Annotated in this window: 48 protein-coding genes (2 of these 48 cut by a window edge); 19 read left to right on the plus strand and 29 right to left on the minus strand. The window is 42.7% G+C overall.

Annotated features, from left to right (window positions below; genetic code table 11):
* Window positions 1-40 carry the 5' portion of a stealth family protein gene (locus AAEY87_RS05540; RefSeq protein ID WP_350656277.1) on the minus strand. 959 nt of this gene lie to the left of the window's left edge, so the window shows 40 of its 999 coding nt (coding positions 1-40); it begins with the start codon at window positions 38-40; its stop codon lies off the left edge, out of view.
* 285 nt (window positions 41-325) lie between these two features.
* Here AAEY87_RS05540 and AAEY87_RS05545 point away from each other — a divergent pair, with 285 nt between their 5' ends.
* Window positions 326-1,423, plus strand: coding sequence for a glycosyltransferase (locus AAEY87_RS05545; protein ID WP_350656278.1), 1,098 nt, complete (start codon window positions 326-328; stop codon window positions 1,421-1,423).
* Between the two features lie 2 nt (window positions 1,424-1,425).
* On the opposite strand, the gene AAEY87_RS05550 is transcribed toward AAEY87_RS05545, so the two are convergent.
* The 4 genes from AAEY87_RS05550 to aspS form a co-directional block, all read right to left on the minus strand.
* Window positions 1,426-2,298 (minus strand): WaaZ-like lipopolysaccharide core biosynthesis protein, encoded by an 873-nt coding sequence (locus AAEY87_RS05550; protein ID WP_350656279.1) that lies wholly within the window; start codon window positions 2,296-2,298, stop codon window positions 1,426-1,428.
* A 114-nt stretch (window positions 2,299-2,412) separates the two neighbouring features.
* Window positions 2,413-3,216, minus strand: a complete 804-nt coding sequence (locus tag AAEY87_RS05555) for a glycosyltransferase (protein ID WP_350656280.1) — start codon at window positions 3,214-3,216, stop codon at window positions 2,413-2,415.
* Window positions 3,217-3,311: 95 nt separating this feature from the next.
* The gene (locus tag AAEY87_RS05560) at window positions 3,312-4,250 is read right to left on the minus strand and encodes a lysophospholipid acyltransferase family protein (RefSeq protein ID WP_350656281.1); all 939 of its coding nucleotides are present in this window, start codon (window positions 4,248-4,250) and stop codon (window positions 3,312-3,314) included.
* 67 nt (window positions 4,251-4,317) lie between these two features.
* Window positions 4,318-6,177, minus strand: a complete 1,860-nt coding sequence (gene aspS, locus AAEY87_RS05565; RefSeq protein ID WP_350656282.1) for an aspartate--tRNA ligase — start codon at window positions 6,175-6,177, stop codon at window positions 4,318-4,320.
* A 508-nt stretch (window positions 6,178-6,685) separates the two neighbouring features.
* Here aspS and sohB point away from each other — a divergent pair.
* The 5 genes from sohB to AAEY87_RS05590 all read left to right on the plus strand — a co-directional run bounded on the left by sohB (window position 6,686) and on the right by AAEY87_RS05590 (window position 12,477).
* A complete protein-coding gene (gene sohB / locus AAEY87_RS05570) occupies window positions 6,686-7,654 on the plus strand; it encodes a protease SohB (RefSeq protein ID WP_068035626.1) in 969 nt (322 codons plus the stop codon).
* Between the two features lie 263 nt (window positions 7,655-7,917).
* A complete protein-coding gene (locus AAEY87_RS05575; RefSeq protein ID WP_350656447.1) occupies window positions 7,918-9,153 on the plus strand; it encodes an acyl-CoA dehydrogenase family protein in 1,236 nt (411 codons plus the stop codon).
* 187 nt (window positions 9,154-9,340) lie between these two features.
* Entirely contained in the window at window positions 9,341-10,603 is a 1,263-nt protein-coding gene (locus AAEY87_RS05580; RefSeq protein ID WP_350656283.1) for a phosphotransferase family protein, read from the plus strand.
* A gap of 32 nt (window positions 10,604-10,635) precedes the next feature.
* A complete protein-coding gene (locus AAEY87_RS05585) occupies window positions 10,636-11,388 on the plus strand; it encodes a histidine phosphatase family protein (RefSeq protein WP_350656284.1) in 753 nt (250 codons plus the stop codon).
* Between the two features lie 219 nt (window positions 11,389-11,607).
* Window positions 11,608-12,477: an SDR family oxidoreductase gene (locus tag AAEY87_RS05590; RefSeq protein WP_350656285.1), complete on the plus strand. Its 870-nt coding sequence runs from the start codon at window positions 11,608-11,610 to the stop codon at window positions 12,475-12,477.
* 180 nt (window positions 12,478-12,657) lie between these two features.
* Here the strand turns inward: AAEY87_RS05590 and AAEY87_RS05595 are convergent, their stop codons facing one another.
* The 4 genes from AAEY87_RS05595 to AAEY87_RS05610 form a co-directional block, all read right to left on the minus strand.
* Window positions 12,658-14,349: an AMP-binding protein gene (locus AAEY87_RS05595; protein WP_350656286.1), complete on the minus strand. Its 1,692-nt coding sequence runs from the start codon at window positions 14,347-14,349 to the stop codon at window positions 12,658-12,660.
* A gap of 445 nt (window positions 14,350-14,794) precedes the next feature.
* The gene (locus AAEY87_RS05600; protein WP_350656288.1) at window positions 14,795-15,589 is read right to left on the minus strand and encodes an ABC transporter permease; all 795 of its coding nucleotides are present in this window, start codon (window positions 15,587-15,589) and stop codon (window positions 14,795-14,797) included.
* A 93-nt stretch (window positions 15,590-15,682) separates the two neighbouring features.
* Window positions 15,683-16,540: an ABC transporter ATP-binding protein gene (locus AAEY87_RS05605; protein ID WP_350656289.1), complete on the minus strand. Its 858-nt coding sequence runs from the start codon at window positions 16,538-16,540 to the stop codon at window positions 15,683-15,685.
* A gap of 9 nt (window positions 16,541-16,549) precedes the next feature.
* Complete coding sequence (locus tag AAEY87_RS05610) at window positions 16,550-17,098, minus strand: thioesterase family protein (protein WP_350656290.1); 549 nt, start codon at window positions 17,096-17,098, stop codon at window positions 16,550-16,552.
* 272 nt (window positions 17,099-17,370) lie between these two features.
* Here AAEY87_RS05610 and xthA point away from each other — a divergent pair, with 272 nt between their 5' ends.
* From xthA to AAEY87_RS05625, 3 genes are all read left to right on the plus strand, one after another.
* Entirely contained in the window at window positions 17,371-18,195 is an 825-nt protein-coding gene (xthA, locus tag AAEY87_RS05615; protein WP_350656291.1) for an exodeoxyribonuclease III, read from the plus strand.
* Window positions 18,196-18,270: 75 nt separating this feature from the next.
* The gene (argJ, locus tag AAEY87_RS05620) at window positions 18,271-19,494 is read left to right on the plus strand and encodes a bifunctional glutamate N-acetyltransferase/amino-acid acetyltransferase ArgJ (RefSeq protein WP_350656292.1); all 1,224 of its coding nucleotides are present in this window, start codon (window positions 18,271-18,273) and stop codon (window positions 19,492-19,494) included.
* Between the two features lie 352 nt (window positions 19,495-19,846).
* Window positions 19,847-20,245, plus strand: a complete 399-nt coding sequence (locus AAEY87_RS05625) for a DUF4377 domain-containing protein (protein WP_068035642.1) — start codon at window positions 19,847-19,849, stop codon at window positions 20,243-20,245.
* Between the two features lie 125 nt (window positions 20,246-20,370).
* On the opposite strand, the gene AAEY87_RS05630 is transcribed toward AAEY87_RS05625, so the two are convergent.
* On the minus strand, window positions 20,371-21,804 hold the full coding sequence (locus AAEY87_RS05630) for an L-serine ammonia-lyase (protein ID WP_350656293.1): 1,434 nt from the start codon (window positions 21,802-21,804) through the stop codon (window positions 20,371-20,373).
* Window positions 21,805-22,511: 707 nt separating this feature from the next.
* On the opposite strand from AAEY87_RS05630, the gene AAEY87_RS05635 reads away from it, so the two are divergent.
* Window positions 22,512-23,831 carry a solute carrier family 23 protein gene (locus AAEY87_RS05635; protein WP_203226530.1) on the plus strand — a complete coding sequence of 440 codons (1,320 nt, stop codon included), beginning with the start codon at window positions 22,512-22,514 and terminating at the stop codon, window positions 23,829-23,831.
* Window positions 23,832-23,894: 63 nt separating this feature from the next.
* On the opposite strand, the gene AAEY87_RS05640 is transcribed toward AAEY87_RS05635, so the two are convergent.
* The gene (locus AAEY87_RS05640) at window positions 23,895-24,827 is read right to left on the minus strand and encodes a DMT family transporter (RefSeq protein WP_068035649.1); all 933 of its coding nucleotides are present in this window, start codon (window positions 24,825-24,827) and stop codon (window positions 23,895-23,897) included.
* A 506-nt stretch (window positions 24,828-25,333) separates the two neighbouring features.
* Between AAEY87_RS05640 and AAEY87_RS05645 the strand changes: the two genes are divergently transcribed.
* On the plus strand, window positions 25,334-26,524 hold the full coding sequence (locus AAEY87_RS05645) for a WG repeat-containing protein (protein WP_350656295.1): 1,191 nt from the start codon (window positions 25,334-25,336) through the stop codon (window positions 26,522-26,524).
* 155 nt (window positions 26,525-26,679) lie between these two features.
* Here AAEY87_RS05645 and AAEY87_RS05650 read toward each other — a convergent pair whose 3' ends face one another.
* Window positions 26,680-27,819 carry an alpha/beta fold hydrolase gene (locus AAEY87_RS05650; RefSeq protein ID WP_440453164.1) on the minus strand — a complete coding sequence of 380 codons (1,140 nt, stop codon included), beginning with the start codon at window positions 27,817-27,819 and terminating at the stop codon, window positions 26,680-26,682.
* A gap of 28 nt (window positions 27,820-27,847) precedes the next feature.
* Window positions 27,848-28,012, minus strand: coding sequence for a rubredoxin (locus AAEY87_RS05655; protein ID WP_058368698.1), 165 nt, complete (start codon window positions 28,010-28,012; stop codon window positions 27,848-27,850).
* A gap of 284 nt (window positions 28,013-28,296) precedes the next feature.
* Between AAEY87_RS05655 and AAEY87_RS05660 the strand changes: the two genes are divergently transcribed.
* A complete protein-coding gene (locus AAEY87_RS05660) occupies window positions 28,297-28,866 on the plus strand; it encodes an adenine phosphoribosyltransferase (protein ID WP_068327510.1) in 570 nt (189 codons plus the stop codon).
* A gap of 133 nt (window positions 28,867-28,999) precedes the next feature.
* On the opposite strand, the gene AAEY87_RS05665 is transcribed toward AAEY87_RS05660, so the two are convergent.
* Entirely contained in the window at window positions 29,000-29,938 is a 939-nt protein-coding gene (locus tag AAEY87_RS05665; protein ID WP_350656297.1) for a transaldolase, read from the minus strand.
* A gap of 492 nt (window positions 29,939-30,430) precedes the next feature.
* Here AAEY87_RS05665 and pheA point away from each other — a divergent pair, with 492 nt between their 5' ends.
* The 6 genes from pheA (at window position 30,431) to AAEY87_RS05695 (ending at window position 37,760) form a co-directional block, all read left to right on the plus strand.
* Window positions 30,431-31,612, plus strand: coding sequence for a prephenate dehydratase (gene pheA, locus AAEY87_RS05670; RefSeq protein WP_350656298.1), 1,182 nt, complete (start codon window positions 30,431-30,433; stop codon window positions 31,610-31,612).
* 191 nt (window positions 31,613-31,803) lie between these two features.
* Window positions 31,804-32,928 carry a histidinol-phosphate transaminase gene (gene hisC, locus AAEY87_RS05675; protein WP_068035659.1) on the plus strand — a complete coding sequence of 375 codons (1,125 nt, stop codon included), beginning with the start codon at window positions 31,804-31,806 and terminating at the stop codon, window positions 32,926-32,928.
* Between the two features lie 190 nt (window positions 32,929-33,118).
* Entirely contained in the window at window positions 33,119-35,473 is a 2,355-nt protein-coding gene (locus AAEY87_RS05680; protein ID WP_350656299.1) for a bifunctional prephenate dehydrogenase/3-phosphoshikimate 1-carboxyvinyltransferase, read from the plus strand.
* A gap of 308 nt (window positions 35,474-35,781) precedes the next feature.
* Complete coding sequence (gene rarD / locus AAEY87_RS05685; RefSeq protein ID WP_350656300.1) at window positions 35,782-36,744, plus strand: EamA family transporter RarD; 963 nt, start codon at window positions 35,782-35,784, stop codon at window positions 36,742-36,744.
* A 64-nt stretch (window positions 36,745-36,808) separates the two neighbouring features.
* Window positions 36,809-37,219, plus strand: a complete 411-nt coding sequence (gene folB, locus AAEY87_RS05690) for a dihydroneopterin aldolase (protein WP_350656301.1) — start codon at window positions 36,809-36,811, stop codon at window positions 37,217-37,219.
* Window positions 37,209-37,760: a 2-amino-4-hydroxy-6-hydroxymethyldihydropteridine diphosphokinase gene (locus AAEY87_RS05695; protein ID WP_350656302.1), complete on the plus strand. Its 552-nt coding sequence runs from the start codon at window positions 37,209-37,211 to the stop codon at window positions 37,758-37,760. The genes folB and AAEY87_RS05695 overlap by 11 nt, the downstream gene beginning before the upstream one ends.
* Window positions 37,761-37,889: 129 nt before the next feature.
* Here the strand turns inward: AAEY87_RS05695 and AAEY87_RS05700 are convergent, their stop codons facing one another.
* From AAEY87_RS05700 to AAEY87_RS05755, 12 genes are all read right to left on the minus strand, one after another.
* Complete coding sequence (locus AAEY87_RS05700) at window positions 37,890-38,624, minus strand: glucose 1-dehydrogenase (protein ID WP_350656303.1); 735 nt, start codon at window positions 38,622-38,624, stop codon at window positions 37,890-37,892.
* 199 nt (window positions 38,625-38,823) lie between these two features.
* A complete protein-coding gene (locus tag AAEY87_RS05705; protein WP_068035672.1) occupies window positions 38,824-39,270 on the minus strand; it encodes a PACE efflux transporter in 447 nt (148 codons plus the stop codon).
* A gap of 53 nt (window positions 39,271-39,323) precedes the next feature.
* Entirely contained in the window at window positions 39,324-40,220 is an 897-nt protein-coding gene (gene cysE / locus AAEY87_RS05710; protein ID WP_350656305.1) for a serine O-acetyltransferase, read from the minus strand.
* Window positions 40,221-40,370: 150 nt separating this feature from the next.
* Window positions 40,371-40,814: a YtoQ family protein gene (locus AAEY87_RS05715; protein WP_350656306.1), complete on the minus strand. Its 444-nt coding sequence runs from the start codon at window positions 40,812-40,814 to the stop codon at window positions 40,371-40,373.
* A gap of 101 nt (window positions 40,815-40,915) precedes the next feature.
* Window positions 40,916-41,788 carry an RNA methyltransferase gene (locus AAEY87_RS05720; protein WP_350656307.1) on the minus strand — a complete coding sequence of 291 codons (873 nt, stop codon included), beginning with the start codon at window positions 41,786-41,788 and terminating at the stop codon, window positions 40,916-40,918.
* The gene (locus AAEY87_RS05725; protein ID WP_082787190.1) at window positions 41,788-42,186 is read right to left on the minus strand and encodes an Hpt domain-containing protein; all 399 of its coding nucleotides are present in this window, start codon (window positions 42,184-42,186) and stop codon (window positions 41,788-41,790) included. The genes AAEY87_RS05720 and AAEY87_RS05725 overlap by 1 nt, the downstream gene beginning before the upstream one ends.
* Before the next feature lie 55 nt (window positions 42,187-42,241).
* Window positions 42,242-45,955 (minus strand): DNA polymerase III subunit alpha, encoded by a 3,714-nt coding sequence (gene dnaE / locus AAEY87_RS05730; protein ID WP_350656308.1) that lies wholly within the window; start codon window positions 45,953-45,955, stop codon window positions 42,242-42,244.
* A 306-nt stretch (window positions 45,956-46,261) separates the two neighbouring features.
* Window positions 46,262-47,710: an alanine/glycine:cation symporter family protein gene (locus tag AAEY87_RS05735; RefSeq protein ID WP_068035682.1), complete on the minus strand. Its 1,449-nt coding sequence runs from the start codon at window positions 47,708-47,710 to the stop codon at window positions 46,262-46,264.
* Between the two features lie 89 nt (window positions 47,711-47,799).
* On the minus strand, window positions 47,800-49,296 hold the full coding sequence (locus AAEY87_RS05740) for an aldehyde dehydrogenase (RefSeq protein ID WP_350656309.1): 1,497 nt from the start codon (window positions 49,294-49,296) through the stop codon (window positions 47,800-47,802).
* Between the two features lie 111 nt (window positions 49,297-49,407).
* A complete protein-coding gene (dapA, locus tag AAEY87_RS05745; RefSeq protein ID WP_350656310.1) occupies window positions 49,408-50,274 on the minus strand; it encodes a 4-hydroxy-tetrahydrodipicolinate synthase in 867 nt (288 codons plus the stop codon).
* Window positions 50,275-50,378: 104 nt separating this feature from the next.
* Window positions 50,379-51,626 (minus strand): NAD(P)/FAD-dependent oxidoreductase, encoded by a 1,248-nt coding sequence (locus AAEY87_RS05750; protein ID WP_350656311.1) that lies wholly within the window; start codon window positions 51,624-51,626, stop codon window positions 50,379-50,381.
* Between the two features lie 113 nt (window positions 51,627-51,739).
* Window positions 51,740-52,750, minus strand: coding sequence for a proline racemase family protein (locus AAEY87_RS05755; RefSeq protein ID WP_350656312.1), 1,011 nt, complete (start codon window positions 52,748-52,750; stop codon window positions 51,740-51,742).
* 447 nt (window positions 52,751-53,197) lie between these two features.
* On the opposite strand from AAEY87_RS05755, the gene AAEY87_RS05760 reads away from it, so the two are divergent.
* A complete protein-coding gene (locus tag AAEY87_RS05760; protein WP_350656313.1) occupies window positions 53,198-54,022 on the plus strand; it encodes a helix-turn-helix domain-containing protein in 825 nt (274 codons plus the stop codon).
* 56 nt (window positions 54,023-54,078) lie between these two features.
* Here AAEY87_RS05760 and glcF read toward each other — a convergent pair whose 3' ends face one another.
* The 3 genes in view from glcF to AAEY87_RS05775 are tightly spaced (at most 12 nt apart) and all read right to left on the minus strand, a layout consistent with a single transcriptional unit that may run on beyond the window.
* Window positions 54,079-55,290 carry a glycolate oxidase subunit GlcF gene (gene glcF, locus AAEY87_RS05765; RefSeq protein ID WP_350656314.1) on the minus strand — a complete coding sequence of 404 codons (1,212 nt, stop codon included), beginning with the start codon at window positions 55,288-55,290 and terminating at the stop codon, window positions 54,079-54,081.
* 12 nt (window positions 55,291-55,302) lie between these two features.
* A complete protein-coding gene (glcE, locus tag AAEY87_RS05770; protein WP_350656315.1) occupies window positions 55,303-56,361 on the minus strand; it encodes a glycolate oxidase subunit GlcE in 1,059 nt (352 codons plus the stop codon).
* On the minus strand, window positions 56,358-57,671 hold the 3' portion of the coding sequence (locus AAEY87_RS05775; RefSeq protein ID WP_350656316.1) for an FAD-linked oxidase C-terminal domain-containing protein. The gene runs 168 nt beyond the window's last position; 1,314 of the gene's 1,482 nt are visible here — the last part of the coding sequence; the start codon falls outside the window, past its right edge — the gene reads right to left on this strand; its stop codon occupies window positions 56,358-56,360. The genes glcE and AAEY87_RS05775 overlap by 4 nt, the downstream gene beginning before the upstream one ends.

The raw sequence follows: 57,671 nt of genomic DNA on the forward strand, positions 1-57,671 counted from the left end.
CAATTACAACATCTATTTTCCTTTCACCCTGCTGTTTCATATCTTATCCTATCGTTCTATTATTAATATTCTTACAACCAAAGGCTTAGACTGGTATAGTTAAACCCTTTACCAGTGTTGTCATTGACGGCTCTTAACGGACAAATCTGACCATAAAAGATAATGATTTTTCTATAGGCAGGAAAACAGAATGCGCATAAAATTTAATTTATGAATAGCGTCATTATGAAAGTAGATGAGACTATCATATAAAGTAAGTTTGCTGCAATAATTAACGGATTGGTTGGTTATTAATAGATATTAAGAAAGCTATATCAAGGCAATTATGACTCAACCTATTATTCTCCTGATATTAAAAGCACTAGAGGGGCGCGGTGCTGAACGTATGGTCACCACATTGGCTCGTGCCTATGTGAAGATGGGCTATCGTGTTCATGTACTTTGCTTAGAGAATACGCAGGAGATGATATTAGACTCTCGCGTTCAGCATCATATGGTTTCGTACAATGAGCCTCTCTTTGAACAAGAAATTGAACAAGTAGCCGCATACAAGGCAGTTGCTGAGCGCATAGATTGTTATGTTGTTGAAAATATAGGAAAGCCAGATTTAATACTCGTCAATATCTATAAACTAAATTGGATTATGGCTTACAGCCAATTACCGAATATAGTAAATGTATTGCATACGGCATTATCTAGACAATTCAAAGATAAGTTGTCAAGAGCGCCAGTTCATACTATCGCACACTTGAAATTTGTATATGGTACTCATCCTTGCAGTTGCGTGAGCGAGGGTGCACGTAAAGATTTAATAGCGCTTATAGGCAATATTAGTAGGACAACAACGATTTATAATCCATGTGATGTTGATGACATTAAAAAGGCAGCCTTACAGATGCCAGATATTGAACAATTTGGCTTAACCATTAAAGGATATATAATTCACGTAGGGTCGTTAGATACGATGAAGGGTCATTGTGATTTGTTGCAAGCTTATGCTAGGACAGACCGTAAGCTGCCGTTGGTACTAGTCGGTAAGGGCAAGCTTGAAGATGAGATTGAACGGTTATCCATTCAACTTGGTATTGAAGATTGTGTGAAATTTTTGGGATTTCAAGCCAATCCTTACTCTTTGATTTCGTCGTCAGCATTGCTGGTACTTTCATCAAAGTTTGAAGGATTTGGTTATGTCATCGTAGAAGCGCAAGCGTTAGAGGTGCCAGTAATTAGTACTGATTGTCCATTTGGTCCAAGAGAACTATTGCCAGAACAAAACTTAGTACCTGTCGGAGATATTGATGCATTAACAACACTAATTAATGAAGCAATGAGTAATCTGAGCAAATACAAAGCGCCTTTAAATCAGCAGATGTTGCCCAACCACGTCGCTTGTCAATATCTAAGGTTCGGTCAAAATTATTGAAGTTAAAAATGAGGTAAATCGAGGTTATTGAATAAGCTTCTGGAAATAGGAGAGTGATTATAAACAATAACTCCATGTTCTTTGTAGACTCTGCCTAATAAATTAAACGATGGCACAATACGACCATTAATTGCCTTATCAAGTTTACTTGGAGCGCTATTGTCTGTATTTTCATAAAATCGTGGCTCATTGCTATTAAGTAGATCGATACCGTAAAGATGAATGACGATAGCGTGACGAGAAAATGCTAACTGCGCTGCCACATAAGCCACTGTGCCTGCTTCTACAAATCCATAGGTAACATCAAGAGATACTCCGATAGCAGTAGGTTTATGACTATCCTCAATGATAAAATTAGGATTTTTAGCAAAGTAGGATAAAGGTTTTTTTCTATTAAACCATCTTTTTTTAAAAGCTAACTTACTAAACAAAAACTTATTTGATTTGACTCCCCAAGGTCTATCTACTGGGTATAGTATACGCATTGCATTATGATAAGTACGCATGATATCAGGATGTGTTACGGCCAGTGCTTCAAACACAGCTAAAGTCGCATATAAGGGCTGACCCGTATAATGCTGCTGTAAAATTTCAGGATGATGGTTGATAAAGTAGGCATCGCTAATCACATAGCCGACGACATCAGTAAAGCAATATTGCTTAGTTAGACTAATACTACCATTGACAAAAATAGTGGGTATATCTAGTAAATCTGAGAGTTGTAAATGAGTAATAGAAGGGCCAGAGGCGATAATATTTATGGCTTGCTTATGCAGGCTTTGTTTTGATTCCTTGGCATTAAAAGCTTCGATAGTGATGGTCTGATTGTCAATATCAAAGTCAACGGTGGAAGGTAGTGCCAAATTTAGCGCCATATTATTTTCCAATTTTTACTTTCAACCGCTTCATGTCATTGTTTTTTGATAGCTATAATACTGATCAATTATATCGCGTTGAATAAGGAAGTAATAATAGGCGCCTAAATATTTTTACAGCCAATACTTTTTTAGCCAAGGACTTGGCTTCACATGGCGATACCATTTACCACCGCCTCCAGCTATCGCATCTGGTGGATTAATCTCCCCGTGGAAGATAATGATTTTTGCACCGTCAGGAAGTTTTGGTGCTCGCATAAAATTAAAAGGAATGGGCGCAATGCATTGATATTTAAAGCTGACGCACCATTCCTTATCCCAGTATTCTAAATGATGATGTTCACGTAAATAGTTAGATAGATAAGCCTGTTCATGGCGTACTTCCGAGCTGATTTTAGCAAAATTCTGCTCAAAATTATTTAGTAAGTTGGGGTAAGTGTTTTGACCGATTCTAAATCGATACACTGAGCTATTACCCACCATGCGCCATGGCTTTTTCCAGTCACGGATAATCACGACACTATCATCATGTTCGGCTTTATAAGTGAAGAAGCTATCAATATTGTCGACGATAACGATATCAATATCTAAAAATAGCGCGATACCTTTTAGACCATATAATTCAGGCTTAAAAGTAGTGAGCTTTTTCCAGCCGCGCTCAGGTAGCCCAGCTGGTAGATTAAGTTCAGGGATAGGATAGCATTTTACTGCAGGATCAATACCGCTACTATCATCAGTTAGGCAAACCATTTGAAAGTCTAAAGTCAGATGCCTACTGACCATATTGTACAAGCGGTTGACGTATTCAGGACCATACTTGTTACCCCATTTCATACAGATGATATAACGCTGTTCAGTCTTACTATCGCTGGTATGAACTTGAACGGTAGATAAGGATTCAGTTGTGTCAGTTGCCATAATAGACTCGTATGGATATCAAGGAAGGATTGAGAATGCTGCTAATCTTAGCATAGATGTGATTATCTGTACGTTAGCAAGCTTAAGCGTACGTACTAGGTATCTACACTATCGTTACGATGCTCAGCCTGATTGACACGAATAAAATCAGCTAGAGCAGTCTCACTAGCGCGATAAGGATTGCCCAAGACAGGTAAGTTTTTGAAACGTCGATAACCCCACATATAATGGTTAAAGTTATCGGTAATCATATTTTCCATAGCCCGATTTAGTGCATCTGCAGCAATAGAGGCATCACGATCGTAGAGGGCTGGATCATCAAGCTTATAGCAATAGATATCAAATCCACGTCCGTCATCACGACGAATACAAGATATTCCGACCAATGCACATTTGGTTTTGCTGGCAAGCTTGGAGGCAAGCGTGCTGGTCAAAGTCTTAACACCAAAGAAGGGCACAACGACACCACCTGAAGGATCAGGAACGTGATCAGGCAGTACAATACTAAAACCACCTTGTTTGAGGGTTTTAAATACTGCTTTGACACCACTACCATCGGTAGGTACTAGCGTTGCATTAAGACGTGCACGGCCTTGTAGGACAAATTCATTAGTGATATCGCCCTTAACAGGCTTATACATGATAGTCGGCGCTCCAAACTGATTTAGCCATGCGTTCATCATTTCCCATGTACCCAAATGCGGTACGATAGCAAGCATCCCATTGGGATTGGCAAGTCCTTCTAAAAGAAGCTCTTTGTTATGGACATCACGGATTTGAGCAATGCTCCATTCGGGTAACATTGCCCAGCTCTTTATAGATTCGACACTACTTAGGCACTGGTGACGAACAATATCTTTAACTAAAGTTTTTTTCTGAGATTCAGATAGTTTAGGGGCGATAAGCCTCATATTGATTTTGATAGTGCGCACCAAACTCGAATTTGGTAGCCACATTATAATCAAAGCCACAAAACGTGCCAGCATCTGTAATACAGACAGTGGCACGTACTTGAAAATATGATACGGATTCATAAACATTCACATAGTGATGAATCACATAATAAGACATTGAATGAATAACCGTTCATTATCAAACCATCTATTGAGAAGGTTTGTTGGTGTCGGCTTGCGCTTTTTCGCGCACACGAATACCAAGATCACGTAGCTGCTTGCTATCGACTTCAGCAGGTGCTTGGGTCAATGGGCACTCAGCAGTTTTGGTTTTTGGGAAGGCAATGACATCACGAATAGAGTCCGCACCGACCATGAGCATAATTAAGCGATCTAAACCAAAGGCCAAACCACCATGCGGAGGCGCACCGAATTTTAATGCGTCAAGCAAGAAACCAAACTTGTCTTCAGCCTCTTGCTCACCGATACCTAAAGCATCAAGTACGGCTTGCTGCATATCAAAGGTATTGATACGTAAGCTACCACCGCCAACTTCTGTACCATTCAGTACCATATCATAAGCAATAGATAGAGCGTTTTCTGGACTATCTTTTAGCTCCTGCACTGATCCTTTAGGCTTAGTAAACGGATGGTGCATTGATGTCCAGCGACCATCATCAGTTTGCTCAAACATTGGGAAGTCAGTCACCCAAAGTGGTGCCCACTTACACGTCGTCATTGCTAAATCTAGACCAATTTTCTGACGTAGTGCACCGATTGCATCATTGACGATACTGGCTTTATCCGCACCGAAGAAGATAATATCGTTGCTTTCAGCACCAGTACGCTCAATCAAGCTGACCAATACATCATCAGTCATGTTTTTGATGATAGGAGACTGTAGGCCAGATTCTTGCTCCACGCCGTTGTTGATGTTGCTGGCGTCATTGACTTTAATGTACGCCAAACCGCGCGCACCATAAATACCAACAAACTTGGTATAGGCGTCAATCTGCTTACGACTTAATGAGGCGCCACCAGGGATGCGTAGGGCAGCAACGCGACCTTTAGGATCGTTAGCAGGACCGGAGAATACTTTAAATTCAACGTCTTTCATCAAGTCTGCAACGTCGACCAATTTTAATGGAATACGTAAGTCAGGCTTGTCTGACGCATAGTCACGCATTGCTTCAGCATAAGTCATACGTGGGAATTGCTCAAATTCAACATCCATCATAGTTTTAAATAGATGCTTGATAAGACCTTCGTTGATATTCATGATTTCTTCTTCATTTAAGAAAGAAGTCTCAATATCGACTTGGGTAAATTCAGGCTGACGGTCAGCACGTAAATCTTCATCACGGAAACACTTAGCGATTTGATAATAGCGATCAAATCCTGACACCATTAATAATTGCTTGAACAACTGCGGTGATTGCGGTAAGGCAAAGAAGTTACCTGGGCGCGTACGTGAAGGTACAAGATAGTCACGAGCACCTTCAGGCGTAGCACGAGTCAAAATAGGGGTTTCAACATCCAAAAAGCCATGATCGTCTAAGTAACGACGAATTGCTGAAGTGGCTTTGGCGCGGAACACCATACGCTCTTGCATTTGCGGACGACGCATATCAAGATAGCGATACTTTAAACGCAAATCTTCTGAAACCGTTGTATTTTCATCATTCAAAGGAAAAGGCGGGGTTTCAGATTTGGCTAATACTTCAATCTCTTTGCCCAACAGCTCAATTTGACCGCTGGTCATATTAGCGTTTTCAGTACCTTCATAACGACGACGAACGCGGCCAGTGATTTTAAGTACATATTCAGGGCGTACCGCATCAGCAGTGGCGAATGCTTCTGGGGTATCGGGATCAACCACTACCTGCAGAAGGCCTGCACGGTCACGCATGTCTAAGAAGATCACCCCACCATGATCGCGACGACGATGTACCCAGCCTACGATACTAATAGTTTGTTCCAGCAAGCTTTCAGTGACAGCACCACAATATTCGTCTCGGTATTCGCTGTGCATCGCCATTTCGCTATCCGTTGTAATACTCTGCGTCATAATATTAGTTATCCAGTTGTCAGCCCAGTTCAAAGTACGATAATGCAGCCATCGCTATGTGATTTCAACCATCGCTATTTTTTGATTAACCCAGTACAAACTATTATGGCAACTATAGCCATTTAGTAAGCTTGGCGTAGTTTGTCGATTGAAATTATTGGTTCAAATGGCGCCGCTATCTTAATGCATGTTGTATTCATGTCATTAAAAAATAGCAAATAAAACGCGATCAAGACAAATCCTCGTCGCGTTGGCTGCATAAAAATAGATGTAAGCGCATATTATGCCTAAAGTGCTTTTGTTATACAACTCTCCTCGCGCAATCCTAGTACAATCAACCATTAATGATGAGGTGACATAAGATTATTACAGTACTCTTATACCGTTAGCTCATAAAGTGATTAAATATTGCCACCTTGCTTGAAAACTATCTATAACGTGCACATATCAAGCTAACGCTAACCCTATAATGTAAACAAGCTAGCCTCTTATTTAAGGAAACCGCTTCATGCTATTTCATCCTTCTAAAAACCCTGTTGAGTTAAGAATTATTCATCTCAATAAAAGCCAAGAACAACGTCGCCAAGATTTAATGGAAGCGACGCAAGGCAAAGCTGCATTAAAACAGTTAAAAAAGCGCATGGCCAAAAAAGCCAAGCAAGCTCTAAAAGATAAAGCCAAAGGTAAAAATAAAGGCCAGCAAGTATTCGTACTCGACTTCGATGGTGATCTTAAAGCGACTGCTGTTAAGCATTTACGTGAAGAGATTAGTACGCTAATAAGTACGGCTAATGAAGGTGATGAGGTCGTTGTGCGTCTCGAATCAGGTGGTGGCTTAGTGCATGGATATGGGCTTGCAGCAGCGCAGTTAGCTCGTCTAAAAGATGCGGGGCTTAAGTTGACCGTCTGTGTGGATAAAGTAGCTGCGAGCGGCGGTTACATGATGGCCTGTGTTGCTGATAAGATTATCGCAGCACCATTCGCTGTTATCGGTTCGATTGGCGTAGTCTCGCAGCTACCGAACTTCCATAAATGGCTCAAAAACCACGATGTTGATTACGAGATGTTCACGGCAGGTGACTACAAGCGTACGGTAACGGTCTTTGGTGAAAACGATGCAGAAGATCGAGCCAAATATCAAGAAGAGCTTGAGCAAACGCATGTGCTATTTAAACATTTTGTCAATCGCTATCGCTCAATGCTAGATTTAGATAAAGTGGCTACCGGCGAGCATTGGTATGGTGAAGATGCTTTGCATCTCAATTTGGTTGATAAGCTCCAAACCTCGGATAGCTATCTTTTAGAGCTGATGGATAATAATGAAGTCTATGCACTGCATTCACGCCAAAAGCCAACCTTGGCAGAAAAATTAGGGCTGTCGCAAGCGGCAGAAGCAACTTTGAGTATGGCTGCTGATAAGCTACCTGATGCTTTGATGCGCTTTGATTTTAACAGTCGTTTAAATATTTTAAAATAGAATATTAGCGATTAGATGCAATCATAAGACACGAAATTATTGCTGAAAATTGTGTATTGATTCAACAAATTTGTTTAGTAAATATAAAGGTGTGGCCTAGTCGGTCGCGCCTTTTTTGCTGTTTATTCATAATGCCTATGTTATAAATGTAGCAGATGGGAAAGAGTAAACGTACGTACACCGTAAAAGCTAAACTAGATTTTTATATAAAATATATAACAAGGAAGAGGAATATAATAATGTCTACCAATACATCTACCGCTATGTTTACCGCAACGCCACATGGCCAAGCTATGTATGAGCAAGTCAAAGACTTTATCGCTACTCAAATTGAGCCGATAGAAGCGCAGTTTTGGCAAGATTGTCACGAGCAAAATCCTGATGGCAATTGGAAAAACTGGCAATGGCCTGAAAAATACGAAAGCTTACGTAAACAAGCTCGTGAAGCTGGTCTATGGAATCTGTTTCTACCTGATGACACGTTAGGTGCTGGGTTATCAGTTACTGATTATGCACCGATTGCGGAGTTGACAGGACGTAGCTTATTAGCGCCTTATGTCTTTAACTGCAACGCTCCTGATAGCGGCAATATGGAGCTGCTATGGCGTTATGGTTCTGAGGAGCAGCAGGACAGATGGTTGACGCCATTATTAGAAGGTAAAACCCGCTCGGTATTTTGTATGACTGAGCCTGAAGTAGCGTCAAGTGATGCGACCAATATGCAGGCAACTGCTGTGGTTGAAGGTGATGAAATAGTCATTAATGGTAGCAAATGGTGGTCATCTGGCCTTGGTGACCCTGCCGTTGATGTATTGATTGTTATGGCTTATACCCCTGATGACAGTAAAGATCGTCATCATCAGCATTCTATGGTACTGGTACCAGCGAAAAATGCAGGGGTCAATATCAAGCGTATGTTAAAAGTATTCGGTGATTACGATGCGCCGCATGGTCATGGCGAAGTTAGCTTTGACAATGTTCGCGTACCTGTCGATAGCTTTATCGGCGGACCGGGTATGGGCTTTGAGATTGCTCAAGGTCGACTAGGGCCAGGTCGCATTCATCACTGCATGCGTTGTATTGGTGCAGCGGAGAAGTCGTTAGAATTGGCAGTGAAACGCGGCATGGAACGTACCGCATTTGGCCAGCCGCTATTACAACTAGGTGGCAACCTCGAGCGTATCGCTGAGGCACGTATCAAAATCGATCAAGCACGTCTGCTTACATTATATGCCGCGCAAAAAATGGATGCACAAGGCACTAAAGCCGCATTGACTGAGATATCAGCCATTAAAGTTGTAGCGCCAACGGTATTACAAGAAGTTGTCGATATGGCGATTCAAATTCATGGCGGTATGGGCGTGTGCCAAGATACGCTGTTGCCAAGCTTTTTTGCACAAGCGCGCGCGCTGCGCTTAGCCGATGGTCCTGACGAAGTGCACAAAACTATGATTGCCAAATTAGAACTAAAGCGTCAAGGGTTTCGCCTTAAACGCTAAATAATAATTCGCGAGTAATTAAAATAGCCTAAGCAGGAATAAGTTTAATTTAAGAACAATAGATGACCGACTTTGAAATAGTTTCTTGAAACCATTTAAGTTTAAAATAATTTTCAAGGTCGGTCTTTCTTAAAAATATTATTATTAATAAGTGGCTACTAAGCGACCACATGATAAGGAATATCACATGGCAACAGATAACAATAATATGACGACCAATAATAAGGTGTTAGATAAAGGCGGACCAGTACGAGAAGGTGAGGCGCCTGATGCACAAGCAGTTAGTGACTGGTTGCGTGCTCAGGGCGTGGATATCACAGGCGAGCCTACCATTACGCAGTTCTCAGGCGGTGCTTCAAATTGGACATATCGTCTACAATATGGCGGTGATAAAGGCCAAGATCTCATCTTACGCCGTCCGCCAAAAGGTACCAAAGCCAAGTCTGCCCATGATATGGTACGTGAATATACCGTACAGAATGCGCTGATGGATGCTTATCCTTATGTACCAAAGATGGTAGCTTTGTGCACGGATGAAGATGTAATCGGAGCAGATTTCTACGTCATGGAACGTATGGAAGGTATTATTCCGCGTGCCAATTTACCAAAAGAGATTGAACTTAATCCTACGCAGACGCGTGAGCTATGTACCAATGTGATTGATGCCTTGATTGAGTTGCATCAAGTTGATTATCAACAACATCCTGACTTAGTAGCGCTGGGTCGCGGTGACGGCTACTGCGAGCGGCAAGTCAGTGGCTGGGATAAGCGTTATGTGAAAGCCAAAACCCTTAACGTGCCAAGTTTTGCGCTAGTGCGACAATGGCTTGGAAAACATACGCCTGCCGACAGCACTACTTGTGTCATTCATAATGATTGGCGTTTTGACAATGTTATCTTAGATGCCGCTGATCCTACCAAAGTTATTGGGGTATTAGATTGGGAGATGGCTACTTTAGGCGATCCATTGATGGACTTGGGTAGCGCATTGGCTTATTGGATTGAAGAAGATGATAATATCATTATGCAACAGTCACGCCGTCAGCCGACGCATTTAGAAGGCATGATGACACGTGATGAAGTGGTTGAATATTATCTTGAGCGTACTGGTCTACAGATAGAAAACTGGACGTTTTATGAGGTATTTGGGTTATTTCGCTTAGCGGGTATCGTGCAGCAAATCTATTATCGCTATTATCATAAGCAGACGCAAAATCCTGCTTTTAAAAACTTCTGGATTATCGTCCATGTCCTGCATGCTAAGTGTCTGAAGCTGATTGCAAAGCATGAAGGCGATGCGCTATTTATGACTCATGTACAGCCACATTTGCAAGATATGGGCATGGATGCTGCTACCATCGAGCAGTTACCAAGCCCTGTACGAAACGTTATTAAAGGTATATTGCCAAAAGGCTATTTTGATCAAAAAGCTAACTCATCTGAAAAATAAAACTTTAGAATATAATAAAAGGTAATAGTGCTATGACAACTATTCTGTTGGCACGCCATGGTCAGGCATCGTTCGGACAAGAAAACTACGATCAGCTCTCAGAGTTGGGTAGTACGCAGGCGCGCTTGCTTGGTCAGCATTATGCGACCACACAGCGCCGTATCGATGCGATATTTACAGGCAGCCTATCACGGCAACAGGATTCTGCACGCTATTTTTGGGAGACCTATCAACCTTCTGTAACTACTAGCGATGCTAAACCTGCATTGAATCTGTCGGCTCCTGATAGCTATGTCATCGATGCATTTAATGAGTTTAACCATAAAGATGTCTTTATCAAGTCTGACCCGGCTTTTACTACTCAAGAGGCTGTTGCCCAAGAGCTTGCTAAGTCTGATACACCAAAGGCTCGTTTAGCTGAATTGTTTAATCTTGCAATGCAGCGCTGGCATGCTGGCGATAATGATTCAGACTATCTGGAAAGTTGGCCACAGTTTAACGTACGTGCACAACAAGCACTTGAGCATGTACGCACGCAAGCTACGCAACTGAGCCATTTAGAGCGTGATAGCACTATACTAGTCTTTACTTCAGGTGGAGTAATCGCTGCTATTACTGCTCATTTATTGCAGCAAGGCAGTCAGACGGCCTATCAATTGAATAGAAGTCTTGTCAATACAGGCGTTACCTCTATTACCTTAAAAGAGCAAGCCCCGCGTTTACTATCTTTAAATGAATATAGTCATTTATTTGCTGATGGTAAGCGCTATGTTACTTGGCGCTAATCGCGTTTTATAATTGGTTTTGAGGACTCTAGTTACTACGGTAAGTATAATAAAGATATAAATAACTGAATAGTTGAGCCAGTTGAGCTATAAACGCGTTATTACTTGTTTTGATACACAACCGGCACCCATCTGCTCAAACATATCTACTATAATAGGTATTTTTTAGAAACACTCTTTTATATTTATATTAATGCACTGATAGATAAGGGACTGCTTATGCAAAATAAATTAATAAGCCTAGTAACGCAGACGGCTAAGCAAGGCAAGGATCAGGCATTAAGTGCCATTCAACCGGCACGCTATTTAAAAGGTTTGACCACATCTCAAGTTGGAAAAGGTAAAACTGTTTTGATTACAGGTGCCAGTTCAGGTCTTGGCGAAGGGATGGCACGGTTATTTGCAAAGCTGGGCTACAATTTAGCTATTTGTGCTCGTCGTACCGATCGTTTGGATCAACTTAGAGCTGAGTTGACAGAGCTGTATCCTGAGATAAGAGTGGCTTATCGTGTCCTAGACGTCACTGACTATGACGCAATATTTAAAGTGTTTGATGCTTTCGCTGAAGATTTTGGTCACATAGATCGGGTAGTGGTCAATGCTGGAGTAGGTGAGAGTCGCCGTATTGGTAAAGGTCGTTTTGAGACCAATCGCCGTACCGCTGAGATCAACTTTGTCTCTGCATTGGCACAGTGTGAAGCTGCGATGAAAATCTTTCGCGCGCAGAATAATGGTCACCTAGTAGTGATATCTAGTATGTCGGCGATGCGCGGTTTACCTAAGCATATGACTACTTATGGGGCGAGTAAAGCAGGTTTGGCATATTTAGCTGAAGGCATTCGTGCTGATATGTTGCTGACTAAATTACCCATTAAAGTCTCTACTATTTATCCAGGCTATATCCGTACTGAAATTAATACCAACGCCAAGCCACTACCGTTTGAAGTTGATGCTGATACCGGTACTAAATCTATCGTAGCTGCCATTGAATCAGGTGTTGCAGAAGCATGTGTACCAAGCCTACCATGGTCAATCGTAGGACAGGCGATGAAGCATTTGCCACTTAATGTAGTCAATAAAATAAGCTAGTCGGTTAACTGTTAAATAACACTTATTTAGACAGTAAAAAACCCTCTGCATTATCGTGTAGAGGGTTTTTTTTATAGCAATTTTTTATAAAATTTGATCTTCATCAAGCTTTGTAATTTTTAGCCTGAGTTTTAAAAATATGAAGCAATGCATTGCATTGTACGCATAGCTTAGATTGGCTTAGGCATTGTCTGATACATGCTTTTCACGTAATTTCTGACGTAATACTTTACCAACGTTACTTTTTGGTAGTTCACTAACGAATTCGATATGGCGCGGACATTTATAACCCGTTAAATTATCTAGCGCAAAATCTTTAATCACATCTGCAGTGACATTATTGTCTGCTGGTACGATATAGATCTTGACGGCCTCACCTTGCTGCTCATCATGAATGCCAATCACGGCACAATCGACAATACCATCACAATCAAGCATGACCGACTCAATCTCATTAGGGAAAACATTGAAGCCTGAGACCAAAATCATATCTTTTTTGCGATCAAGCAAAGTAAAGTAGCCTTTTTCGTCCATACTGACGATATCACCAGTACGAAAATAGCCATCTTTGGTAAAGCTCTCACTATTATCATGATTGAAATAACCAGAGGTCACATTAGGACCTTTGATACACATCTCGCCTGCCTGATGCACACCAACGCGCTTATTTTCATCATCGACTATAATAATATCAACGCCAGGACCTGGAACGCCAATTGTTCCATTAAATTTACGATCTGTCACTACATTAGCTGTACCTACAGCAACGCCTTCCGTCATGCCCCAACCTTCAATCATTGCGCAACCTGTGGTTTCTAACCAGCGCGCTGCTGTTTGCTCAGTCGCTGCCATACCACCTGCCTGCGTGATACGTAGTGAGCTAAAATCTAGCTGTTTAAAGTTCGGCTGATCGAGCAGTCCTTTAAATAAAGTATTGACCGCAGGGAAGATATGGAAGGGCTGCTTTGATAAGGTTTTGATAAACCCTGGCATATCGCGCGGGTTAGGTATCAATATAAAGGTATAGCCCGAACGCATACCTAATAGGCTGAGCATAAAGGCAAAAATATGATAAAGCGGTAGAGCCATAACCATATTGATATACACCTCGTTCATATTTGAGGTGACAGGGCGGTACCATGCTTCTGATTGTAGGGCAGCTGCTATGATATTGCGCTGGGTCAATACTGCTCCTTTTGATAATCCTGTGGTGCCACCGGTATATTGTAAAATGGCTTTTTGTTCTAATGCCATTGTTGGTGCTTGAAATGGTAACGCTTTACCTTTTTTAAGGACATCAGGGAACTTGGTTACTTCATGCTTAGGATCGTTAAGCTTATATTTAGGGACTAAGCGTTTAACCTGACGAATAACAGTATTGACCAACATGCCTTTTAGACCCATCATGTCGCCCATTTTTGATAGGACAATACGATTGATAGCGGTCTCATCCACCACTTGTTCAAGAGCTTGAGCAAAATTATCAACGATAAATATGACTTTAGCGCCTGAATCATTTAATTGATGGCGTAATTCACGTCCAGTATATAAGGGGTTGATAGGGGTACAAACATAGCCTGCGCGCAAAATACCAATCATAATTGGCAAATACTGCGGTACGTTTGGCATCATTAGCGCCACAAGACTGCCTTTAGGTAGACCTTGCGCTTGCAACCATGCAGCGACTGCCAATGATGCTTTATCGATATCGTCATAAGTATGAGTAACGCCCATGCAAATACTCATAGGATGCATACGATAACGATTAAAACATTCCTCATATAGCTCTATTAAGTTGCCATATTTATCAGGGTCAATCGTTTTGGGTACAGTACTAGGGTAATGATCCAGCCAAGGTTTATTCTCTGTCATTTTGAGCGTCCTTAAAATGTATCGATTGCTATAGGGAGAAGGCTTAGAAGAGAGCAGTTCTATCCCTGTCAATAATACAAATTAGCGCTGATGCGACCAATATGGCGCTGATTGCGATAATATCCTTATTTTTTGACGGGCTGCTAAGATACTTTAGTCGTTATATAACCTGAGCTTAGTTTTCTAAAATTTATTATATAAAAACTGTCATATAAAAATTCATTAAGTAGATTCGACTATTAAGTAAACTTGGTCTCTGAGGAAAAATACAATCGAGTTTTATTATCATTACTAAAATTAATATTGAAATAATGTAGTTGTATAATTTAACAGTAGACTAACATAGCTGTAATTGATGTTTATATTGCGGTAGGAATACTAAACAGTATATAAAAAAAGTAGACAATTATATTTATATATGGTGCAAGATAAAGAAGATCAATGGTCACTGGGGTAGGATGAATTGCTTTCTGCGGTTAAAGAAACGTCTATAAATGAGAAGTGCGCTTATCGTACAGCCAAGTGTACTGCTTACACAGATTAAAAACATGGTTACTATCTGATAGCGTACGGCCTGGGTAGGATCTGCGCCAGCGAGTATCTGACCAGTCATCATACCTGGTAGACTGACGATACCGACGACTAGCATAGAATTAAGAGTGGGAGTCATACCATTGACGATTGCAGCACGTATCTGCTCGTGCACAGCTTCAAACGGATAGGCAGATAAGCTCAACATCATCTCAATACGTCCCTGCTGCTCGTGAAACGATTCGACAAGTTGATTGCTGGTCAAGGAGATAGCAGTCAGAGAATTACCTAGTATCAGACCCAATATTGGAATAACAAATTGCGGTGTATACCATGGCTCTACCCTCAAAATAAGGCCAATGGCGATAATGGTAACCAGTACAGCTGATGTGCCGACTGCAATAAGAGTGTCAGTAAACAAACCTTTATAAATGCGTTTGACTCGATTTTTGGCAGCTACTCCTGCAATGAGAGTCATAATGGTTAAAATTAATAATACTTCATACCATTGTTCACGCGCAAAAATCCAAGCGAGTATCAGTCCAATAAAGCTGAGCTGGACTACTGTACGAATAGCCGCGATTAAAAGTGTTTTAGTCAGTTTTAGGCGTAGTCGCCATGACACGATTAGCACAATGACAATCAAGCTGCTGGCAAGTGCAATGTCACCGTAAGTCAGTAAGATTTGGATATCATCTGTACGAATCATATGTGCTCGTCATAAAATCAATTAATGGTGAACAGGAGAGAGCGAATAAAGGTTGGAGCAGTCAGGCTTATAGAGAGTAAGTTAGTTATGCTATTAAAATATCTCAGTTAACACGCCTGCTTGCATATGCCAATGCTTATCTGCTAATGGCATAATATCTTGCGTATCATGAGTTATCCATAATAGAGTGCGTTGAGGTTTTGATTGTAACCAGCTGATTAGTAAGTGTACAAGCTTCGCTGACGTATCAGCATCTAAAGCCGCCGTAGGCTCATCTAATAGCAGTACTTGTGGATTTAACTGTAATAAGCGCAGGGTATTAACCAATTGTCGCTCACCGCCTGATAAGTGACTGGCCTCTTGCTGTAAAAAGTCTGCTGTACGCTTTAGATACGCAAGCTGCTCTATATGCCAGTCGATATCAAACTGCCTATGCTGATGCGCTTGTAGCCGGTAAGGCATTTGCATGTTTTCAAGGACGCTACCTTCTAGCAGCTGTGGATGCTGGGCAAGTAAAGCAACTTGCGCGCGCCACTGTGTAGGTGAGGTGTCATGAATACTAAGATATTCATTGCTATTTTGTCCGCTACCATCTTTATATCTGCTACCGTCTTGACGTAGCCAAACATCGCCTGTGGTGATGGGTGACAGTCCAGCTAGAGCTCTTAGTAATACAGATTTACCACTGCCAGAATGACCGGTCAATACTGTCACTTGTCCTTCTTGTAAGGTGCCACTAACGCCAGTTATCAACGCCCGTTTATGAGTAGATAGAGAGTTATCCGAGGCTGATTTAAGTTTGCTTTTTATCGTCGTCAGCCATTTTTTAGGCGTTGCAGGCTCACTAGCTAGAGCAGCACTTTCTTCACCGCTCGGACTTACCATTGTAGAACGCTTGCTATATACCCAGATATTTTCGAAAGTGAGCAAAGGCTTCTTATTGACAGTCATAGGTAGATATCATTGCTCATTAGCGTGGTGGGTAATAGCTTGCTGAATACTATTTTGAAGATTCTTTGGTACTCTTATTGGCCGTATGGGCGCAGCACTAGCTGGGGTAGTAGAGTTAGTAGTTGGTTCTGGTTTTGTCTGATTTTGCACGCAAGCAATGACGATTTTAGCGCTGCTTAATAGAGTTTCTGCAGAGGTACGGTTTTTTTGATCCGCCTCCTCTGCCACACGACGATGAATACTTTGATAGAATACAATACTGGCAGGTTTTAGCTCAACTTTATCAATGCGTACATCAATGATTTCATCTAAGAATATAGCTTTTTTATACTGTAATTGTGCCTGACTCACTACAAAATGCTGAATTTGGCCATCATCAGAATGCATAAAATAGCCATTTAATCCAAGCTTGCTGAACCAGTCGCGGCGGCAGTTTTCAAAAAATACTAAGTGATTGGCATGATAGACTATACCGCCAGCGTCAGTATGGTTGATATATACATGGTAATCAGTAGAAAATAGCGGTGTAGCTGTAGAATTTGATGTTTCTGTAGTCATAATTTGGCTCATATAGTTTGGCTGATAGAATTGTTCAATAAAAGTGCTTCAATACTTACTAATGCATACAATATAAAAATTATTAGGATCAAAATATTAAATTGGTGTTTATGTCATAACGACCAATAAAGTAAGATTTTCCACTGTAGCCTAAGATTTGAGATCACGCAACAGATGAGACAGCTTAGGTCTGTTATCATAGCTATTTATTACCGCATTCTATGCAGAAATTTATCAAAAATAATTAAACTCGAATCAATATAGGATATCGCATGACCCGTTTTGTTAGTTTTAATATCAATGGTATTCGCGCTCGTCAACATCAGCTTGAGGCGGTGCGAGAAGTAATCGACCCTGATGTGATGGGGTTGCAAGAAACTAAGGTTCATGATGACCAGTTTCCCCTTGAAAATGTAGAGAGCCTTGGTTATCACATTGAGTATTTTGGGCAAAAAGGACATTACGGGGTGGCATTATTATCTAAGGTTGCGCCTATATTTGTACAAAAAGGTTTTCCTGGAGAAGATGAGGAAGCGCAAAAACGCTTTATCCACGCACGCTACGAATTGCAAGGACGCGAGATTGATGTGCTTAATGGTTATTTTCCGCAAGGTGAGAGCCAAGATCATCCGACTAAATTTCCAATGAAGCGCGCCTACTATGCTGATTTGATAGCTTATATTGATACGCTAAAGGCAGAAGGGCGCTCGCTTATTATCATGGGCGATATGAACATTGCGCCAGAAGATATAGACATTGGCATCGGTGAGGCTAATGCTAAACGCTGGCTCAAAAATAGAAAAACTTCATTTTTACCAGAAGAACGTGAATGGTATGCGGACTTAATGTCACGCGACTTAATCGATACCTATCGTCTGCACTATCCTGAAAGCACTGAGTTATATAGCTGGTTTGACTATCGCAGTCGCGGCTTCAACGATGACCCAAAGCGTGGCTTACGTATTGATCATATTCTATGTACCCCTGACTTAACTAGCCAGTGTGTCGATGCAGGTATCAGCTATGAGCTACGCGCAATGGAAAAACCTTCTGATCATGCACCAATTTGGTCTGCATTTGATTTAAGTCAAGATTAGGGCGTGCGTAAAAGTAATATTGATAAATGCATCTCTAATAAATAACTCTAAAAATTAATTAATAAGGATTGAGCTATGGCTGTCGGAAACGTTGCAGTACCCAATACTATTTATCCCATTGACGGTATCAAATTAAGTGCTACCGCAGCGGGCGTGCGTTATAAAGATCGCGATGATTTAGTGGTAATCGAAATTATTGAGACTGCAACCAGCGCAGTTGTGACTACTAAAAACACATTTTGCGCTGCACCCGTACATGTATTGCGCGAGCACTTTGCCAAGACCAGTCCGCGCTATTTAGTGACCAATACAGGTAATGCTAATGCGGGTACAGGTGCTGATGGCAAACGTCGCGCAGAAGAGATTTGTGCTGCCTTAGCTAGTAAAGCTGGCGTAAATACCAATACGGTATTGCCGTTTTCTACTGGCGTGATAGGCGAGCCGTTAAATAGTGAAGCAGTCATAGCAGGGCTAGATAAGGCTCTAGCCAATTTAGGTGCTGATAACTGGTTGGCAGCAGCTAACGGCATTCGGACGACTGATACTATCCCCAAGCTAGCGAGCCAAAAGGTAGATATTGCAGGTACTAGCTATCATATTACTGGTATCTCAAAGGGCTCAGGCATGATTCGCCCTAATATGGCGACGATGCTAGGTTATGTCGCAACGGATGCTAATATCGCTGCTGATCTATTGCAAGAGATGTTGATTGCTATTAATGAGCAGTCATTTAACCGCATTACCGTCGATGGTGACACCTCAACCAATGATTGCTGCGTATTGATAGCAACAGGCGCTGCCAGCTCACAGGTAATCGACAGCCCTGAACATCCGCATTATCAGTCTTTATTTAGCGCTCTAACTGAAGTGTTTGTACGTTTGGCACAATTAATTGTGCGTGATGGTGAGGGTGCAACGAAATTTATGACTGTAAAAGTTACTGGTGGAAAAACGACTCAGGAATGCTGCGATGTGGCTTATGCAGTCGCGCATTCACCTTTGGTAAAAACAGCATTCTTTGCGAGCGACGCTAACTGGGGGCGTATCTTAGCGGCAGTTGGTTATGCAGGTATTGAGGATTTAGATACAGAGCAAGTCGATGTATATCTAGATGAAGTTATGATTTGTCAAAACGGTGGTGTAGCGCCTAGCTATACGGAAGAAGCGGGCAAGACAGTCATGAGTCGCCCTGAAATTACCATTCATATTGACTTAGCACGTGGCGATGCTAGCGATACTGTCTATACTTGTGATTTATCCTACGATTACGTCAAAATTAATGCTGACTATCGTAGCTAGTTTGAGTCTTTCACTAAAGTATGTTTCGTTATCAAATACCAGTCATAAGAAAATACCACAATCAGCAGTTAGTACGATTAGTTAACATCAGTTGCAAATACTGACGTTACGTTACAAAGCAGTTATAGAGGCAGAGCTTACTCACGACCTATACTAATTGCAGTACAACAATAAGCAGTACTGCCTATGTTTGGCTATCTAATTTAGCTTTTACTTAGCAGTACTCATTATTAACGCATTTATCTGAAGATGATATATCGTACCTCCTTATTTATATTAATAACAAATAAGAGGATGATATTGAATTGATAAGATAGTAACGATTTAACTATAATTAATTGAGGGTATAAGAATGAAAAAGTTAGCAATTGCAGCATTTGCAGCCACTTTTGCATTGGCAGGTTGTTCTACGATGGGTTTAGACGACGAGCGTACCATGGTTGTGGAAGGCCAAGCGGTAAATGTCAAAGTAGTTAATATTCCAAGCTTCAAAGTAGAAATCGCACCACGTAAAGCGCTTTGTGAGCGTATGGATACTACTGGTAATACAGTCGAAACTCAGTGCCTACAATATCGTCAGAGCTATCAGAAGAACTACAACACGTTAAACGGTAACATCCAAGGTTTTACGTATGAGCCAAACTATCGTTATATGCTAGACGTACGTCAAGAAGCGCTTGCTGATACCGCGTCTGGTGTGGTTAAGCCTGTTTGGATCTTGAATGAAGTAATTTCAAAAACTGCTGAATAATCATTTCTGATTGCAGTTATTGAATGATTAGTAAGATTTCATAGAAAAAGCCTCTAATTCGTTAGAGGCTTTTTTTGTGGCGTTTATCGAGCTTCGATTATAAGCTTCGATGCTAAAATTTTATTTTAACACTGGCTATAGTTAACACTGACGCCGTGAGTCGCAGTAGGTATACGATTGTCGGCATAAACAGCTAGACCGCCACGCGCTGTTTCTTTGTATTTATCCGACATATCAGCACCAGTTTGTTTCATCGTTTCGATAGCTTTATCTAGTGAGACAAAGTGCTGACCGTTACCACGGCAGGCAAGACGAGCAGCATTAATAGCTTTTACTGCGCCCATCGCATTGCGCTCGATACAAGGTACTTGCACTAGACCGCCGACAGGGTCGCAAGTAAGACCTAAATTATGCTCAATCCCAATCTCAGCGGCATTAAGACATTTGGCAGGGTCACCGCCCATAATCTCTGCCAATGCAGAAGCGGCCATTGCACAAGCAGAGCCAACTTCGCCTTGACAGCCAACTTCAGCACCAGATATTGAAGCGTTTTGTTTGATTAAACTACCAATTGCGGTAGAGTTTAATAGAAATTTGCGAGCACCTTCTTGACTGTAGCTCGCCAAAAAGTCGCGATAATAGCACATGACGGCAGGAATGATGCCAGCAGCGCCGTTGGTTGGAGCCGTTACGACATTACCGCCATTGGCGTTTTCTTCATTAACTGCTAGGGCATATAAATCAACCCAATCCATTGCTGCAAGCTTATCGTTTTTTGTACTCGGCTGATCTTTTTCTGCACACAGCTGTAAGTGCAGCGCTTGAGCACGGCGTTTAACATCTAAGCCGCCTGGTAATATACCGCTGTTTTGACAACCTTGCTTAACGCATTCTTGCATCACTTCCCAGATAGAATCTAGATAGGCAAAAATTTCTTCTTTATCACGATAATGGCATTCGTTTGCTAATACTAGCTCACTAACACTTAAGTCATGTTGACGACATTGCTCAAGAAGCTCTGCTGCCGTATTAAAAGGGTAAGGGACTATATCAATCGTTGGTGTACCATGATCCTCATCTGGATTATGAGCATCATCGTCATTAATAACGAAGCCACCGCCGACTGAGTAATAAGTTTGCTGGTAATGAGTATCGTCTGCCAATATGGCACGAATGGTCAGTGCATTAGGATGATAGGGTAGAACAGTATCATCGTACCAATAGATATCACGTTCTGTATCAAAAGCAATGACATGCGAACCTGAAACATTCAGCTCTTTATCTGAAAAAATCGGCGTAAGATATTGGCTGGTCAATCGCGTATCAATAGTACTTGGCGTATGACCAAGTAAGCCTAAGAGGATGGCTGTATCGGTAGCATGACCTTTACCTGTCGCAGCGAGTGAGCCATATAGTTCAATCTCCAATTTCTTGACATCAGTCAACTCAGATTGCTTACTCAAAGAAGCCAAAAACAAGTTAGCTGCTATCATAGGACCTACGGTATGTGAGCTTGAAGGGCCAATACCAATTTTAAATAAATCAAATACACTAATCATAATAAGTTACCAAAACAGTAAAAGTGAGTGAGCATGGTTTTTCATTTTAAAAACCTAACCTTTTAAAAACATTGCATTCTAAACAGCTTTATAACATAAACGCATTTGCAGCCTAATTCATAGTGCTAGCATAATAGATATGACAGGCAACAATAGATGTAGGGTATTGCTTAATAAGTTTGGAGCATCGTCTATGAAAATTTTTAAACGCAGTAGTACGGATGACGGGAGAATAATAGCTTTTGTTTATTATTAAATTCCGTTATGATGCTCGGCATCGACGCTTATGTAACATCCTGTAAATGGTTGCAGCTATCATAAATATCAAGAGGCGAGCAACCGGTGCGGTAGATTTAGTAGAACATATCTGGACTCAGACATCTAGCAAAATATGACAAATTTGTATAAACAAATTCCCTTTATCAATTATTTTGATGATGAGAGTTGAGCTGAATAATTATCGCTAGATGAATTGGGTAGTATGGTGCGATATACTGGATAGGATGGTGCTTGCGTCATTAATTCTTTATTCATCCTTTTTAGCTATTATTCTCGGCCACATAGGACACGCGCGCATGGCAACCCCCTCAGAAGACCCCTCTAAATCAAAGCACTCCTCTCAATCAAAGCATTCTGAAACAGACCGTAGCTCTCAAGAACAGAATCCTTTAACAGCGCTAGAAGCAGCTGGTATAACTCCCCCTACTATGAAACTAACAGATAATCCAGACTTTGATAATGGGCGTTGGTTCCCTACATGGCAACCTTACCGTGGCGATCTTGACCACAATCCTGTCGGTATTAACGAGTATCTACCACCTTCTAAGAGTATCTTGCTTGGTATTCAACATACCTTTGCTATGTTTGGCGCGACCGTCCTTGCGCCGCTATTAATGGGTTTTGATCCCAACCTAGCTATTTTGATGTCAGGTATCTGTACGGTGATGTTCTTTATGATTACCGGTGGGCGCATGCCTAGTTACCTAGGCTCAAGCTTTGCTTTTATTGGTCCAGTAATTGCTGTCACTGCTTATGCAGGCGTAGGCTTCAATAGCAATTTAGATGTCGCTTTGGGCGGCATTATGGCCTGTGGTATTATCTATGCGCTAATAGGTTTATTGGTGATGAAGACTGGTACGGGCTGGATTGAGCGCCTGATGCCACCTATCGTCACTGGCGCGATTGTAATGATTATCGGTCTTAATCTAGCACCAGTTACTATCCAAGGCGTATCGGCTAATCAGTTCGATGCATGGATGGCGGCACTGACTGTACTACTAATCAGTAGCGTGGCAGTATTCACACGCGGGATGCTGAGACGTTTGTTATTATTGGTTGGTTTGGTATTATCGTATATCGCCTATTTTGTGATGACGAACGTGCTAGGTTTTGGCACGGCGATTGATTTTACTAGTGTGGCTGCTGCTTCATGGTTTGGTTTGCCAAGTATTCATGCACCGCGCTTTGAGATGAGCGCTATTATCTTGATTGCACCTGTAGCATTTATTCTTGTCGCTGAAAACCTTGGACACTTTAAAGCAGTAGAGGGAATGACCAAATCACGCGTTACTCCTTATATGGGTCGCGCGTTTTTTGCTGATGGCGTGGCAACGACATTCTCAGCAGGCTTTGGCGGTACTGGTGTAACGACTTATGCTGAAAACATTGGCGTAATGGCAGTAACCAAGGTTTATAGTACGACTATTTTTGTCATAGCGGGTCTAGTCGCTATTTTACTAGGACTATCACCAAAGTTTGGCGCTATTATTCAGACTATTCCTCCAGCATTATTGGGCGGCGCTTCTATCGTAGTGTTTGGCTTGATTGCTATTGCTGGCGTGAAAATTTGGATAGACAGTCATATTGATTTTAGCAAAAACAGCAATCTAATTATTGCTGCGGTCACTGTGATTATGGGTACAGGTAACTTTAGCCTGCACCTAGGTGGTTTTGATTTGGGTGGTATTGGTACGGCAACTTTGACGGCTATCGTGCTTAATGCATTGTTTAACAGCCAAAAAGATTAAGACGTAGCTCATTATTACTTAGCTATTCTTACACTTAGGTGTCTTTACATTACCTAGCAGCCTTTACTTATATTTACGTTTATAAAATCTTGAGAAAAAACGATAACGACGCAGCGCGCGTGGCTTAGGTTTGACTGAACCTAAGTAAATGGCGAACATAGTCAGTAGCGCGCCGCTCCATTGTAAAGTGTTAATAGGTTTGTCCAGCCAGCTATAATCAATAATCAAAGCGGCAACCGGTTCAGTTAATAGCAGCAACCCGGTCAGTGCTAATGACAGTTTAGGAATAGAGTAGGCAATCAGTCCCCATGCCACGCATTGCATCACCGCGCCGTAGACCAACACCCAACCAAGCTCTGACCACGTGTTAGGCATTATATTTCCCATATCAAAAACAAACATTGGCACTATCATAGCGAACACTCCACCAATGCTAATCAATTGCATTAATACAAATATGGGCGTTGGTTCTGTGTCGTGAGTCTTACGAATAAAGGTCATGGACGCCGCTAGCATGGCACCTGATACAATCCCAGCAATAAAGCCCCAAGTAGCGTCACTATTGTGGGCAAACTCAGGGCTACCAATCATTGCCACTCCCAGCATCGCTAGGCACAGACTCAGCAATTGCAAGATTGACTGGCGCTCGCTAAAGTATAAAAAACCAATTGCAGCTAAAAAGAAAATCTGCAAACTATTAAGTAAGGTTGAAATACCGGGGCCAACAGCATAAATACTCTCATGCCAAAGCGCTAAGTCTAATCCTAAAAATACTCCCGATAATAAGCCGTAAAAGATTGCACGCCTTGAACGTGGCATCCGCTGACCAGTCAATTTAGCCAATACCGCAAATATGACACCTGAAATAGCAAGACGCCAAAACGCCATTGCCCAACCGCCAATATCGACATGGGCTACGATTAGGCTTCCTAAGCCAAAAATAATACAACCAATCGTTAAGCCGATGGATGCAGAACGTGAAGAGGCAACAGCCATAAGTTGTCCTTATACCGCGATTATGGGTTCAGATAGGCAAATAAAAGTAACGCTCAGGCTATCGTGACTGTAGCGAAGAATTCTAAATTTACAGATTAAAAGAACAAGATTAAAACATTGAGCTTATAGTGGTGTTATGAACTAGGTATATATTTAACAGCGGACTAAAAAGCGGTTTTAGGATGTACAATTGTAAACGGTTTAGGCAGTGAGATAAATACCATAAGCACTGATTAAAAATAACGACAATGCTTAGCTGTGAATGTTCAGCACGCCTTAATACATGACAGAATTTTGACAGTGTATCTATATCGCAGTTACATCCTTACAGGACTAGTGTTGGTTAAAACTGTCCCATTTGCTAATGTAATAGCTTGTAATCACAACTATTAATCGCTTATTATCCTATTGTCTTTCGCACTTCTATTTTTTGCACATTTTATTGTCATTACTCGCCTTTGATATTAATTGTCATCGGCATTAATACTTTCAGCTTAGGTTTGAATATGTCTCAAAGATCTATACAGAAATGGCCAATAGCAGGGCAAATATTATCAAAACGCCAGTCTCTGCCGCTATTAGTATCTACTTTATCACTATTACAAGCGCCACGACTATACTTGATGGCTGGTGTATTGTTAAGTACGATATTTGTTATGCCGACAGCCGAAGCAGCCAGTTGTAAAACACCCAAAAGCTACTATAAAAACGTTGCTTGTACAGCTGCTAGTGGTTATTTCTTGGCGGTAACAGATTTTGGAGCACCGGTTGCATTAATCGATAATAAAGGCAAAAGGGTCGTTGATCTATCACGCTATCAAAAGGTCGATGCCGATAAGTTGTCAAGCGGTCTATTGCCTGTACTACGCCACGGCCGTGTCGGTTACATTAATATGCAAGGTCGTGAGGTCATTCCTACTATTTATGATATGTTCAAGGGCAATGGCGGCTGGGCGCGTCCAGTATCTGAAGGACGTATCGTTGTAAAAAGGAATGGCGACTATGGCGTTATCGGTACGGGCAATCAAACGATTGTACCATTTACATCTACGATCACTGACATTGATGATTATCGAGGTGGGGTAGCGCGCATACGTAGAAACCAGTCAATGAGCTGGCTGGACAAAAACGGCAAAACTACTAGTGACCCTAATGCGAAAAATGAAAATAATGAGGCTATGTCTGCTTCAAATAACGCATCACCAAATAATGCAGCGTCGAATAATGATCCAATGTCTGCTGCTCAAATAAAGTCACCAAGATCTACGCCTTTTACAACCTTGCAACCGGATCAGCAAGATGGACGCTGGGGGTTTGTTGATGATAAGAATGTCACTATGATTACTTATTCATTTGACGAAGTACGCCCGTTTTCTGAAGGTTTAGCTGGCGTGCGTGTAAATAATAAATGGGGCTTTGTGAATTTAGGCGGTGAGTTGGTTATCCCATTTAGATTTGATAATGATGGTTTAATTACGGATAGCGTTGATAGTAATAAAAATGAAAGTAGTATTAAGACCGAAACTAATAATGAAAATCTAAATCTTAGTGAAAGCGAAAGTAATGTTAAAGGTGCAAGTAATATTGAAATCGAGTCTGCATTTATATTTGAAGACAATAAAGCTTGGGTAGGTAATCTTAAAGATGGCAGTAAGATTTGTATTGATAAAGAAGGCACTAACGTTAGCTGTGGATAAATCTGTATCAATCAAATATTAGCTGATGTTAGAGAGTATTTAATACTCTCTAATCTTACAAAGCAAGAAAGAGGTTAAGATGCATAATTAGTTTATGCATCTTAACCTCTTTTTTTATTTATCTGTTCTGCTAAAAACAGGCCTATGAAGGCTGTTTATCCTAGTAGATGGTTACGAATCAAATCAACGAGATAGGGTTGATAGTATGCTGGAATATCATGTGCCATGCCTTCGATTAAATGAAACTTAGCATTTGGAATAGTCTTGGCCACTACGCGACCTTGCGAAGCGGGCAGTAAGCCATCGGCGCTACCATGAATAACAATAGTCGGAGCTTTAACTTGCTTACTAAAGCGGCTAATAGAGCCTGATGCCAAGATAGCATTCAGTTGTTGCACAGTGCCCAACGGATGGAAATTACGCTGATAGCGAATCTTGGCAATTTCACGTACCGTGCGCACATTAACATGTCCTGGCGTTCCTACCGTCTTCATAAACCAAACGCTATGACGCACGATATCACGTTCTGAGTGACTCTCAGGACGATTAATCAAGGTATATAACTGCTTAGGCTTAGGAGGTTTTAAGAAGGCGCGGTTGGTTGTCGTAAACATCAGTGCCAAACCCTGCACCAAACTTGGATAACGCGCTGCAACAATCTGTGCAATCATGCCACCCATTGAGGCGCCAAGTAAATGCGTGCTACCGAGATTCAAGGCTTTAATCAGACGTGCGGTATCCTCGGCCATATCGGTCAAATTATAGGCAACCTGTTGGCTCTTATTGGACAGGCCAGTTTGCAGACGCAGCATCATTTTAAGTTGGCTAACACGCGGTAGACCTTCAATCTGAACTTTAGAAGACAGACCAATATCACGATTATCAAAACGAATCACAAAAAACCCAGCATCGATCAGACGTTTAATAAAATCGTCCGGCCAAAACACCATCTGTGAGCCAAGGCCCATAATCATAAGTAGCGGCGGATTCTCAGGATTACCGCCAGCTTCGACGCATAGGTTGATGCCATCACCGATATCTAGCATTGCTTGATAAAGATGATCACTTAGATCTGATACTCGCCAATTATGCTTGCCAAGTTTTTCCCAAACAGGTGTAGGATAGCTAGATGTTGCATTACTAGTTACGTTACTAGATGCTATATCAACAGGTGCTAAAAGGTTGCCAGAAATCTCGGGCAAACCTGTCACCTCAGATTCGCCTATAGCTTGTGTGCCTGTAGGCTCATGCTGGCTGGGATGTTTTGGGTCATTAGAGTAATTTGAATTCGTCATGAGATATCCTAGTTAGAGTTCCGTGAACCTAGACTTCCATCATCTCAAAATCCAACTTACCAACGCCGCATTCAGGGCATGTCCAGTCATCAGGAATATCGTCCCATTTGGTACCAGGCGCAATACCTTCTTCAGGGCAGCCAAGCTCCTCATCATAGATCCAGCCACACACAATACATTCATAACGTTTCATACATAATCCTATCAATTGTTACTAATTTTATAGCTTGTTAGCAGCCCGCAAAAACGCACGTAGTTTATCATATAACGACACTTTACGTAGTTAAGTTTACACTTGTATATTGAGATAAGTAAGCATTTATCAAGTTATAGATTGCTTTTTATTGCATTTAATTGACTGTCCTCTATCGAGTTTAACCGTCAGAATAAGCCTGACTATGCTATGATAGCCGCCGCTAACTGCTGAATTTCACGCATTATTTATTGCCGTTATATCATTTTAAATGAAGGGTTATTATGAGCGCTATCGCCGCCACTACACCAGCTAACATCCAATCTGAGCAGTTTAATGTGCTTAATACTGACCATCCATTTTGGCAAATTATACGTACTGTACCTGACTTCCCAAAAGTTGGCATTGATTTTTATGATATTACACCGTTACTGCGCAGTCATATCAATGAGGTCATTGATGCGTTGCTAGCAGCGTTGCCTGAAGGACTGATGGACGAGGTGGATTGTTTAGGTGCTGTCGAGGCACGCGGTTTTGTATTTGCAAGCTTGCTTGCTGGTCGCTTGGGTAAAGGCATGATATTGCTACGCAAGCCAGGTAAACTACCACCACCAGTTGCAAATAAAGCATATGCGCTAGAGTATGGTAAAGATACCCTAGAGATGCAAAATAACTTGCCACCTGAGCGCGTACTATTAGTTGATGATATCTTGGCAACTGGTGGTACGTTAACGACCGCTTATGAATTGTGTAAGTCAGCTGAGCATACGGTAGTAGGGGCTTTAGTATTACTCGATTTAGTTGATTTGCATGGCGAGTTTCCAGTGCCTGTTTATACAGTTTTAAGGGCTTAAATATAGCTCTTAAAATACGCAAAAAGCGCTCCAACTTAATTGTCAGGGCGCTTTTTTTAAATGATACAACAAGCTAGATTTTTAATTCAAACAGTATTAAATTATGGTGCTATTTTTTACTTAATAACTAACTTTAGCGCATTGCCGTTAGGGTTTGAGCTAACTCATCACGTGCACCGATAAAACCATCAATGCCTTTTGGCAGTAAGTTCTGTGTGACTTTATCTTGTTGATAAGCATTACTAAACTCTTCATGGGTTAGGCTTACCTTTTTCATCGCATCCAAATCCATTGACATGCTAGGCGATAGCTGGCGAGTAACAGTGACGTCCATTGCGGCGAGCTCATCAATAAGGTTTGGTGCAATAGTTAATAAATCACAACCTGCTAGCGCGATTATCTGCTCAACCGAGCGAAAGCTTGCACCCATAACTTGAGTATCATAGCCGTGCTGTTTAAAATATTGATAAATGAGCTTCACTGACTGTACGCCCATATCATCAGAGACAGGTACATTTTGGCGACTTTGCTGGCGTTTTTGCCAATCTAAAATGCGCCCAACAAACGGTGAAATTAGCGTCACGCCTGCATCAGCACAAGCGACGGCTTGGTGTTGCCCAAATAACAAAGTCAAGTTGCAATGAATACCTTGTGTTTCAAGATAACGCGCCGCCTCAATCCCTTGCCATGTGGCAGCCATTTTAATCAATACACGCTCAGAATCGACGCCTGCTTTTTGGTAAGCTTCTATAAACTCTAACGCTTTATCAATGGTCGCTTGCGTGTCATAAGATAAACGCGCATCGACTTCTGTAGATACGCGACCTTCAATCAATTCTAAAATATCACAACCAATTTTAATGGTAAGTGCGTCAATGACTGCATCTACGTTATCATTATGCCGACTCATTGTCTCTGAGAGCATCGCTTGGTTGTCAGGATTAATAAGTGCTTTAGTTATGAGGCTTGGATTGGTGGTCGCATCAATCGGTTTTAGTCGCGCAATGGCGGTAAGGTCGCCTGTATCTGCGACAATAGTGGTCATGGTACTAAGTTGTTTTAATGCGCTCATCATACATCCTTATGGAAACGGTTAACGGTGGCTATTCTCATAATAGCGATACGGCCAATATCTAGTATGAAACTGTAGCATAGTTTGCTGCGTAATTTCGCCTGTTAGTAAGTTTTAGACTATTGTATTGAACAGATGTGCTCGAAAACTACAGACGGGGTTGCTCATTATAAGAATTTTGCGCCATTTAGCTCATTTACGCATGGGCACTTTGCATGGTTTTTGCTATAGTAGAGGCGGTCGTCTGATTACCTATCAAATTTACCCATAGTTAACTTGTAAAAGGTAAGCTATAAAAGCTAAATTATACAAACCGAATTATAAAAACTGAGCTGTAAATAAATTATCGTTAATCATATATAGCGACAAGGTTAGATAAAAGGTAGAGAAAAAGATAGGGAAGAGATACCTCAAATATATTAGTGAAATGCTAAATTCGTTAGCATTTAAGATCTTAGTGATACATAACAGTTATAAAAAGGATGGGCGGTAATGAGTGAGCAGTCATCAGATCAAAATATGGACAATCTAAACCCAACTGCCGCAGGCGTCAGCGATACCTCGACCGACCAAGAGTTTTTAAACCATCTGCGCCAAAGTATCGACGCAGTAGACTCTGAAATTCATACACTGATTAACGATCGTGCCAAGCTAGCTCAGCAAGTGGCAACCGTTAAAAAGGAGCATGTGGCAAAGAGTGGTGTTGCCGCTGATCGCAACCCTATCTTTTATCGTCCTGAACGTGAAGCACAAGTATTAAAAGCCGTCATGGAGCGTAATACTGGTCCAATCGCTGACGAAAAGATGGCGCGTTTGTTCCGTGAAATTATGTCAGTTTGCTTAGATTTAGAAGCGCCGCAGCGCATTGCTTTCTTAGGTCCAGTTGGTACTTTTACTCATGCTGCTGCTCTAAAGCACTTTGGTAAAGCTGCTGATACGGTACCAATGACGACTATTACTGATGTGTTCCGTGAAGTTGAAGCAGGTACCGCTATGTATGGCGTGGTACCCGTTGAAAACTCCTCAGAAGGTGTGGTCAACCATACCTTAGATGGTTTTTTGTCTTCAACGTTAAAGATAATTGGTGAAGTTGAGCTGCCCATTCATCAAAACTTCTTAGTCGCTGAACACACCAAAGTTGAGAGCCTAAGTCGTATTTACTCGCATCAGCAGTCGCTAGCGCAATGCCGACATTGGCTCGATGTAAATTTCCCTAATGTTGAACGCGTTGCAGTATCGAGCAATGGCGAAGCTGCTCGTCGTCTCAAAAACGAATGGCATTCAGCTGCCATCGCGGGTGATGTAGCCGCTGCCGAGTATGATTTACATAAGCTTTACTCAAATATTGAAGACAACCCTAGCAATACCACACGCTTCTTAATTATTGGTCATGAGGCAATTGCCCCATCAGGACAAGATAAAACCTCTATTGTGGTCTCAGCTTATGATAAAGCTGGTGCATTGATCGAAATACTTAAGCCGTTGTCTTATCATGGTGTATCAATGACCAGTATCGAGACCCGACCTGAACGTCCTAACAAATGGGCCTATGTCTTCTTTATTGATATGGATGGTCATATCCAAGATCCAAATGTTAGCGCTGCTATTGCTGATATCCGTCCGTTGGTGAAGGATGTGCGTGTACTAGGCTCATATCCGAAAGCAGTGCTATAGTTTATCCACTATAAAAGAGTTACAGCGTTAAACTCGCTTGAAATGTTACATGTACATTTGCAATTGGTCGCCTTGTAACTCTTTTAAATTGAAGAAACTATATAAGCTAGGTTAGGTAAACCACTCTTTGTTATTAGTTCATCATTGGTATTAATACGTAATAGATGAGTCACAACATCTAAGGATAGATCATGCAGTCTACTAAATCGACAGTGTTAGAATTATCACCCTTGACTCCGGCTTATGACAGTATCTTAGAACTGGCACCGTATCAAACTGGTAAGCCAGTTGAAGAGTTGACTCGCGAATATGGCGTTTCTGATGTGGTAAAGCTGGCGAGCAATGAAAACCCAATAGGATGCTCGCCACAAGTTACGCTAGCTATTACCGAACAGCTAGGAAAGCTGGCACGTTACCCAGACGGAAATGGTCATTATTTAAAGCAAGCGCTTTCTGACTTCACTGATGTAAATATAGAGTGTATTACTTTAGGCAACGGCTCTAATGACTTGCTTGATATTTTGGCACGCAGCTTTGTCAGTGCTGATGATGCGGTAGTGTATAGTCAGTATGGATTTATCATCTATCCGATGGTGACAAAAATGCAAGGGGCGACAGGTATAGAAGTACCTGCGCATCGCTTTGGCCATGATTTGGATGCCATGCGTCAAGCAGTAGAAGATAATCCTAATACCAAGATGGTTTTTATCGCCAATCCCAATAACCCAACAGGCACTCTGCTTCAGCATAGAGAACTGCATAAGTTTGTTGCAAGCGTCCCAAGTTCGGTGTTGGTAGTATTGGATGAGGCCTATATTGAGTATAGCCCTGAAAGTAATAATCGTGCGCTGTTAGATGAGTTTGACAATGTGGTTATTGTGCGCACTTTTTCTAAAGCTTATGGGCTAGCAGGTCTGCGCGTTGGTTATGCACTCAGCTCAGCCGCCGTGGCTAATTTGCTCAATCGTATCCGTCAACCGTTTAATGTCAGCCGCGTTGGCTTAGCGGCTGCTGTAACGGCTCTTTGCGATCAAGGTTTTATTGAAGAGACGATTAAAACCAATCAAGAGCAAATGCTTTGGTTAGAAAAGCAATTTGACGCGTTGGGACTGGCATTTATTAAATCGCATGCCAACTTTATTATGATTGAGATTGAGGATGCCGCTGATATCTATCAAGCATTACTTGAGCAAGGTGTCATCGTACGCCCACTTGCTGGTTATGGTCTCAATGACTGGTTACGTATTACTGTAGGCATCGCAGAAGACAATCTACGCCTCATTGATACTTTACGCTCCATCTTAACCAATGACTAGGTAAATACAGTTTACGTAGTGCGTTTTGAAATTTAATAAATAGTCTTTATAGCTTCATGATTAAATGTTCAATTCACTCTAATTATTAATTAAAAATATTATTTCTGTCATTCAATTTTTATAACGCTAATCTAAGCCTATGATTAAACTTGCGTAGGTGCATGGATTGGTTTGTTCAACGAGAAAAGCCGTGAATAGCCAGCAAAAAAATCAGAATAATAACAAACAACAGCATTTAAATGCTCAGTCGCCCTTATTTAAGCAAGTTTGTGTGATTGGTCTAGGGCTAATCGGTGCCAGCCTTGCTCAAGCAATCAAAGATAATGGTCTCAGTGAGCGTTTGGTGGCAGTAGATAGGCATGCGCCAAGTTTAGAGGAAGCCATTCAACATGGATTACTCGATGCTGGTAGCTCTATACTTGGTGACGTGGTTAATGGTAGTGATTTGATAGTCATTGCCGTACCGGTACAGGCGGTACAAGCGGTATTTGTTGATATTAAAAACGCAATGGATAGGGGTCAGCTCGCCACAGATTGCATCATCACCGATGTTTGCAGTACCAAAGTCAATATCATTGAGGCGGCTAAAACTGTATTTACAATACTGCCTACAGGTCTTGTGCCTGCGCATCCGATTGCTGGTGCCGAAAATTCAGGGTATCATGCTCGCCGCGCCACACTATTCATTAACCATAGCGTCATTATTTGCGAGCTACCAACGACGAGTCCTGTCGCAGTTATTAAACTACGTCAGTTATGGGAAGCAGTAGGCGCCACGGTCATGGCAATGGCAGCTGACCATCATGATGCGATATTGGCTCATACCAGTCATTTGCCGCATTTGCTAGCGTTTAACCTTGTTGAGCAGTTGGCAAGTCATGATGATAATTTAGATATGTTTCGCTATGCAGCAGGTGGCTTTCGCGACTTTACCCGTATTGCCGCCAGCGATCCTAAAATGTGGCATGATATATTTTTTGCCAATCAAAGCGCGATTGTTAGCGCCCTTGATGAGTACAGCGTCTATTTACAGGACATACGCCAACTTATCATTGATAAAGATTCAACCGCCCTGATGGGACTTTTGGGCCGCGCGCAAGCCGCACGGCGACATTTTGGCCATATGTTAGCCAGCACCCCTTATACGGATACCTCTGCTATGTCAGCTTCTTACCTTATTTCTCCCAACAACAATAACAGCAACACCGTCACAGGCACTATTGCTATTCCTGGTGACAAGTCTATCTCCCATCGCAGTATTATGCTTGGTAGCCTTGCAACAGGGGTGACCAACGTTACTGGGTTCTTGGAAGGGGAAGATGCGCTCGCGACCTTACAGGCATTCCGTGATATGGGCGTAAGCATTGAAGGACCTGATAAAGGTAAATTGACTATTCATGGCGTTGGTATGAATGGCTTGAAACCAAGCAAGACCCCACTCTATATGGGCAACTCAGGCACCAGTATGCGCCTGTTGTCTGGTATTTTAGCCGCGCAAGCGTTTGATAGTGTGTTAATCGGCGATACTAGTTTAAATAAGCGCCCAATGGAGCGTGTCGCAGCACCACTTAGAGAGATGGGTGCAGTTATTCAAAGTACCGGCCATAGTGGCACAGCGCCGTTAAGTATCACTGGGCGTGATAATGTCGGTAAGCCGCTTCAAGGTATTGAATATGATATGCCAGTCGCGTCTGCACAGGTAAAGTCTTGCTTATTATTAGCAGGATTGTGGAGCGAGGGTACAACGACCGTCACTCAACCTGAAGTTAGCCGCGACCATACCGAGCGTATGCTGTCAGCCTTTGGTTATCCAGTAAACGTAGACGGTAACCGTATTAGCGTCGAAGGCGGTGGTACGCTCACAGGCGGTGATATTGCTGTCCCTGCTGATATCTCATCTGCGGCCTTTTTTATGGTAGCTGCTGCTATCAGTCAAGATAGCGAATTGACCTTAACGCAAGTTGGTATTAATCCTACGCGTACGGGTATTATCGATATCTTAAAGCTTATGCAAGCTGATATTAGCTTGAGTAATGAAACTCACGTTGGTGGCGAACCGGTGGCCGATATCACTATTCGTAGTTCAAACCTAGTGGGTATTGAAATTCCAGAGTATCTCGTGCCACTAGCGATTGACGAATTCCCAGTATTGTTTATTGCTGCCAGCTGTGCGCAAGGTCGTACGGTGTTAACTGGTGCGAAAGAATTACGCGTTAAAGAGTCTGATCGTATTGCAGTAATGGCAGAAGGGCTACAAACCCTTGGTGTTGATTGTACTGTCACTGAGGATGGGCTAATCATCGAAGGGCAAGGTATTCAAAGTCAAAATGGTGAAGTGAATAACAACCAACCTGTATTTGGTGGCGGGCATATCACCTCGCATCATGATCATCGTATTGCGATGAGCTTTGCCGTTGCTAGTCTACGTGCATCTCAGCAAATTACCATCGAAGGGGTCGAGACGGTCAATACCAGTTTCCCAGGATTTGCTGAGCTTGCCAATCAAATCGGTATGTCTATTCAAGTCGATCATGGCGATGCGTAACCATATCCAAAGTTAAGGTTTTATTTTGCTATTATCAAAAGTACTTAGACATTAATTAGATGTAGCAAAATATTAAACCTACTAAGAACAAACCTAAATGAGGGTTAATTTAAGATATTTTTAACCCTTGTAAGTTATTTTAATAATGCGGTTGTCGTTAGCAATGTGTTGATACCTAGATGGGTATTAACGCATTGCTTTTTACTTTCTATCCTATATGTAGTAACCCTGCGTTCTTACCAATAAGTTTTTATTGTCTATAAAAGCTAGGTGAGGTCGCGCTTTGCTCTAATAAGTTGTCTTACCTTATGACTACCCAAAATGAAGTCAAAAAACCAGTAGTCCCTATTAAAACTACGAGAAGTGGTATCGTTACTGCGCTGATCGCTTTTTGTATATGGGGTGCATTTCCTTTATATTTCAAACAATTAGTGGCTTATGATGCGACAGAAATTATCGGTCACCGCATTGTTTGGACGTTTGCTTGTTTGTTAATCGTAGTGGTCGTGACCAAGCGCTGGCAGTGGATAGGTATCTTAAAGCAAAACCCAAAGTGGATAGCATTAACCTTTTTGTCAGGTATTATTATTGCGACCAACTGGCTCACTTACGTATGGGCGGTCAATCATGACCAGATACTTGAGGCAAGTTTAGGGTATTTTATTGGCCCGCTAGTTGGCGTTGCGTTGTCGATGATTCTGTTCAAAGAGCGCCTGCGTACTTTACAATGGATAGCAATTGGTTTTGCTCTGTTGTCTGTGGTTATTCAAGTGGTCATGCTCGGTAACTTGCCATGGCTATCACTCATTCTTGCATTTAGTTTCAGTACTTATGGCACTATTCAGCGCCAAACACCGCTAACTCCTGTTGATGCAATGTTCGTTGAGACCACGATGCTCGTACCCATCTTTGTTTGGTGGTTTTGGCAATCTGATGTGGTCAGTAGCCAGCTGAGTTTTTGGTTTACCCCAAGTATTTGGTTGCTCATGATCGCAGGTCCAATTACTTTGATACCGCTATTGCTATTTAATAGATCAACTAAGCTAGTTGCTTATAGTATTTTAAGTTTTATGACTTATTTAACGCCAACTTTTATTTTCCTCCTAGCTGTGTTCTATTATAAAGAGCCCTTTGATTTACAGCGTTTAGCAGTATTTGGCTTGATTTGGCTGGGTCTGTTATTATTCAGCATTGACTTATGGCGTCATCGCCCTAGTAAAGCGCTAAAAGCAGCACGTTTGCGTGAAGAGGCTTTGCAGCAAGTTAAATAAAAACTTGAGTGCAAAATTAGAATTAGAAACCTGAACTAAAAAACTAGCAAGCAAGGATGAGAGCATGTTTCATACCGAATCTGATGTGGTATTCGTAAAGGGTTTAAAAGTAGAAGCAGTAATCGGTGTCTACGCGTGGGAGCGCGCTATTACGCAACCGCTACTAATTGATATAGCGCTTGAGACCGATATCAGTCGTGCTGCTGCTTCAGACGATGTCAATGATGCGCTGAATTACAAAGCGGTCTGCGATGACGTTAGCGAATGGTGTCAAGCTATTAAGGCGCAGTTGCTTGAGCATCTTGCTGGGCAAATTGCTGATAAGCTACTGGCAAAATACAACTGTCATAAAATAACGTTAAGTATTGCTAAGCCAACTGCTATTAAGCAGGCTGATGCGGTTGGGGTGCAAATTACTCGTTATGCAAAAACCATTGAAGACCAGCCGATTAAAGAAAAGGCTAATGATGCATAAAGCACTCACTGGTTTGAATCTTGAAACACTAAAAAAGCGCCCGCCTGAACAGTTGCAAGCACAGTCTGTGACGGCGGTGCTATTAGCTTTGGGTAGTAATTATCAAGCTGAGTACTATCTACCGCATGTACGGCAAAGTCTAGCGGTGCTAGGCGACATACAGTTGTCTACTGCGTTTCAAAACCCTGACTTTACATCGACCAAAGAGCAACCCAAACCCGACTATACCAATCAATGTGTTTATCTTGCGCTCAAATCTGAAATGACTTTACAACAGCTGCAGCAGGTTTTTAAGCAGTTTGAATGTGACTGTAATAGACAGCGTTTGACTGAGCCAACAGCACCCAATCAGATAAAACAAGTCAGCATGGATATCGATATTCTGTTGATAAAAACGGTTCTTAATGAAAATAGCCTAAGCAATAAAATAACATCTGAATGGCCAGAGCAATGGATAGTAATGGCAGATCGATATCCATTTAAGGCACATGAAAGAGCAGGGGTTGAAGAGTTGATTTTGAATGGATTTTTAAAAGGTTGAAAGCTGCTGAGATGCTGTTTAAAGCAAGGAAGGATTTATCGAAGGATGACGTTTTTCTTAAAACATCTCAAAATAAAAGCTGGGCAAAATGCCCAGCCTACAAAATTAAAGTGGTTTAGCTCTCAAAACCTACTGCGCCGTCAAACCACCATCAACGATAAATTCTGAGCCGGTTGAATAACTAGAGTCGTCAGACGCTAAGAACAGTACCATGCCGCTGACTTCTTCTGGCTGAGCAACACGTCTCATCGGAATGGTTTTGGCAAAAGCGTCTACGGCGTCTTTGGTATCGCCTTGCATAATCATCGGTGTGGCAATAACGCCTGGGTGAATGGAGTTAACGCGAATGCCGTGAGGTGCGCACTCTAATGCTGCCGCTTTGGTCATACCACGTACCGCAAATTTAGAATCAGTATAACCAATAGCGCCACCAACCAAACCGTTAATCGATGAGATATTAATAATAGAGCCTTGCTTGGCATCTTTCATCGTTGGAATGACTGCTTTCATGCCTAAAAAGACCGATACTTGGTTGATTTCTAGAATCTTACGATAGTCGTCTAAAGAAGTATCCAAGATAGATTTGTGAGTGGTGATACCCGCATTATTTACTAAGACATCAATCTTGCCGAACTTATCTTGAGTCGCATTAACGACCTGTGCCCAATCCTCTTCATTAGTGACATCATGTTTGATGAATAGCGCATTATCCCCAAGCTCTTTTTCCAATGCTTCACCTTTTTCGACATTAATGTCCGTTAATACAACCTTAGCACCTTCTTCCATACACAAACGCGCATGAGTCTCGCCCATACCTTGAGCAGCACCAGTGATGATGATAACTTTATCTTGTAAACGAGCCATTATGTCTCCTAATTGGTTAAATAAAAGTCAGTGAAGTAGTCAGCAAGTATAAAACATAGTGATTTAATCTTCGTTAGTAAACCTTAAAGAGTTGTCTCAAATAAGTAAAATTATTAAATTTTTTTGAAAGGTTTGAAATTGAGGGTTGGCAGTAACAGTATAAATAATAGATGTAAAGATCGTTAGCACTACATCTGCGTTAAGCGGATTTTTCTGCAGCTATAGCTTGATAGGGAAGCGTGAATACCTTGTCAAAAAGTAAAGTGAAAACAAAAGTATATACTAAGAAAGACATAGTAAGAGAGATTTCCATGGTAAGAGCGGTCCATATGCCAACACCATACCAAAACATATAAAGCGGTAAACAGACTAAAGTAAGCCCTCCTTCAAAGAATATTGCATGGACACTGCGTATCTTAAAAGTACGAGCTTTGATTTGATTGCGTCGTTCCCAATATTCAAATAGAGTGTTGTAAATGAAATTCCAAACAACAGCGGTAATGGCTATGATAACAGCGAGTATCAATGACTGCTTTGTATCACTACCGCTTAATACGACTAAGATAAATGTTGTCAACATGACAGCAAATATCTCAAAAAGTGTGACATACAGCACACGGCGTTTGATAGGACCTAATGTAATCAATTCAAACTCCAGTGTGCTTTTTTAAGCTTTGAGGTTTGATAGAAGGCTATCAACTACTGCTGCTTATCTCCTGCCTCATCCACGTCTTCTCTATCAATGACATCTAGATCTTCTAGACATAGTTTGTCATATTCTTTTTGACAGAAATCAGGATCAATTTTGCACATCGCTTCTTGCAGCTGATCTAAACGTCTTTCCGACTGCTGGATATGATCGAGCATTTTAGCGAAAGCTTCAGCGACTGGATCTTGTGAGGAAGGGTCGATACCATAAGCTTGGAAGGCAGTTGCGCGCGCTGTACTTTGCGTAGTGGTTTTAGGTTGAGCTGCTTGTGCCGCTTTTTCCTGCTGTTTTGCATCGTCTACTTTGGTGGTGATTGGATTGCCTTTTTCATCATGATGTTCTGAAATCATGCGAGCTGCGCTACCAACCATTGTTGCGCCTGCTGGAACTGCCTTGACTACCACTGCATTAGAGCCAATTTTGGCATTCTTGCCAACCGTGAATGGCCCCAAAACTTTTGCTCCAGCACCAACAATGACACCATCTTCTAAAGTTGGATGGCGCTTACCATTATTCCATGATACGCCGCCAAGGGTGACGCCATGATATAAAGTGACATCATTGCCAATCTCAGCAGTCTCACCGATGACAACACCAACACCATGATCAATAAAGAAGCGCTTACCAATTTTGGCGGCAGGATGAATCTCAATACCAGTGATAATACGAGAGCCATAAGATATCACGCGTGCAGCCAGTTTCTGCTCGTTTTGCCATAGACAATGCGCACCGCGATGCAAAATAAGCGCATGAATGCCAGGGTAGGTTAAGATAACTTCCAGACTGTTGCGAGCAGCAGGGTCACGATTGAACACCGCATCAATATCTTCTTTTAGGTCTTGTTTGATGCTGGTGAGCGATTTGAATAAGGCGGTTGGCAATGACATAAATCATCCTATCGTATTTTTTGATTACAATCTCTTTAGTTATAGCATTTTCGCAGCACAAAACATAGCGATGAGTCGTAAGTAAAAACAGATTGTCCGTAAACAAAATATAAACCAGTGGGACTTTGTTTACAGGCAATCTTTTATCATTTAGCTGCCACTGATGACGTATTTTAACAGCTCGACAACTTGCTCAGGCGTTTGCGCCCATGCCATGGCCGCTGCATCAACCTCTTTTAATGGATGAATAATATCCTCAGCGTGTAATGTAATATAAGGCTTACCCAGTGCGGCACAGTAGCCAGCATCGAATGCTGCGTTCCACTGCTTATATTTATCGCCAAAGCGAATGATAGCAATGTCGCATTTTTGGATCATGTTTTTGGTGCGAATCGCATTAACCTTTGATGACTTATGATCGCGCCAGAATCCATTTTCCTCTTTACCAAGCACATCACCGGCTGCGTCGCTGGCTTCATGCTCAGTCACTGCTGATGTAAAGGTAATAGCAAGACCGTGGTCTTTCACGCCTTGCATGATTTTCTGTCGCCAGTCGGTGTGTATTTCTCCGGACAAATAAACATTCCAATTCATTATTAATTCCTCTTTATTATTAATCCATATGACTTGCAAAAAAGTACTACTGCTGCTAATTCCGAAAAACTTAATGCCCCAAACTTTGCGCCTTAGAAGATTTAGTCTTTTGCAAGTTTGGCAATTAACGCGCTTAGTAGTTGATATTCTTTTTGATCGAGCTGGATACGTGAGCCAAGTCGAGACAAGCGCGAGGGTAATGATTTTAAGTTTTCACTGTCAGCCAATTTGCGTTGAACCATTAGTGCGGTGGTACGCTCAGTAAGCTGCTGCAATTGCTGCTGGGTAATCGCTGGCTCATCCCATTGCTGGCGCGTATAAGTATTGAGCATAGGTTGTCCTATCGTCTCTAGACTATCAGTCACATCTAATTTATCATAATCGGCTTCGCTATCAGTTTTAATATGTGTTTGTGCATAAGCAAAGATAAAGCTGGCAATCACTTGGACAGCTGATGCCACATTAAGCACTGGATAAGCAGGATTGGCGTCAATCTGAACATGGTAATCTGCATAAGCCAATTCTTCGTTGGTTAGACCGCGATCTTCACGACCAAACAAAACGGCGATATTAGGTTTATCAGTAGAAAAAGTGGACTGCTTATCGATAAAATCGAACATAATTTTGGCGGCTTGCGTGGGCGTTACTACAGGGCGCGGCAAATGACGACTGCGACTACTGGCGGCAAAGACCAGCTGACAATCTGCTATCGCAGACTCTAGCGTTGGCGCTATCAAAGCTGATGATAGCAGCTCACTACCGCCTGCTGCATGAGAGACGCTGGTTTCATCAATCGGTAGCTTAGGATCAACGACTGTCAAACGAGATAATCCCATGGTATGCATCGCGCGTGCGGCTGAACCAATATTAGCAGGTAAGGTGGTATTGACCATAACAACTTGCAAGCAAGACAGGTAATCGGCAACAGTAGATATTGATGGGGTAGGCGATGCTGGTAAGGAAGAAGTGCTCATTAGTAACTCATTCTTTTATTAATCTCTTGTTCAGCGTGCTGCAATGCCAATGATATATTTTCTATAAGAGCTGCTTGCTGGTTAATCTTTCGCTCGCGGCAGTATTCTTGCAACTGATCACTGAGCGCTACCAATTGAGTCGCACCTATATTCGCACTAGCACCTTTAAGAGCATGAGCGGCTTCAAAACCGTTAGCATTATCATCGGCTGCTTGTGTCGCACGTAGGGTTACAATACGCTGCTGACTGTCAGTAATATAAGTCTGTATCAACTCTGCAAAATCTTCTTCAAACAGATCACGCATATCTTCAAATTGCTCATGATTAATAATGTCATTGTCTAAACTATTATCTAAGTCATTGTTCATAATATTGTTTTTAACATCAGCTCCGGTCATAATTCCATATCCAGTAAGGTCAGAGTGGGGGTTTTAATTTGTTATATTTATAGTACTAACTATAATGAAAATATATATTTTCTTCGTTAATCATGCTTTTTAGCTGCTGTAAATTATCATCGTTAGGATAGACACGCCAATGCTCCGATAGCCCCACATTAGCAATGCCATACTCTTCGTAAATACTCAGACCAAGCGGTAGACAGTTATCATTGATTGAGGCATCAGTATTACTCAGAGCGTTATTGACATAGCTGCTGCCATTATTAAGCACATCCTGATTCATATCATTCTCTAGCACCAATAAGTCATTGCCGTCTTCATCGTACAAACTGCCACCCATTGCAGGGTCGTAAACGGCACTGTTACTATTGCCGTCTTGTTCGTCCTGATCATTGTTATAAGCTAAGCGTGGCGCAGGTATGATACCCGCTTGCGCCGATTTAAGAAGTGGTTGCAAGCGTGTCAGCAGATTAATATCACTGCCGTGGACTTTGATACTGATTTTTTTCAGCCAACGCAAGCGCGCATCAACCATACTCATTGCATTATCAAGGCGGGCAAATAGACGACCATCGCGCTCACGAATGCTGCCTTTGATGATGACCACTTCATCCACCTTTAACTGTTCTTTAACGCGGTTAAAACGTTCAGCATAGCAGCTAACTTCCAGTCTTGAGGTTCCGTCATCTAAGATAATCACATTACGATTACCAAAATTGGCGATATCAATAATTAATCCGGCAAAATAGCAACTGCCGTTATAGCCAGTGTCCGTTAGCTTATCGAGACGTGCGCCTGAGGTATAGCGTTTGATCTCATCTAAGTATTCATTGATTGGATGGCCAGTTAAATACAGTCCTAAGGTGTTTTTCTCCGCTTTTAAACGGTGCTTATCACCCCAAATTAATTCTGGGGTCATGACCAATGGCGGTGCAGCAACCACACCATCCATTTCACCAAATAAGTCCATCATACCAATCTCGCGGTTTTGACGGTCTTGTTCAGCGGCTTGTACTGCGCTTGGTAATTGACTCATTAACGCACCGCGAATCTCGTAAGCTTCATCGGCTGGCAAGTCAGGACGTAGGGTAGCCGCAAAGTCATCAAAACAGCCGGCACTGACTAATGCTTCAAGGGTACGTTTATTAACTTTTTTGATATCGACGCGGCGGCAGAAGTCATATAAATCTTTAAACGGACCTTCACGGCGACGCGCATCAACGATAGACTCAACTGCACCTTCACCAACGCCTTTAATCGCACCCAAGCCATAAATAATATTGGTCGGGGTATCGGCGACGAAATGCCATTCACTACGGTTAACTGATGGATTGACCACGGTTAACTCAAAGTTTTCACGGCAATCATTAATAAAGAACACGACGTTGTCGGTGTTGTTCATATCGGAAGTTAGTACTGCTGCCATAAACTCAGCAGGGTAGTACTGTTTTAGATAAGCCGTCTGATAAGCTAATACCCCATATGCGGCAGAATGCGAGCGGTTAAAACCGTAACCAGCGAATTTCTCCATCAGATCAAAGACGCCACCCGAGGTGACTTCATCGATACCTTGCGCCGTGGCGCCAGTGACAAAAATATCGCGCTGTTTAGCCATCTCTTCAGGTTTCTTTTTACCCATCGCACGGCGTAACATATCCGCACCGCCCAAGCTATAGCCTGCCATCACCTGCGAGATTTGCATCACCTGTTCTTGATAGACAATAACGCCGTTGGTGTTTTCTAAAATCGGCTCAAGATTAGGATGGTCATAAATGACTTCCTCACGACCATGCTTACGGTCGATATACATCTCTACCATGCCAGCATCGAGCGGACCCGGACGATACAGCGCACACATGGCGATGACGTCTTCAATGTTGGTCGGTTGTAATTTCGCCAAATACTTTTTCATACCCATACTTTCAAGCTGAAAGACGGCAGTGGTCTTGGCATCTTGCAAGAGCTTGTAGGCTTTTTTGTCATCTAATGGCAAGTCTTCTAACACCAACGCTTCTTTGCCTTCTTTAGCACGGCGCAAGTTGATGTTTTCTACCGCAGCATTAATGACGGTTAAGTTACGTAGACCCAAAAAGTCAAACTTCACCAGACCAACCGCTTCGACATCATCTTTATCAAACTGACTGACACGGTGACCATCGTCATCACAATAAATGGCGCTAAAATCGGTAATTTTATGCGGGGCAATTAGGACGCCACCGGCATGTTTACCGACGTTTCGGCAGACGCCTTCAAGCTTAATTGCCATCTCCCAAATCTCAATGGCATCTTCATAATCCATATTGTCAGGGTTGGAGATTAAGTCTTTAAGCTGCGGCTCTTGCTCGAGCGCTTGACTGAGCGTGATACCCGGAGTTTTCGGGATAAGTTTGGATAGTTTGCTGGCAAGAAAGTAAGACTTACTTTGTACCCGCGCCACATCTCGTACCACCGCTTTTGCCGCCATGGTACCAAAGGTGATAATCTGCGAGACCGCTTCACGACCATAAGTTTGCGCAACATAATCAATAACGCGGTCACGACCTTCAATACAAAAGTCAATATCGAAATCGGGCATTGAGACACGTTCAGGGTTCAAGAAGCGCTCGAATAATAGATCGTAATGGATAGGGTCGAGGTCGGTAATGTTTAACGCATAGGCGACTAACGAGCCAGCACCAGAACCACGACCCGGTCCTACCGGTACGCCATTGGCTTTTGCCCAGCGGATAAAGTCCATAACGATTAAAAAGTAACCGGGAAAGCCCATTGATAAGATAACTTCGAGCTCATACTCTAAGCGTTCATCATATTTTTGGCGAATATCCTGCCAATTGTCACCGCGTTCCTCAATCGGAAATAGTTTATCCAATCGATTATTAAGACCCCGTATTGACTCCGCGCGGAAAAACGATTCAATCGTCTCGCCTTCAGGCACAGGAAAATCGGGCAGGACGTTAATACCAAGGGTCAAGGTCACATTACAGCGAGTTGCCAAACGCAAAGTATTGTCAATCACCTGCGGAAGATCAGCAAATAAATGCTCCATCTGCGCTTGGGTCTTAAGATATTGCTCATCTGAATAAGTTTGCGGACGATTGAGGTCAGCGAGCACGTAGGAGCCTGCGATACAAACGCGCGCTTCATGAGCATCAAAATCGTCTTGCTCTAAGAAGCGCACATCGTTATGAGCAATAATAGGAATATTGTGTTTGGCACCTGAGTGGATAGCAGCCTGAATGAAGGCATCTTCCCCTGAGCGATTGGTACGCTTGATGGCAAAGTATAAACGATCATCAAACTGTGCTTGCCATTCTGTCAGCAGCTCATCAGCTTTTTCTGGCATAGAGCCGACTAGCGCTTGACCGACATCTGACTTTTCGGTGAAGAGAACGATAACACCTGCTGCGTGCTCTAAAATATGGCTGCGTTTAATGACAGGCACACCATGATTTGCAGCGTCAGCGCGCCCTTCAGTGAACCCAAGCGATACGATACGGGTAATGTTTTGATAACCCTCGTTATTCATCGCTAGCAGGGTTAGCCGCGTGTCTTCATTCTCCATGATGACTTCGCTACCGATAATCGGCTTAATGCCAGCGCCAAGGCAGGCACGATAGAACTTCACCGTGGCATAAAGGTTGGATAGATCAGTTAACGCCAGCGCGCGTTGATTATCCGCCGCCGCCGCTTTGATAAGCGGCTTGATGCGCACGATAGAATCGGTGATCGAATATTCGCTGTGAATACCAAGGTGTACAAATGCCATAGAGGACTCTTACTGATACGATCAAAAGGAAATAGATTATTAAGAAGATAAATTTATTATTATCAATGCTTTAAATGAATTTTTAAAATTAATCAGAAGTGAATAAGACGTCGATAGCCATATTTATTCCTTTTAAATTTAGCTGCTAATAATAGCATTATTTGGTACGTACAGCCACCGATTCAGGGGTATGAAATTGAATGGATGATTTTTGGTAATGGGTTTGATTATAGAAAAAAGCCTTCTATATCATAATGATGTAGAAGGCTCTGATAGGCGAAAGATTTACGATTATTTAGCTAATATTTAACGCTTATCATGTTTATCACTATACTCTATCCAGAAGTCTGCATTTTCAACGCCTGCTTTTCTAGGGTCAAAGACAGGATCAAGTCCCAGCTTCATTTGTTCATCGTAGTCTTTTAACACTTTTAGCGCCGTTTTGCTGAGTAAGACGATGGCGATGAAGTTAAGGTAACACATACTGCCGAAACCAATATCGCCTAGCGCCCACATCATACCTACTGACTGTATACTACCGCTAAAGCAAACGATTAAAAATACAATTTTTAGTAATGGTTTTAAGATAGGATAGCGCATCTTGCTGTCTAGATATACCATCGTTGTTTCAGCGATATAGTAATAAGCAATCAAGCAGGTAAAAGCAAATAAGAAGATGGCAATAGCGACGAAGCCACTACCATATTGGCTAAATACCGTTGAGACTGCTGCTTGGGTAAACGCCGTTCCAGCTGCAATGCCTGGCATGTTTTCAACCAGCACCAAGCCTTCTGCGGGAATGACGTTGTACATGCCTGTCGATAAAATCATTAGGGCTGTTGCGGTACAGACGAGCACAGTGTCAATGTAGATAGAGAAACTTTGCACTAAACCTTGCTTGGCAGGATGTGAGACTTCTGCTGCCGCTGAACTGAAAGTGGCTTCGCCTGCACCAGCAACGTTTGAGAATACAGCACGGCGCACACCCCAAGAGATTGCTAGACCGACAATACCGCCAAAGACGGCATCCATACCAAACGCACTTTTGAAGATAAGCGCGAACATGGCTGGTAGGTTTGAGGCGTTAAACACTAAGACGATGATCATCATCAAAACATAGCCGATCGCCATAATAGGCACGACCTTGCCAGCGAAGCTTGCAATACGTTTTATGCCACCAAATATGATAAATGCTAACAGCGCAACGATAATGAAACCAGTTGCAACAGGTGGGATATTAAAAGCAGTATTAAAAGAATCAGCGATGGTGTTGGCCTGTACGCCAGGCACCAAAACACCATATGATAGGCAGGTAACAGCCGCAACGACAATGGCAAAAGGCTTCATTTTGAGCCCACGCTCGATATAAAAGGGTGAGCCGCCACGATACTGGTCATCAACGGTATGCTTATATACCTGTGCAAGTGTTGACTCGATAAAGGCACTGGCACCGCCAAGCAGACCCATGACTATCATCCAAAATACTGCGCCAGGTCCACCAGCTGCGATTGCGGTGGCAACCCCTGCAATGTTACCGACGCCGATTCGGCCTGATAAGGCCATACTAAAGGCTTGGAATGAGCTAATACCTTGGGTTGATGTTTGCTTGTCAAACAACAGCCTAACCATCTCTTTGAGATAGCGAAACTGGACACCGCGAGTCATCACGGTAAAATAAATGCCGACACCGAGTGCTAAATAAACTAACGCATCGCTCCATATATAGCCGACGATGGTATTAATAATCGCTTCCATGGCCTTACTTCCCTGTAAGTATGTGACTAAAGGCTTAAATCATTTAAGCTATTGTTTTAATTTATGACTGTACTGATTGAACACGCTTGTTAATTAACCAGCCAAATAGTCTTAGTCTGTGCATATTGTGATAAGGCTTCTAAACCATTGTCACGACCGCCAAACCCTGATTGTTTATAGCCACCAAATGGCGTCGTGATATCACCTTCTGAAAAACCATTGATTGAAACCGTACCCGCTTTGATGGACGATGCCACACGATAAGCGCGCTTGATGTTCTGTGTATAAAAAGAAGCGGCGAGCCCATAGTTGGTTTCATTGGCTAATTTGATGGCTTCTTCTTCCGTCTCAAAGCTTGTCACCGCCAGCAAAGGACCAAAGACTTCTTCCTTGAACAAAGTCATATCGGCTGTAACATCATCAAAAATAGTGGGTTCAATATACCAGCCGCTACCTAAATCTTCACGAATGTTGCCACCTGCAATGATCGTTGCGCCTTCATCTTTTGCGGTCCGTAAATAATGCGAAACCTTGTCAAAATGTGCTTTTTCTATCATAGGACCAATGGCGGTATCAGAGTCATAAGGTGATCCGACCTTCCAACCTTTCAGACCATTTTTTAGTTGCTCAAGTAACGCTTGTTTTTGACTGCTGTGGACTAATAAGCGTGAGCCGCAACTACAGTTTTCACTCATATTCCAAAACGCGGCCGATAAGATATCGTTAATAGCGGCGTCATCAAGTACGGCATCATCAAAGACTATTTGTGGGCTTTTACCACCGCATTCTAAGACGATCTCTTTTAGGTTGCTTTGGGCCGAGTATTGTAAGAACAGACGTCCGACCTCTGTTGAGCCGGTGAACGACACCATATCGACATCCATATGTTGACCAAGTGCTGCACCGACATTTTCACCAAGACCGCAGACCATTTGCAGCGCTTCTCTGGGCACGCCAGCTTCATAGGCAAGCTCGGTTAAACGGTAGGCAGATAAAGAGGTCAGCTCAGCGGGTTTAACAATGACGGAGTTGCCCATAATAAGAGCAGGGGCGACTTTCCAAGCGTACATTTGGGCTGGAAAGTTCCAAGGTAATACCGCACCAACGACACCAATTGGCTCTTGCACAATAAGTCCTAAAGCTGCGTTACCTGTCGGCGCGACTTTACCAAATACCTTATCAGCTGCTTCGGCATACCATTCAAAAGTCTCAATAGTCGCTGGCATGTCAGTGTTTAAGCATTCGGTAATCGGCTTGCCCGCATCCACACAATCTAATGCTGCCAGCTCTTCGAAATGCTCATGCATTAGTGCACACCAGCGCTGCATAACAGCCTTACGCTCAGCTGGAGCCAGACGACGCCATTCACCACTTTCAAAACTATCACGGGCGATTTGCACGGCAGTATCGACATCATCGCTAGTACCCGAGGCAATCTGACCGATAACACTATTATCAATAGGCGTGTAATTGTCTAAAGTCGCTTCTGATAAATTATCAGCCGCTATTAAATGTCCAGCCCACAGCTGTTGCTGTTTTGCTTTCTCAAATACTTGCTCTTTAGTAGCTTGTTCTTTAGTGCTCATTTTTCTAATCCTTGTCTGCTAAGTTTGATGCCATCGATTCGAATTTTGAATACGGCATCAAATTTAGCGTTGGTTATCCTTAACTTTGTTTTTACTAAGCTGAGCTGAGTGCTATTTAGACAGTAGGGCTAAAAACTCTGCTTTTTCGTCTTCTGGCATGTCAGTTAATGGCACGCGCACTGAACCGACATCCATGATGCCGTTTAAGCAGCCCGCTTTGGCCTTTTGGTTGTAGTTGCCAGATTCCATAGAATGAATAGCAGGATAAATCTCGCTCATAATTTGCTTGGCTTTATCCCAGTCGCCTTGCTGGGTGGCGTTAAATAATGCAACTTGCTCTGCTGGGAACACGTTCGCTGCGCCCGCAATCCAGCTTTTTGCACCCCAAAAGAAGAAATCAACGGGCTGATCATCACAGCCACAAACCACATCAAAGTCATCAAAATTAGCTTGCAGCATGCGTAGCGCATGACTAAAGTCGCCGCTACTTTCTTTTACGCCGACGATGTTAGGGTGTTTAGCTAAATGAGCAACAGTGTCAAATTCAATAGCAACGCCGACACGATCAGGGAAGTTGTACATAATAATCGGCAGCTCACTGGCATCCGCGACTTTTTCGAAGTGAGCAATGATGCCATCTTGCTCAGGTAAGCTATAAGGGGTGGCAGATAGCATAAGGCCGTCATAACCTAGTGCTTTGGCTTGTGCGGCAAGCTCAATAGAGTGGTCAGTCGATAAACTATTGATACCTGCAATCAAAGTGACTTTATCCTTTGCGGCTTCGGCGATAGTGGTCAACACCAGCTCGCGCTCTGCGGCCGAAAATGTATAGTATTCACCTGTAGTACCGCAAGCAACGATACCGGCTACGCCTTTTTCAATAAAGGCTTCGACCAGTGTCGTTAATTTTTGCGCATCAACGTTGCCGTTATTGTCAAAAGGGGTGACGATTGGGACTAAAATTCCATTTATGTTCATGAGACTATCCTTATTGGTGTTGATATTGTTGGTGGTTTAATGGGTAATGATTCAATGATGAATCGGTTGATTTTTGCTTGGTTCATAACCGTTGAATAAGCGGCCTATTTAAAGCGAGCCAGTTGATACGGTTTTGGATCGATAGTATGGTCTTCATCAAAATAGTATTCGGCAATCATTTGCGCACTAACGACAGCTTGCGTTAAGCCTAAATGCTGATGACCGAAGCTTAAAAACACACGCTCGATTTTGTCGATGACTGGCAAGGAGTCTGCGGTTGATGGCCGAAACCCCATCCACGACACGCTATCGCTAGCATCTAACGGAGCTTTTAACATAGGCTGCGCATGTTGTAGAAGTATTTGTGCTCGCTGCATATTGGCAGGTGCGTCAAGTCCTGCGTACTCCACCGTACCCGCCAAACGTAGTCCTTCTTGCATCGGGGTCATGACGAAGCGCCGATCCAAACTCGATACGGGAACCTGTAAGCGCGCGCTTTCGTTCGGTAGCATCAAGTGATAACCGCGTTCGGTATCTAAAGGGATGTTGACGCCTGTTAGTTGCTTGGCCAAGGCTTTAGAGTGGGCGCCTGCTGATAGCATCACTTTGGACGCTGTCATATCACCTTGACTGGTCGTTAAATGAATACCCTCTGCATCACTGGTCGCAGCAAGGACGCGGCAATGTTCAATGACATGACCACCTAGCTGTCTAAAGGTATTATGAAGCTGATTAATGACGGCTTTTAAATTGGTGATATGTCCTGTATTTGGGAAAAATAACGCTGCTAATTGGTTATCTTTTAAGGCAGGCTCACGCTCTAACAGTGCTTCTTTGCTCAGCAGCTCATTACTCACATCAATGTCATTGAGACGCTTACCGTGTGCTGTTAATAGCTCAAGACTAATAGGCTTTTCAACCGTTAATAAAGAACCTTTCACTTCAATCCAGTTATTCAGCTGCCACTGCGTCGCAAAGTCTTGCCACGCTTGCAGGCTGTTTTGATTTAAGCTTAGCAACGCTTGATGAATCCGCTCAAATGGCTCAGGGCGCATATTCATCAGCAACTGCATCGCCCACGGCATCAAACGAGGCAGATAGCGCCAGTCTATGCGCAGCGGTCCAGTCGGATTCAATAACATGGCGGGTACATGACGGAGCATGCTGGCATCAGCAATGGGGAATACTTGCTCGGTAGCGATATGACCGGCGTTACCTAATGATGCGCCTTGACCCACTTCATTGGCGTCCAGCAGTGCGACCTTTACGCCTCGCGCTTGCAACGTCACCGCAGCCGCTAGACCGATAATGCCGCCTCCAATGATATGTAAGTCGAAGTTTGAGGTAGTCATAATTTTTCTCGATTACGTTCTTCTGATTAAGCACTTTCAATAGTGTTTATGCGTTTATCAATATATATGTCACTAATAAATCATTTCGCTTAATAAATAATGCTACGAATCAGCTAAGATGGAATTCCCCATTTAAAAGGATCATTTTCTTGCACAATGAGTGTGGTCTCAGCACAAACATAAGCATGACCACAAATTGTTGGGATAATGGTCTGTTCAGGATAAGCCATGCCAGCTGCATTATTGAGTTTAGTACTAAGATCAGTATTGAGCTCAGTTGCATACTGATAACTGCCAGTAAATACGCTGCCGACTACGCCTTGTTGCTGCCAAAGTTGTTCAGGTGCTAGACGGTTGTCAGCAGCTAGGCAAGCAAGTTTGGCGCTAGTACCGGTACCACAAGGAGAGCGATCGTAAGCTGAACCTGGACACAAAACGAAGTTTTTACTATCGACTTGCGTATCATCGCTATCGGCAAATAACTCGATATGGTCAATATCACCGCCGTTTTCGCCGGTGATATTAGCAGCGATTAATGCTTGCTTAATTTGCATGGTTACTTGAGTCAGTTTTTCGACATTATTTGCTTGAATGTCTTGTCCATGCTCACTGACTAAAAAGAACCAGTTGCCACCCCAAGCGATATCGCCACGGATAAGGCCTAATTCAGGAACTTGAACTTCAACTTGTTTTTTATAACGATAAGAAGGTACGTTTTGTACACTGCAGCTGCCATCATCATGTAAGGTTGCTTTAACCAGACCTACAGGAGTCTCTAGCCAATGTACGCCTGCTGATATCTTTTGTTGATAAGCTAATGAAACGATAACGCCAATCGTACCGTGTCCGCACATGCCCAAATAACCAGCATTGTTAAAAAAGATAACGCCTGCTGTGGCTTTAGGGTCAGTTGCAGGAAGAAGTAGCGCACCGACGAGGACATCATTGCCGCGTGGCTCTAAGATGATACTTTGACGCAGATGATCGAAGTTCTGCTTGAAGTGTTGCAGCTTATCTTGAATAGTGTCACCGACGAGGTCGGGAAATCCGTCATAGACCATACGAGTAGGCTCACCGCCCGTATGCGAGTCAATAATTTTAAAATTAAATAGTGTGGAAGACATGACCGACGCCCTAATTCATCCGTGAAAAAGTTACATTCCGTTTTTTATGCATGAGACCTAATGGTTTTAACTTAATAGCCAATAGTTGGCTCTTATTTGTTAAGGTCTATATATAGAGTGGACTTTTTTAGAGAGAGCGTCTTGCTGTTTTTTCATGGATAAATGCGTATTTCTGCATAGTGGCTCAGTGTACACTAGAGAAGTCTGTGCCTATAAACTGGTAGTAAAATAGTCAGTTCGAAATAAAGTCGATACGTTAATAGCCAAGTGCTGCTGCGATAAATTTTTTGCAGCCTCTGTCACGCTTGCGAACAGCACGCAAGAAAAATTTACCGCATCAGCACTGTATCGGTTTTAAAGTGGATCAACTATAGATATACGTAAAATAGTCTGCGAGTTATTAATGTTTGGCTGAGTGTAAAATTAATATGACAAGGATGACATACGATGACTGAGGTAATAACAGATGTAATAGAAGATGCAGCGCTTGCTATGCTTACCACGTCATTGCAGCAGAATATGACTGCTTACTATCCCGACAGTAGCGAGGCTTTTATTGGTAATGTCTCATTATTACTGCCGCTGCTGAATACTTTGACCAATGTGGTGTTTTTTGTAAAAGATGAGCTAGCATGTTATCAGCTGGCAAACAAAACCTTATTAAAACGCTGTCAGTTGAGTAAGCACGAAGATATCGTAGGATTTACCACAGAAGAGGTGTTTTCGCATCGGCAGAGTAGGGATTATATTTTGCAAGATATGAAGGTATTGCGCGAAGGAAAGTCTATCGTTGATAACTTAGAGCTGCACAGTTATGCGTCTGGTCAGTTAGGTTGGTGTATTACCAATAAACTGCCCATTTATAATAAGAGTCAACAAATAATCGCGATGGTTGGGATATCGGTCGATATTGATGAAGATAACGAGCGCGTTTTACGTAAACACGCTCGCTTGGCAGAAGTTGCTCAGTTTGTACGAGCGCATCTTGATCAGAAAATCAATATCGCCCAATTGGCTGACTTGGCTAATTTGAGTGTATCGCAGCTAGAGCGTACCTTTAAGGCTGTACTGAATATGTCGCCATTACAGTTTGTGCAAAAGCTACGCTTGGAGTATGCGGTGAAGTTATTGGCTAATCCTGAGATGTCAGTTACTCAGATATCATTGAACTGCGGCTATAGTGATCACAGTGCTTTTAGCCGTCAGTTCAAACAATTCACGGGAATGTCGCCTACTCAGTTCCGCCAAATTCATTTGGCAATGAAAAACTAAAATTAATAAACTAACTTAATAATCTATTATTACGGATTTAACTACTTTAGATCTAATTACTGCGGATCCAACAATTCAATCCAGTGCTTCACTGGTATGCTTGATCGGCTACTTAAGTATAGTTGGCAACCTATATTAGCGGTCACTATCTGCTCTGGATGACCAATCGTCAAGTCTGCAAGCTTATTAGTTAGTAATTGCTGACTCAGCTCAGGCTGCAGTATCGAGTAGGTTCCAGCAGAGCCGCAGCATAAATGCTTGTCTTTAGTAGGCGTGAGCTCAACACCTGCCTGCTGCAATATCTGTTCAACTAAGCCGCTCAACTGCTGAGCATGTTGCAATGAGCAAGGACAGTGCACGGCTGTTTTGCGCCCTTTATCTTGCAATTGCAGCTGACTCAGATCCTCTTTAATTAATATCTCACCAAGATCGCGGGTAAGCTCGCTAACCCGTTTCGCTTTGACAGCATAATCTGGGTCATACTGTAGTTTTTCGCCATAGTCTTTGACCATCGAGCCACAGCCAGAAGCACTGATAACAATGGCTTCTACGCCCGCCTCAATATGGGGCCACCACGCATCGATATTGCGGCGCATGAATGCCAGTCCCTCTTCATGGGCTGGCATGTGATAACTGACGGCACCACAGCAACCAGCTTCGGGTGCGGTAAATAAGCTAATACCTAGTTTATCGAGTACCCGAGCGGCCACAATATTGGTATTTGGAGTCGCTGAGGGCTGCGCGCATCCTGCTAATACCAACATCCGGCGCGTATGCTGCTGGGTCGGCAATGCGCGCTTAATTTGTTTAATCGGTACTTGTTGCTTTAAATCACGAGGCAAAAAGGATCGTACCAACTGTCCTAAGCGTAATAAAAGCCCGAAGCGCTTCGGATAGGGCAGGACTTGGCGTATCAACCAGCGCAGTAGCTTCTGCTGTAGTGGTCTCTCTAATTGCTCCTCCATGATGCCGCGGCCTATTTCAGCTAAGCGCCCGTATTTTACGCCAGAAGGACAAGTGGTTTCGCAACTACGACAGGTTAGACAACGGTCTAAGTGCGTTTGCGTTTTTTCGCTAACGTCACCGGTCTCAAGCAACTGTTTGACTAAATAAATACGTCCACGTGGGCCATCTCTTTCGTCGCCCAATTCTTGATAAGTAGGGCAGGTCGCATTACAAAATCCACAGTGTACGCAGCTGCGTAAGATAGCATCGGCTTCTTTGATTTCCGGATGATCTAGATACTTCACATTAATTTGGGTACGCATAATATTTTCCTATTACATCCAACTATAGAGACGACCTGGATTAAAAATACCCATCGGATCAAAAGCATGTTTGAGCCGTTGATGCAGTCCGCGCAGCGCCTCGGGTTGAGTATGAAATACCTCTTGTAGTCGATCACCACCACTATAAAGACTCACTTGACCACCCATACTGTTGGCAAGTGCTTCCAATGATTCAGTATCGAAATCACCGCGCAGCCAACGTTGGCTGCCACCCCAATCCACCAGCCACTCTTTATCTGGAAATACATGCTCAGCATTACTATTGACTGAAAACCGCCATAAAGGCGCATGACCTAAAAAGTAGTCTAACTGCTGCTCGCGTAGCTGCGTCCATAGGGTGTCTGATTCTTCTAGAATTTTACCTTGCCACTGCTTAACGGTGCTCTCGACTGCACTACGCGCGCCCTCTAAACGTAAATAAAGATGATTCTCAAACCAACAAGCGCCCGTCAAAGGATTTGGTAAACCTGCCAAACGGTTCATCTCTTTGATAGCCTGCGTTGCCTCCATTTCACGTTTGAGAGTCATAGTAGCAGCAGGTTTGGGCATGACCTTTAAGCTGACCTCGCTAATGACACCTAAAGTCCCCATCGCTCCAGCCTGCATTCTTGAGACATCGTAGCCAGCTACGTTTTTCATCACTTGACCACCAAAGCGCAGCGCTTCGCCTCGACCATTAATCAGGCGAATACCGAGGACGTGATCTCTTACCGAACCATTCCAAGGACGTCCTGGTCCTGACAGGTGACATGCTAGCGTGCCCCCTAAAGTCGCCTGCCCATCAAATAGCGGCGGCTCAAACGCCAATCTCTGATTGTGTTCACTCAAAGCGTTATTAATCTCAGTTAACGGAGTACCTGCTCGTGCAGTCAACACCAGCTCAATCGGCTCGTAACTAACAATACCACTGTGCTCAGCAATGTTAAGCGGGACGCCCTCGGGCGTGCGACCCATAAATTCCTTGCTACCACCGCCAACTATTTGTAATTTGCTACCATCACTAATGGCCTGTTTAATTCGCTCAATCAGTTCAGCACTTATATCTTTCATGCCGGTGCTCCCTGTTGTGGCGGCTGACTCACTGAATCGTCCATTATCTTATTAAGCGCACGATATTCCTGACAATTTTTTAGGACAGGAATACCTTTACCCGGATTGAGCGTACCAACAGGATCGAAAGCATATTTAATAGCATGAAATTGGCTTAATTCCTGCTCATTAAATTGCACACGCATTTGACGAATTTTTTCTATACCGACACCGTGCTCACCAGTGATACAACCGCCTACTTTGACACAAAGCTCTAAGATACGAGCGCCAAATTCCTCAGTTTTTTCAAGCTGACTCGGCATATTGGCATCGAATAATATCAGAGGATGCAAGTTACCATCACCCGCATGAAAGACATTGGCCACGCGCAAATTATAGTGCTCGGAGAGTTTTTGCATTTCAGTCAATACATGCGCCAGTTGGCCGCGAGGAATAGTGCCATCCATGCAATAGTAGTCGGGTGAGAATCGGCCTACCGCTGGAAAGGCAGACTTACGACCTTTCCATAACAAAGCACGTTCCGCCTCGCTTTGAGAAACTCGAGTTGAGGTGGCACCTAGTTGAGTGAAGAGCTGTTCAACTTCGATGATTTGTTCTTGAACCTCAATTGCCGTACCATCTAATTCACATAAGAGCAGCGCCTTAGCATCGGTAGGGTAACCCGCTTGCGCAAATGCTTCGGCCGCTATAATGGCATAGCTATCCATCATCTCAAGCCCCGCTGGGATAATCCCTTTAGCAATGATTTCGCCTACGGCATCGCCTGCCGTCTGTACGTTATCAAAACAGGCCATAATGACCTGCGCCTTTTCGGGGCTGGGTAATAATTTGACCATGACTTCAGTAACTATTCCTAACAATCCCTCAGAGCCAGTTATCAAGGCCATAAGATCAATGCCGTTACTATCAAGTCCTTCACTACCAATGCTTATCAAATCACCTTCGACCGTCACCATTTCTACTTTTAATAAGTTATGTACCGTGAGCCCATACTTGAGGCAATGCACGCCGCCGGAGTTTTCGGCGACGTTGCCTCCTATCGTACAAGCAATTTGGGAGGAGGGGTCCGGACCATAATACAAGCCATGTACGGAGGCCGCCTCACTAATGGCTAAGTTACGTACGCCTGGCTGCAAGCGTGCCGTGCGGGCTAGAGGGTCTATCTCGAGAATATGCTTAAAACGAGACAGTACTAACAGCACGCCATCAGGATTTGGCATGGCACCGGCACAAAGACCTGTGCCTGCTCCGCGAGCTACTACTGGAATCTGATAACGATGGCAAATACGCATGACTTCTTGTATCTGCTC

Origin of the sequence: Psychrobacter sp. S1-30-MNA-CIBAN-0213, assembly GCF_040309845.1 — a bacterium.
GTDB lineage: Bacteria > Pseudomonadota > Gammaproteobacteria > Pseudomonadales > Moraxellaceae > Psychrobacter.

Coding starts and splice junctions, on each gene's coding strand:
- AAEY87_RS05545 (WP_350656278.1), top strand. CDS start 326: ATGACTCAACCTATTATTCTCCTGATATTAAAAGCACTAGAGGGGCGC.
- AAEY87_RS05550 (WP_350656279.1), bottom strand. CDS start 2,298: ATGGCGCTAAATTTGGCACTACCTTCCACCGTTGACTTTGATATTGAC.
- AAEY87_RS05555 (WP_350656280.1), bottom strand. CDS start 3,216: ATGGCAACTGACACAACTGAATCCTTATCTACCGTTCAAGTTCATACC.
- AAEY87_RS05560 (WP_350656281.1), bottom strand. CDS start 4,250: ATGAATCCGTATCATATTTTCAAGTACGTGCCACTGTCTGTATTACAG.
- aspS (WP_350656282.1), bottom strand. CDS start 6,177: ATGACGCAGAGTATTACAACGGATAGCGAAATGGCGATGCACAGCGAA.
- sohB (WP_068035626.1), top strand. CDS start 6,686: ATGCTATTTCATCCTTCTAAAAACCCTGTTGAGTTAAGAATTATTCAT.
- AAEY87_RS05575 (WP_350656447.1), top strand. CDS start 7,918: ATGTTTACCGCAACGCCACATGGCCAAGCTATGTATGAGCAAGTCAAA.
- AAEY87_RS05580 (WP_350656283.1), top strand. CDS start 9,341: ATGGCAACAGATAACAATAATATGACGACCAATAATAAGGTGTTAGAT.
- AAEY87_RS05585 (WP_350656284.1), top strand. CDS start 10,636: ATGACAACTATTCTGTTGGCACGCCATGGTCAGGCATCGTTCGGACAA.
- AAEY87_RS05590 (WP_350656285.1), top strand. CDS start 11,608: ATGCAAAATAAATTAATAAGCCTAGTAACGCAGACGGCTAAGCAAGGC.
- AAEY87_RS05595 (WP_350656286.1), bottom strand. CDS start 14,349: ATGACAGAGAATAAACCTTGGCTGGATCATTACCCTAGTACTGTACCC.
- AAEY87_RS05600 (WP_350656288.1), bottom strand. CDS start 15,589: ATGATTCGTACAGATGATATCCAAATCTTACTGACTTACGGTGACATT.
- AAEY87_RS05605 (WP_350656289.1), bottom strand. CDS start 16,540: ATGACTGTCAATAAGAAGCCTTTGCTCACTTTCGAAAATATCTGGGTA.
- AAEY87_RS05610 (WP_350656290.1), bottom strand. CDS start 17,098: ATGACTACAGAAACATCAAATTCTACAGCTACACCGCTATTTTCTACT.
- xthA (WP_350656291.1), top strand. CDS start 17,371: ATGACCCGTTTTGTTAGTTTTAATATCAATGGTATTCGCGCTCGTCAA.
- argJ (WP_350656292.1), top strand. CDS start 18,271: ATGGCTGTCGGAAACGTTGCAGTACCCAATACTATTTATCCCATTGAC.
- AAEY87_RS05625 (WP_068035642.1), top strand. CDS start 19,847: ATGAAAAAGTTAGCAATTGCAGCATTTGCAGCCACTTTTGCATTGGCA.
- AAEY87_RS05630 (WP_350656293.1), bottom strand. CDS start 21,804: ATGATTAGTGTATTTGATTTATTTAAAATTGGTATTGGCCCTTCAAGC.
- AAEY87_RS05635 (WP_203226530.1), top strand. CDS start 22,512: ATGAAACTAACAGATAATCCAGACTTTGATAATGGGCGTTGGTTCCCT.
- AAEY87_RS05640 (WP_068035649.1), bottom strand. CDS start 24,827: ATGGCTGTTGCCTCTTCACGTTCTGCATCCATCGGCTTAACGATTGGT.
- AAEY87_RS05645 (WP_350656295.1), top strand. CDS start 25,334: ATGTCTCAAAGATCTATACAGAAATGGCCAATAGCAGGGCAAATATTA.
- AAEY87_RS05650 (WP_440453164.1), bottom strand. CDS start 27,819: ATGACGAATTCAAATTACTCTAATGACCCAAAACATCCCAGCCAGCAT.
- AAEY87_RS05655 (WP_058368698.1), bottom strand. CDS start 28,012: ATGAAACGTTATGAATGTATTGTGTGTGGCTGGATCTATGATGAGGAG.
- AAEY87_RS05660 (WP_068327510.1), top strand. CDS start 28,297: ATGAGCGCTATCGCCGCCACTACACCAGCTAACATCCAATCTGAGCAG.
- AAEY87_RS05665 (WP_350656297.1), bottom strand. CDS start 29,938: ATGAGCGCATTAAAACAACTTAGTACCATGACCACTATTGTCGCAGAT.
- pheA (WP_350656298.1), top strand. CDS start 30,431: ATGAGTGAGCAGTCATCAGATCAAAATATGGACAATCTAAACCCAACT.
- hisC (WP_068035659.1), top strand. CDS start 31,804: ATGCAGTCTACTAAATCGACAGTGTTAGAATTATCACCCTTGACTCCG.
- rarD (WP_350656300.1), top strand. CDS start 35,782: ATGACTACCCAAAATGAAGTCAAAAAACCAGTAGTCCCTATTAAAACT.
- folB (WP_350656301.1), top strand. CDS start 36,809: ATGTTTCATACCGAATCTGATGTGGTATTCGTAAAGGGTTTAAAAGTA.
- AAEY87_RS05695 (WP_350656302.1), top strand. CDS start 37,209: ATGATGCATAAAGCACTCACTGGTTTGAATCTTGAAACACTAAAAAAG.
- AAEY87_RS05700 (WP_350656303.1), bottom strand. CDS start 38,624: ATGGCTCGTTTACAAGATAAAGTTATCATCATCACTGGTGCTGCTCAA.
- cysE (WP_350656305.1), bottom strand. CDS start 40,220: ATGTCATTGCCAACCGCCTTATTCAAATCGCTCACCAGCATCAAACAA.
- AAEY87_RS05715 (WP_350656306.1), bottom strand. CDS start 40,814: ATGAATTGGAATGTTTATTTGTCCGGAGAAATACACACCGACTGGCGA.
- AAEY87_RS05720 (WP_350656307.1), bottom strand. CDS start 41,788: ATGAGCACTTCTTCCTTACCAGCATCGCCTACCCCATCAATATCTACT.
- AAEY87_RS05725 (WP_082787190.1), bottom strand. CDS start 42,186: ATGACCGGAGCTGATGTTAAAAACAATATTATGAACAATGACTTAGAT.
- dnaE (WP_350656308.1), bottom strand. CDS start 45,955: ATGGCATTTGTACACCTTGGTATTCACAGCGAATATTCGATCACCGAT.
- AAEY87_RS05735 (WP_068035682.1), bottom strand. CDS start 47,710: ATGGAAGCGATTATTAATACCATCGTCGGCTATATATGGAGCGATGCG.
- AAEY87_RS05740 (WP_350656309.1), bottom strand. CDS start 49,296: ATGAGCACTAAAGAACAAGCTACTAAAGAGCAAGTATTTGAGAAAGCA.
- dapA (WP_350656310.1), bottom strand. CDS start 50,274: ATGAACATAAATGGAATTTTAGTCCCAATCGTCACCCCTTTTGACAAT.
- AAEY87_RS05750 (WP_350656311.1), bottom strand. CDS start 51,626: ATGACTACCTCAAACTTCGACTTACATATCATTGGAGGCGGCATTATC.
- AAEY87_RS05755 (WP_350656312.1), bottom strand. CDS start 52,750: ATGTCTTCCACACTATTTAATTTTAAAATTATTGACTCGCATACGGGC.
- AAEY87_RS05760 (WP_350656313.1), top strand. CDS start 53,198: ATGACTGAGGTAATAACAGATGTAATAGAAGATGCAGCGCTTGCTATG.
- glcF (WP_350656314.1), bottom strand. CDS start 55,290: ATGCGTACCCAAATTAATGTGAAGTATCTAGATCATCCGGAAATCAAA.
- glcE (WP_350656315.1), bottom strand. CDS start 56,361: ATGAAAGATATAAGTGCTGAACTGATTGAGCGAATTAAACAGGCCATT.